Raw genomic sequence first — 57,671 nt, 5'->3', positions numbered from 1 at the left:
CCGGCTGTCCGGCGGGCAGCAGCAGCGAGTGGCCATCGCCCGCGCCCTCGCGCTGCGCCCCGGCATCATCCTGTTCGACGAGCCGACCTCCGCGCTCGACCCCGAACTGGTCGGCGAGGTGCTCTCCGTCATCAAGGACCTCGCCACCAGCGGTACCACCCTGGTCATCGTCACCCACGAGATCGGCTTCGCCCGCGAGGTCGCCGACCGGATCGTCTTCATCGACGCCGGGCGGATCGTCGAACAGGGCCCGCCCCAGGAGGTCCTGGACCGGCCCCGGCACGAACGGACCCGGGACTTCCTCGCCAAGGTCCTCTGACTCCCTTTTCCTCTGATTCCCTCCGATTTCCTCCGATTTCCTCAGGTTTCCTCAGGTTTCCTGAGATTTTCTCAGATTTCTTTCCGATCGGTACCGAACGACAAGGACAGCCATGCGCAGCCACCTCTCCCGACGCAGCCTGATACGCGGCATCACGGCGGCGACCGCCGTCGCCACCCTGGCCACCGGGCTGGCCGCCTGCGGTGGCGACAGCGACGCGGCCACCACCGACAGCGCCAAGCCCGGCGAGGTCGTGGTCGGACAGGTCTCCAACGGCGCCGCGAAGCAGACCACCGTCAAGGTGTCCGAGGTGAAGTCCATCAGCGCCGAACTGCCCGCCTCCGTCCGCAAGAGCGGCACGCTCGTCATCGGCGAGGGCGCCCTGCCGTCCGGCTTCCCGCCGCTGGCGTACGTCGGCAGCGACCAGAAGACCCTCACCGGCTCCGAACCCGACCTCGGCCGCCTGGTCGCCGCCGTTCTCGGCCTCAAGCCCGAGCTGAAGAACTTCACCTGGGAGAACCTCTTCGTCGGCATCGACAGCGGCAAGGTGGACGTCGCCTTCTCCAACGTCACCGACACCGAGGAACGCAAGAAGAAGTACGAGTTCGCCTCCTACCGGCAGGACAACCTCGCCTGGGAGGTGCCGGAGAAGAGCGCCTGGAACTTCGACGGCGACTACGAGAACCTCGCGGGCAAGACCGTCTCCGTCGCCTCCGGCACCAACCAGGAGAGGATCCTCCTGGAGTGGAAGGCCAAGCTGGCCAAGGAGGGCAAGAAGGTCACCATCAAGTACTTCCAGGACCACAACAGCACCTACCTGGCCCTGGCCAGCGGCAAGATCGACGCCTACTTCGGCCCCAACCCCGGCATCGCCTACCACGTCACCCAGGTGGCGAACACGCCCAACGCGACCCGCAACGCGGGCAAGTTCTCCGGCGCGGGCGAGAGCCTCCAGGGCCTGATCGCGGCGACCGCGAAGAAGGACAGCGGTCTCGCCAAGCCGCTCGCCGACGCCATCAACTACCTCATCGAGAACGGCCAGTACGCCCAGTGGCTCAAGGCCTACAACCTCTCCAACGAGGCCGTTGCCAAGTCCGAGGTGAATCCGCCCGGGCTGCCGCTGGACAATTCCTGACCGGCCAAGCCCCGGAGGCCGTACGGCTCGGGCCCGTTCGGGAACAAGCGAAAGCGGCCGCGCGTTGTGAGGGTTGACGAGACTCGACAGGCGGGCGAGACGCCCGCCGCGCCCGACGGACGGAGGTGACGGTCGTGACCCGGATACTCCCGCCGTGCGCCCCGCAGTCGTACCGCTCCGTCCGTCTGCACTCCCGGCCGCACATAGACCTCCAGCGCGTGTCCGCCGCGCTCTGTCGCCGCTGACCCTTCCCCCGGCCCCGGCCCTCCCCGGCCCCCGGACCGGGTCTCCTCCTGCCGAGCTCGCCCGCACCGACGCCCCGCGCCCCGCGAGCCGGTGTTCTCGTACGGACATCAAGGAAGGCACCGCCGTGTCCTCAACTCCCGCCTCCCCTCTGCACCTTGCCGTCGCCCTGGACGGCACCGGCTGGCACCCCGCGTCGTGGCGCGAGCCGGTCGCCCGCCCCCGGGACCTGCTCACCGCCGGCTACTGGGCCGACCTGGTCGCCGAGGCCGAACGGGGCCTCCTCGACTTCGTCACCTTCGAGGACGGCCTCGGCCCGCAGTCCTCGCACTTCCTCGACCCCGACGAGCGCACCGACCAGGTACGCGGCCGGCTGGACGCGGTCCTCATCGCCTCCCGTGTCGCCCCCCTCACCCGGCACATAGGGCTGGTGCCGACCGTGGTGGCCACGCACACCGAGCCGTTCCACATCTCCAAGGCGATCGCCACCCTGGACTACGTCAGCACCGGCCGTGCGGGCCTGCGCGTGCAGATCAGCGGCCGGCCGAACGAGGCCGCCCACTTCGGCCGCCGTGCCATCGGCCGGATCGAGGCCTACGACAGCCCGGCCGCACAGGGCCTGATCACCGAACTGTTCGACGAGGCCGCCGACTACGTGGAAGTGGTGCGCCGGCTCTGGGACAGCTGGGAGGACGACGCCGAGATCCGGGACGCGGCGACGGGCCGCTTCATCGACCGGGACAAGCTGCACTACATCGCGTTCGAGGGCCGCCACTTCAGCGTCAAGGGGCCGTCCATCACGCCCCGCCCGCCCCAGGGCCAGCCGCTGGTCACCGCCCTCGCCCACCAGACCGTCCCGTACCGCCTCGTCGCCCGCCAGGCCGACATCGGCTATGTCACCCCGCACGACGTGGACCAGGCCCGCGCGATCGTCGCCGAGATCCGCGCCGAACAGCAGACGGCCGGCCGCGCCGCCGAGCCCCTGCACATCTTCGGCGACCTCGTCGTCTTCCTCGACGACAGCCAGGCCGAGGCCGAGGCCCGGCGGGAGCGGCTGGACGCGCTGGCGGGAGAGCCGTACACCAGTGACGCCCGGATCTTCACCGGCACGGCCACCCAACTCGCCAGCGTTATAGAGGAGTTGGCTGGCGGAGGGCTGACCGGGTTCCGGCTGCGGCCCGCCGTCGCCGGGCACGACCTGCCGCGCATCAGCCGCGACCTGGTGCCCGAACTCCAGCGCCGGGGCCGCTTCCGTGACGCCTACGAGGCCGACACCCTGCGTGGACTGCTCGGCCTCGCCCGCCCCGCCAACCGCTACGCCGCAGCCGCATCAGCCTGAGCAGCCGGAGAGGACGACCGCACCCCATGAGCAAGCCACTAAAGCAGATCCACCTGGCCGCCCACTTCCCCGGAGTCAACAACACCACGGTGTGGAGCGACCCGGCCGCCGGCAGCCACATAGAGTTCAGCTCCTTCGCGCACTTCGCGCAGACCGCCGAACGCGCCAAGTTCGACTTCCTGTTCCTCGCCGAGGGGCTCAGGCTGCGCGAACAGGGCGGCAGGATCTACGACCTGGACGTCGTGGGCCGCCCCGACACCTTCACCGTACTGGCCGCGCTGGCCGCCGTGACCGACCGGCTCGGCCTGACCGGCACCGTCAACTCCACGTTCAACGAGCCGTACGAGGTGGCCCGTCAGTTCGCGAGCCTCGACCATCTCTCCGGCGGCCGTTCCGCGTGGAACGTCGTGACCTCCTGGGACGCCTTCACCGGCGAGAACTTCCGCCGCGGCGGCTTCCTGCCGCAGGAGGAGCGCTACTCCCGCGCCAAGGAGTTCCTCGCCACCGCGAACGAACTCTTCGACTCCTGGCGCGGCGACGAGATCCTCGCCGACCGGGTCACCGGCACCTTCCTCCGCGACGCCAAGGCCGGCGCCTTCGTCCACCGAGGGCAGCACTTCGACATCCACGGCCGGTTCAACGTCCCGCGCTCCCCGCAGGGCCGCCCGGTCGTCTTCCAGGCGGGCGACTCCGACGAGGGCCGCGAGTTCGCAGCCTCCAGCGCGGACGCGATCTTCAGCAGGTACTCGACGCTGAAGGAGGGCCAAGCTTTCTACACGGACGTCAAGTCCCGCCTCGCCAAGTACGGTCGCCGGCCCGGCCAACTGCTCATCCTGCCCGCCGCGACCTTCGTCCTCGGCGACACCGACCAGGAGGCCGCCGAACTCGCCCGTGAGGTGCGCCGACAGCAGGTCAGCGGCGTGACCGCCATCAAACACCTGGAGTTCGTCTGGAACCGCGACCTGTCGGCCTACGACCCGGAGGGCCCGCTGCCCGACGTCGACCCGGTGGTGAGCGAGGAGCACATCTCCCGGGGGCGGGCCCAGGTGCGGATGTACCGGGACCCGATCGCCATCGCCCGTGAGTGGCGGCAGCTCGCGGAGGCCAACAAATGGTCCATCCGCGACCTGGTCATCAACACCGGCAACCGGCAGACCTTCGTCGGCTCCCCGGCCACCGTCGCCCAGACCATCAACGACTTCGTGCAGGCGGACGCCTCCGACGGCTTCATCCTCGTCCCGCACCTCACCCCCGGCGGCCTCGATCCCTTCGCCGACAAGGTCGTACCCCTGCTCCAGGAACAGGGCGTGTTCCGCAGCGACTACGCGGGCACGACCCTGCGCGACCACCTCGGCCTCGACCACCCGGACGCGGACTCCGCATCGCGCGCGCGGGCCGCGTCGTGAACCTGGTGCTGCCGGGCGCCACGTCACAGGAGTGTGTGGTCGCGGTCGTCACCTCCCCCGTGGGTGACGACCGCGACCGCTTCCCCCCGGCACCGGACTGTGGTCGGTGGCCTCCGTGTGCCGTCACCAGCACATGACCGCTGTCTCCCCGGAGCCCCACGTGGAGTACAGGCGGACGCGGACCACATAGCGCCGGCCCTTGACGAGCCGGACCCTGACGACGGCGTTGTCCGGACCGCCGCCGTCGTCGTGGCCCGCGAGGAAGCGCGGCACCCCGTCGCGCTCCTCGAAGACCACGAGCACGGTGTCGGCGTCGCCGAAGGTGCCCACGGTGTAGTCGCGGGTCTCCGGCGGCTCGACGGTGAAGTCGGCCTGCTCACCCGGCCCCAGACCGAGCGGCGCCGACCGGAACGGCACCAGCGCGGCCGGCCCCGCGGGGACGGCGGGTGGATACCAGCGCAGCACGAACTCCTTGTCGGCAGGGGACGGACCGCCGGACGGAGACAGCCCCCCGCGGTACTGCTCCGGCTCCAGCACCAGCCCCGGCCCGAACGGGAACGTCATCACCGAGTGCGGATCCCACACCGAGCCGCTCGCCTCGCCGGCGTCCAGCTCGCGCAGGACGTTCGTGTACGTCGTCTCCCGGCTCCAGAAGTTCGGCGGTCCCGCCAGTTCGGCGTACACGGCCTCGTCGTCCCAGTGGAGCCCGGCGTACGGACTCTGGTGCTCGTGCACCATGCCGAGCGCGTGCCCGATCTCGTGCAGAACCGTGCCGCGCTCGCCGGGCCCGCTCACGTCCCAGCCCAGGTTCATGGTGCGCTCGCTCCGGCCCACCACCAGCGCCTCGCGGCCCACCGCCGACCAGGAACCGCCGCCGGCCTGGAAGCCGATCCGCAGCTCGGCCTCACGCGGGTCGTCCACCTCGGCGAATGTGAGGCCGATGCCGAGACCCTGCCACTCGCGGAAGCAGTCGCGGACCACGGCCCGCTGCTCCTCGCCCCCGGCCCACGGCACCCGGCGCAGCTCACCGGTCCGGGGAACCGGGATCACCGAGGCGGCGCAGCCGTCGGCGGAGTCGTCGTAGAAGGAGTAGTGCAGCACCGTGCCGTTGACCCACATCCGCCGCCCGGCGAGCAGCGCGCCCAGCCGCTCGGCCGTCAGCCCCGGTGCGAAGCACGGGGCCGGCTGCCGCGACAGCGAGCACAGGCGTCGGGTCATGCCACCACCCTGCCCGCCCGCCGGTGCCGGGCGCCTGAGTCGGCGGCTACTCAAGTCGCCCTGTATCAAACCTGAGTACGTGCGCTCTGCATGAGGTGAGGACTGACGAGCAGGACGCCAAGACGCTGGAGCAGCCTTGGCCGTTCACCGGCCGGGACGACGAACTGGAGCTGGTGCGCGGGTCGTGGGCCGCGGGCCGGCCCGGCATCGTGGTGACCGCACCGGCGGGCCACGGCAAGACCCGGCTGATCACGGAGGCGGTCCGGGGCACCGAGCACGCCCGTGTGACCGGCACCCCCGAGGCCCGGGGCCTGCCCTTCGCCGCGTTCGCCCACCTGCTGCCCGACACCGTCTCGCCGCACCGCGCGGTGCGGATCCTGTCCGGCGTACGGCTCCTCGTCGTGGACGACGCCCATCTGCTCGACGAGGCCTCCGCGGCCCTCGTCCACCAGCTCGCCGTGCACGGCCGCACCCGGCTCGTCGTGGCCGCGGTGGACGACGTGCCCACGCCCGGCGCGGTGTCCCGGCTGTGGACCGGGGAGCTGCTGCCCCGGCTGGCCCTCGAACCCCTGCCCTGCGAGGACACCGCCCAGCTGCTCGCCGCGGCCGGGCTGGAACCGCTCACCGTGCGCCGACTGCACCGGATGTGCCGGGGCGATCTGCGGCTGCTGCGCGAGCTGGTCGCCGCACTCGGCGCGGCCGGGCGGCTGATTCCCGTTCCCGGTACGCAGCAGCGGGCCTGGCGGGGGGCGCTGCCGGTCACCGCGGCCGTACGGGAGCGACTCGCCCCGGTACTCGGACGCTCCGGCTCGGGTGAACGGGACACGCTGGAGCGCCTGGCCTTCGCCGAGCCGCTGCCCCTGTCGCCGGACGACCTCGATCTGGACGTCCTGGAGCGGCTGGAGGCGGACGGCCTGATCCACGTCGGCGAGCAGGGCGGCGCCGTCACCCTCGCCCACCCCCTGCACGGGGCGGCCCTGCGGGCCGCGGCCGGCCGGCTGCGGGCCCGCCGGCTGGCCGGCGTGCCGCGCGACCACGGACCGGCCCTCGAGGCCGAACGCCGGGTCCTGGTACGGGCGATCGAGCGGCTGGATGTGCGGTCGGTGCCCACCCCGGTGGGGGAGTGGCTGGTGGCGGAGAGCGCGACGCTCCCGGCCGGGTACGCCGCCGTGCGCGCTCGGTACGCGCGACTGCGGGGGGAGGTCCGGGACGCCGCCGCCTGGGCGCGGGAGGGGCTGCGGGGGGCGCCGGGCGACGCGGCATGCCGCGCGGAACTCCGCCTCGCCGGCGGCGAGTTCGGCCAGAGCGGGGACGAGGACGTGTACGCCCGGTACGACGCCGTACGCCTCGGTGACGTGGAACGGGTCGCCGGACGGTTGCCCGCCGGCAGTGTGTTCGCGCGGCACGCCGACGCGCTGGCGCGCAGGGACGGGGACGGCCTGGACCGGGCCGCCGAGGCCCTGGCACAGCGCGGCTTCCTGCTGTTCGCGGCCGAGGCCCGTGCACAGGCCGCGCGGGCGCACCGGGATCCACGGGCGGCGCGCGTGTCCCGTACCGGGGCGGTCGCACTCGCGCGGCGCTGCCAGGGGGCACGGACGCCCGCACTGGCCGGGCTGGTCCTCGGTGAACTGACGGCTCGGCAGCGGCAGATCGTGACGCTCGCGGCGGCGGGGCTCAGCAACCGGGAGATCGCCGAGCGGTTGACCCTGTCCGTGCGGACGGTGGGGAATCACCTGTACAGCGCGTACAGCCGGCTCGGCACGGGGGACCGGGGAGCGTTGCCGTTGCTGTGTGCATCGGCGTAGGGGCGTTCCTACGCCGCCCCAAATGCCGCGAACGCCCAGCCCGTTGCCTGGTGCACCGCATCGCCCGGCAGGGCGGCGCGGGCGTCCCGAAGTGCCTCCGCCAACGACAGGCCCGCGTCCAGGCCCTTGTGCAGGGCCAGCATCAGCGGCACCACCGCCGCGTCGTTGACCGGGGCGCTGCTCGCCACCACCCCGGCCGTGCCGAGCGGCAGCAACGCGGTGACCAGGCCGAGGAGTTCGTCGGCGCCCACGGAGGCGAGGCGGGCGGTGTCGCAGCTGGAGAGGATGATCCGGTAGGGGCTGCGGGCGAGCCGCTCGAAGTCGTGCACGATCAGCGGGCCGTCGGCCATGCGGAGGGCCGAGAAGAGGGGGCTGTCGGCCCGGAAGGTGCCGTGGGCCGCGAGGTGGGCCAGGGCCGCGCCGTCGAGGTGTTCCAGGACGCGCGGCACCTGTGCCTCGTCGCCCTCCAGGACCGTCGCCGTACCGTACCGGCCCGCCAGTTGCGGTACTTCCGCGCCGCCGGTCGCGAGGCCGGGCCCGCGCACCAGGACGTGCCGGCCGCCCCGTGGCGGCTCGGTCTCGCGGGCGCGCAGCCAGCTGCCGGCCGACGGCGACACGCTGAGCACCCGGTCCCGCAGCGCGGGCAGCAGTGCCCAGGGCACCCGGTGCAGCGCCCCCGGCGGCACGATCACCACCGGCCCCGAGCCGAGCTGGGCCGCCGCCCCGCCCAGCAGCAGTTCCTGGAGGCGCAGGCCCGCCGCCTCCACGAGCGGCAGCCGGGCCTCGGCGCCGGGGTGGGCGAGCCGGCGCAGTCCGGCCTGGACGTGCTCGGCCTCGGCCACCGCTTCCGCCAGCGGGCCGCCGGTGAACCGCCGTACCCGGCCCTGTCCGCACAGCAGGACGTGCACCCGCCCGTCGACCACGGCGAGTTCGGCCAGGCGTGCCTCGCCGAGCCGGTCCAGCAGCCGGGCCACGTCGAAGCGGTCGCCCCCGTGCGGGGCGGCGCCGCGTATGTGGTGGGTGCGGGAACGGATCTCCCGTTCCAGGCGCCGCCGTTCGCGCTCCAGCGCCGGTACCGGGCGGCCCTCCATCCGGGCCTCCTCTGCGCGGGCCGCGATCTCCCGGTAGGCGGTCAGGCCGCTCAGCAGCGCCAGGTCGGCGGGCGGCCGCGTGGGCGGGGCGGACAGGACGGTCGCCCGCCAGCGCTCGCTCCACTCCAGCAGCCGCCGCGGACCGCCGTGGGCGAGGCTCACCTCCTGGGCCAGCGCGGCCAGTTCGGCGCCCTGCGCGGTGGTGTGGGCGCGCAGCTCCGAGGCGCCGAGCGTCATCCGGTGGTCGTCCAGCACCTCCAGACCGCGCCGGCAGGCCTCCAGCACGCCCCGCCGCGATCCGGCCGCGCGCGCCCGGAGCGCCTGTGCCGCCCAGCCCGTCACCCGGGCCGGCGGCGGCCCGCCGTAGCGGCTGCGCGCGGCCACCGCCAGGTGCCGTTCCGCGTCGGCCGTCCAGCCCAGCGCGAGCGCGATCCGGCCCGCGAGCAGCGACGCCTCCGGCGCGGCGGGTGAGCCGAAGGAAGCCAGCTTCCCGGCGACCGCCGCCGCGTCGGCCACCAACCGCCCCGAACGGCGCCCGGCCGCCACCCGCGACTCGATCAGCACCAGCCGGGCATGGGTCTCCCACCACATCCGCCGCTGCGCCGCGAACAGCCGTACGGCGATCGCGGCGCGGGCCACGGCCGTGTGCGGGTCCCCGGCCGAGCGGGCGGCCCACGCGGCGGCCAGCAGCAGCTCGGCCTTGCGGGTCGACTGCCCGCCGATCCGGTCCAGCAGCGCGATCGCCGCGTCCGCCTCGGCGAGCGCCTCCGGGGCCAGACCGGCCGCCATCAGCACCTCGCAGCGCCGGATGGACAGCATGTAGGTGGGCGTGCCGAGTTTCGCGTACCGCTCCTCGGCCTCGTCCAGCAGCCGCAGCGCCGCCGGGATGTCCCCGGACCGGAACGCGGCCAGGCCCCGGCTCTCCACCGCGTCGGCCTTGTCGTGCTCCTGGCCGGTGGTGTCCCACAGCCGCTCCGCCGCCGTGAAGTCCGCGACCGCCCGGTCCACCGCGCCGAGCGCCAGATGCACGGTGGCCCGCAGGGTCAGCGCCCGCGCGGTCCAGATGTCGTCGCCGAGCTGCCGCAGCACCGGCAGCGCCCGCCGTACGTCCTCCAGCGCCTCCCGGTGGCGCCCCAGCACCCACCACACGTACGCCCGCCGGTACAGCACCCGGGCCCGGGTGTGTCCCGTGCCCCGGGCGACCCCGCGCTCGAAGGCGGCGAGCCCCTGTCGCGTGCGCCCCGCGTGCACCAGTGCGACCCCCAGCGTCGCGAGCACATCCGCCTCGCGGTCGGCCGACTCGGCGCGCGCGGCCAGGTCCCGGGCCCGGCGCAGATGCCTGAGCGCGATCCGCAGATCGCCGAAGTCCCGCTGCCAGATGCCGAGCACCTGGTGGGCGACGCTGGCGGGCAGCGGCGGCGGATCGGCCCGCAGCACCTGTTCCGCGCGTGCCCGGGCCTCGCCCGGGTCGGCGAACACCAGGGGCAGCAGTTCGAGAACCGACTCGCCTTCCGCTGTCACGCCTCGCATGGTAGTGGCCTGCTGTATCAGACGGTGGCCCCGCGGCTCTCACTGTCGAACACCGTCTTCAGGGGGAGGACAGGCCATGGCACCACAGCGGTTCCACGAGCAGTTCGAGCACATCCAGCGCTCCATGCCGGACGTACCTCTGGCCATGGGGCCGGACGACGACGCCCGCTTCCTGTACGAGAGGGGGGTCGTCCTGGCCCGGGACGGCGAGGAGGCCCGTGCCGTCGAGGACGCCGTGCGTGCCCACTTCACCGCGGCCGAAGGCCTCGTGCCCGACCATGTCCGCCGGGACGGCCCGGAGACCAACCGCACCGGTGTCACCCGCATCCGCACCGGCGCCCCGGGCGCCGGCGACGACACCGTCCCGCACGCGCTGCGCGCCCTGCGGGAGGCCGAGGACCGCCGTGGCCGCCGGCTGGTGAGCCGCAATCACGTGGTGCACATCGCGGTCAACGCCTGCCCCGGCGACGAGCCGGTGCCCGTCGCCCGCACCCGGCCCGCCAACCCGGCGGCCACGGACGGAGGTTACGACGCGGACAGCGCCGTCGGTGTCCTCGTGATCGACACCGGTCTCGTGCACGACCACCGCCGCTATCCGCCGCTCGCCCACACCACGGGCGACGCCCAGGCGGCCGAGACCGACGCCGACGGTGTGCTCCGCCAGTACGTCGGCCATGGCACCTTCATCGCCGGGATCCTCGCGGCCGTCGCACCCGGCACCGCCATCACCGTCCGCGGCACCCTGAACGACGCCGGGGCGATCCTGGAGTCCGAGTTCGGCGCCCGGCTCTTCGAGGCGGTGGACCAAGGCGGCTGGCCCGACATCATCAGCCTCTCGGCGGGCACCCCCACCGAGAACGGCGACGGCCTGATCGGCCTGGACGCGTTCATGCGCGAACTGCGTGAGCAGCGCACCCTGCTGGTGGCCGCCGCCGGCAACAACGCCAGCGACACGCCGTTCTGGCCCGCCGCCTACGCCGCCCTGCCCGAGTACGCGGACAGCGTGCTGTCGGTCGGAGCCCTGCGCGCGGACGGCGAGAGCGGGGCCTGCTTCAGCAACCACGGCCCCTGGGTGCGGGTCTACGCCCCGGGCGAGCGGCTGACCAGCGCCCTCACCGGCTTCGACACGCCCGTGCCGTACGTGTACCAGCACTCCACGTACGACGCCTGCCGGTACGGCTTCGACTACCCGTGCACCTGCCGGTTCCCGCGCCACACCGGCGTGCTGAGCGAGGGCCGGGAGAGCACCGGGGCCAAGCCGGACCAGGTGATGTTCGACGGCCTCGCGCAGTGGAGCGGCACCTCCTTCGCCACCCCGGTCGCCGCGGGGCTCGTAGCGGCGCACATGGCGGCGCACGAGGAGCGCGACCCGCGCGCGGCGCGCGCCCGGCTGCTGGCCGGGAGCGCGGACACCGCGGAGGTGCGCGGGGCGCGTGTCCCGGCGCTCCGGCCGCCCAGCTGGCGTCCCGTCCCGGTCGTCGCCGCGGCCGTGCCCGCATGAGGGCCGGAACCCTCCGCTCCACGGCGTACGATGACGTGCCGTACACGAGGGGTGGAGCCGTGGACCGAACAGAGGTCGGCGCGCTCGTCCAGTCCGCCGTCGACGGGGACGCCGCGGCCTGGAAGGCGCTGGTGGAAGGGATGAGTCCGCTGGTGTGGTCGGTGGTGCGCGCACACCGGCTCTCCGAGGCCGACGGCCACGAGGTCTACCAGACCGTGTGGTTCCGCTTCGCCCAGCACCTGGGCCGCATCCGCGAACCCGACAAGGCCGCCTCATGGCTGGCCAGTACGGCCCGGCACGAGTGCCTGAAGGTGCTCAAGGCCCTGACCCGGCTGACCCTGACGGACGACCCGCGGGTGCTGGACCGGGCCAGCGAGGAGCGGACCCCGGAGGAGTCGCTGATCGCTTCGGAGGAGGCGGCGGACCGGGCCGAGCGGGTGCGCCGTCTGTGGCAGGAGCTGGACGGACTGGGGGAGCGCTGCCGGCAGTTGCTGCGCGTGCTGGTGGCCTCCCCGCCGCCCAGCTACGGAGAGATCTCGGCCGCGCTCGGTATCGCGGTCGGCAGCATAGGACCCCTGCGCCAGCGCTGTCTGCGCCGGCTGCGGGCCCGGATGGACGCACGGGGTGGAAGGTGAACGAAGACGAGAATCGGAGCCGGCAACAGGGCACCGGCGAGGAGGAGTTGGCCGACACCCTGCTGGAGGAGGAGCTGCGCCGGGCCGCCGCGGTCCTGGATCCCGTACCGGAGGTGCTGCGCCAACTGGCCCTGGACGCCTACGCCTTGCACGATCTGGACGCCAGGATCGCCGAGCTGACCTTCGACTCGCTCGTGGACGCGCTGCCGGTCCGGGGCGTCACGGACGCGCCGCGGATGCTGACGTTCCGCGCGGGTGAGGTCACCGTCGACGTCGAGGTCACCGACGACGGGCTGATCGGCCAGGTACTGCCGCCGCGGTCGGCGCGCATCGACGTGCTCGGCGGCCCGCAGGCCGCCCGCCCCGTCACGGTCGACACCCTCGGCCGCTTCAGCAGCGACACACCACCGGCCGGGCCGTTCGCCCTCAGGCTGCGGACCGGCGCGGAGGTGATCGTCACGGAGTGGCTGCGGGCCTGAACCCGGTCGAGCAGGACGGGCGACGGGACGGGTCAGCGGGACGGGGCAACGGGACGGGTCAGCGCGACCAGGTCACGGGCAGCGTCTGCGGACCGCGGATCATCGTCCGGTGCCGCCACCGCACCTGCTCGGCCGGCACGGCGAGCCGCAGGCCGGGCAGCCGGTCCAGCAGGGTGTCGACCAGCAGCTCGGTCTGCAGCCGGGCCAGCAGCGTGCCCGTGCAGAAGTGCGAGCCGTTGCCGAACGCCACGTGCGCGTTCGGATCGCGGTCGGGGTCGATGCGGTCCGGGTCGGGGAAGACGGCCGGATCGCGGTTGGCGGCCAGGTAGGAGACGTAGACCGGCTCGCCCGCCGCGATCCGGTGGCCGGCGATCTCCACGTCCTCCAGCGCGATCCGGGCGAGCCCGACCGAGCTGCGGTGCGGGATCCACCGGAACAACTCGTCCAGCACCGGACCGCGCGCCTCGGGCCGCGCCCGCATCCGCTCCATCAGCTCCGGCCGGGTCAGCATCAGGTACAGCATCTGCCCGCAGTTGTGCGTGACGGCCTCGCCGCCGATCTGCAGCGGCCCGGCCAGCCCGACGGCCTCCGCCTCGCTGATCTCCCCGCGCGCCACGGCCCCGCCGAGCATCGCGTACACATCCTCGCCCGGGCTGTCGGCCCGGGCCCGGACGGTCGCGGTGATCCACCCGTACAGGCCCTCCTTGGCCCGGCCGGCCGCCTCGACCCCGTTGGTGGAGATGATTTCCCGGGTCCAGGCGTGCACCCGCTCCCGGTCCTCGGCCGGTACGCCCATCACCTCGCTGACGACGGTGATCGGGAACGGTTCCAGCACCCGCTCGATCAGATCGGCCGGCGGACCGTCCGCTACGACGCCGTCCACCAGCTCGTCCAGGATCTCCTGCGCGCGGGGCCGCAACCGCTTCATGGCGCTCACCGTGAAGGCGCCGGCGACCGGTTTGCGCAGCCGGTTGTGGTCGGGCTGGTCGGCCCAGGCGAGCGAACCCGGGCGGGGCGCGAAGTTCGGCGCCATCCGGGTCACCTGACGGGTGGTCACCTCGGTGCGGCTGAACCGCGGGTCGTTGGTGATCAGCTTCACGTCGTCGTAGCGGGTCGCCAGCCACGCCCAGCCCTCGCCGAACGGCAGCCGGATCCGGGTCAGCGGACCCTCGCGCATGAGGCCGGCGAGGACCGGGTCGAAGTCCGTCCCGTCCAGGTCGGGGGTGGGCCAGTCCCGTACGGGGGGTGGGGCTTGGCCGGTGAGCGTGGTCTCCTCGGTCATGTTCCCCACATTGATGCGGGGAGCGGTGGCTGTCCTGCGGGAGTAGTCCAGGTGGAGGGGTGTGCGCCTAGTGGGGTGGCGCTGCCGCGTCGACAAGCTCGGCCAGCGCTCCCGCCAGCCGCTCCAGCCCCTGGTCGGCCGGGCCGCCCGGCTCGGCCATATAGGTGTCCCGGCGGATCTCCACCATCAGGGCGCCGACCCGGGTGTCGGCGCCGTAGAACTCCAGCGGTACGTACGTCCCGGCGAACGGGCTGTCCAGACCCGTCTCCCCGCACACCGCGAACGCCTCACGAGCCGCCCTCGTCAGCTCCGGGGGTGTGTGGAAGGCGTCCGTGCCCAGGCACACGGGCGGACGCGGCCCGGCACCGTGCAGCTCGTAGGGCAGCGGCTCGGTCGGATAGGAGTGCACGTCGATGATGACGGCCCGTCCGGTCGCGGCCAGCCGTCCGGCGACCGCTTCGGCCATGGCTCGCGCGTACGGGCGGAAGTAGCGCTCCAGCAGCGGCTCGGGATCGGTGTCCGCGGGCCGGAGTGCGGCCCGGTGCGTGGTCCGCGTGTATACGGCACCCATGCCGACGGCCGTCATCTCCTCCCGCTCGTCCGGGAACCGCTCGGGATCGACGACCAGCCGGGACAGCCGGTTCACGAACCGCCAGGGCGTGACGGCGGCCAGATCGGCGGCCCGCTCGGCGAGCTCGGCCGTGTGCGCGTCCGTGATGTGGTCCAGCTCCCGCTCCAGCGCGGCGTCCTCCAGCACGATCCCGCGGCGCACGTCCTCGGGGACCGCCCGTGCGGAGTGCGGCACGTGCAGCAGCACGGGCGAGGTGGGGGCGCCGGGGAGGAGTTCGTACGAGGGCGCGTGCGGGGGCACGGGCGGCTCCAGGGGGCGTCGTCAGTGGCGTGGTGCGGGATCGAGGTGTCACAGCGGCATCGCCCGGCAACGGCTCCGCCCCGGCCGGAGATCACCGGCCGGGGCGGAGTCAGCAGGTCGGCTGGGCCGCCGCAGGCACTAGCTCAGGGAAGCCAGCGCCTCGTTCCAGGTGGCCGACGGGCGCATGACCGCGTCCGCCTTGGCCTTGTCGACCTGGTAGTAGCCGCCGATGTCGGCCGGGGAGCCCTGGACCGCGATCAGCTCGTCGACGATCTTCTGCTCGTTCGCCGCGAGGGTCTCGGCGAGCGGCGCGAAGGCCTTGGCCAGGTCGGCGTCGTCGGTCTGCCGGGCCAGCTCCTGCGCCCAGTACAGGGACAGGTAGAAGTGGCTGCCGCGGTTGTCGATGCCGCCGACGCGCCGGGTCGGGGACTTGTCCTCGTTGAGGAAGGTCGCCGTGGCGCGGTCGAGGGTGTCGGCGAGGACCTTGGCGCGGGTGTTGCCGGTGGCCGTCGCGTACTGCTCGAGGGACGGGACGAGCGCGAAGAACTCACCGAGGGAGTCCCAGCGCAGGTAGTTCTCCTTGACCAGCTGCTGGACGTGCTTCGGCGCGGAGCCGCCGGCGCCCGTCTCGAACAGGCCGCCGCCCGCCATCAGCGGGACGACCGACAGCATCTTGGCGCTGGTGCCCAGCTCCAGGATGGGGAAGAGGTCGGTCAGGTAGTCACGCAGCACGTTGCCGGTCACCGAGATGGTGTTCTCGCCGCGGCGGATGCGCTCCACCGACAGCTTGGTGGCCTCGACCGGGGACAGGATCCTGATGTCCAGGCCCTCGGTGTCGTGCTCCGTCAGGTACTGCCGGACCTTGGCGATCAGCTGCGCGTCGTGGGCGCGGTCCTCGTCCAGCCAGAAGACAGCCGGGTCGCCGGTGGCGCGGGCGCGGGTGACGGCCAGCTTGACCCAGTCGCGGATCGGGGCGTCCTTGGTCTGGCAGGCGCGGAAGATGTCGCCTGCGGCGACCGGCTGCTCGATGAGCACGTTGCCGGCCTGGTCGACCAGGCGGACCGTGCCGGCGGCCGGGACCTCGAAGGTCTTGTCGTGGGAGCCGTACTCCTCGGCCTTCTGCGCCATCAGGCCGACGTTCGGCACCGAGCCCATGGTGGACGGGTCGTAGGCGCCGTGGGCCCGGCAGTCCTCGATGACGGCCTGGTAGACACCGGCGTAGGAGGAGTCCGGGAGGACGGCGAGGGTGTCGGCCTCCTGGCCGTCCGGGCCCCACATGTGGCCGGAGGTGCGGATCATCGCCGGCATGGAGGCGTCGACGATGACGTCCGAGGGCACGTGCAGGTTGGTGATGCCCTTGTCGGAGTCGACCATGGCGAGGGCCGGGCCCTCGGCCAGCTCGGCGTCGAAGGAGGCCTTGATCTCGGCGCCCTCGGGCAGGTTGTCCAGGCCCTTCAGGATGCCGCCGAGGCCGTCGTTCGGGGTGAGACCGGCCGCCTTGAGGGTCTCGCCGTACTTCGCGAACGTCTTCGGGAAGAAGGCGCGCACCACATGGCCGAAGATGATCGGGTCGGAGACCTTCATCATCGTGGCCTTCAGGTGCACGGAGAACAGGACGCCCTCCTGCTTGGCGCGGGCGACCTGCGCGGCGAGGAACTGCTCCAGCTCGGCCACGTGCATGACGGAGGCGTCGACGACCTCGTCCTTCAGCACCGGCACGGACTCGCGCAGCACGGTGGTGGTGCCGTCCTCGGCGACCAGCTCGATCCTCAGCGCGCCGTCCTCGGCGATGACGACGGACTTCTCGGTGGAACGGAAGTCGTTCTCGCCCATCGTGGCTACATTGGTCTTGGACTCGGAGGACCAGGCGCCCATGCGGTGCGGGTGGGTCTTGGCGTAGTTCTTCACCGAGGCCGGGGCGCGGCGGTCGGAGTTGCCCTCACGCAGCACCGGGTTGACGGCGGAGCCCTTGACCTTGTCGTAGCGGGCGCGGGTCTCGCGCTCCTCGTCGGTCTTCGGGTCGTCCGGGTAGTCCGGCAGCGCGTAGCCCTTGCCCTGCAGCTCGGCGACGGCGGCGCGCAGCTGCGGGATGGACGCCGAGATGTTCGGCAGCTTGACGATGTTGGCCTCGGGAGTCTTGGCCAGGTCGCCCAGCTCGGCCAGCGCGTCCGGGATGCGCTGGTCCTCGTTCAGGTACTCCGGGAAGTGGGCGATGATGCGTCCGGCCAGCGAGATGTCCCGGGTCTCCACGGGCACAGCGGCCTGCGCGGCGTAGGCCTGGATCACCGGCAGGAACGAATGCGTCGCCAGGGCCGGGGCCTCGTCTGTGTAGGTGTAGATGATGGTCGAGTCAGTCACCGGGTGCTCCGCTCCACGTCTGCAACATTGCTCGACATCAAGATATCTCGTGATCGGGGTCCGCTCGACAGGGGTCCCGGCCGGAAAAGGTCCGCGCCGGTGCAACCGGAAGCCGCCTCTGATGGTCATGACAAACGATCACCCGCAGACCACGGGTGCTCGTCACCCGCAGACCACGGGTGATCGTCACCCGCAGACCACGGGTGATCGTCACCGACCGGCGGCCGGACCGACCGGCCGGCCGCCCGAGCGAAGGCGGACCATGAGATATCGCAGCAGAGTGACGGCCCCGGCGGCCGCGCTCATCGGTACGGCCACGGCGCTGACCGTCGGCTCCCCGGCCCGCGCGGCCGGCACCGGCAGGCGCACGGGGGAGCCGGGCCCGGAGACCCTCGGCGACCCGGTCTTCCCGGCCCTCGGCAACGACGGCTACCGCGTGTCGGCGTACCACCTCGACCTCGCCTACGATCCGACGACCAAGCTGGTGGAGGCCACCGCCGCCCTACGGATCCGCACCACCCGGGCGCTGACCCGGCTCTCGCTGGACGCGCTCGGCCTGGACATACGCTCCGTGTCCGTCTGCGGCCGGACGGCCGACTGGGAGCAGGCCGACGAGAAGTTGCGGATCACCCCCGCCCAGCCGCTCCCCGAGGGCGCGGCCGCGACCGTCTGCGTCGGATACTCCGTCGACCCGCGCCGCGCCCTCGCGCACACGGCCTGGGTGCCCACCCCGGACGGCTTCGCGATATGCCCGCAGCCGAACTCCGCGCACACCGTCTTCCCGTGCAACGACCACCCCTCGGACAAGGCCGCCTTCAGTTTCCGCCTCACCGTCCCGGCCGGGCTGAGCGCGGTCGCGAACGGCCTGCTCACCGACACCGAGACACTCGAGGACGGCCGTACGGCGTACTCGTACCGCTCGCTGTCCCCGATGGCCACCGAACTGGTCCAGGTCACCGTCGGCGACTATGTGATCAAGGAGCGACAGGGGCCGCACGGGCTGCCGCTGCGCGACATCGTGCCGTCGGCCCGCGCCGCGGCCCTGGAACCCGCCCTCGCCCTCACCCCCGGCCTGGTGACCTGGCTGGAGGACCGCCTCGGCGCCTTCCCGTTCGAGACGTACGGCCTGCTGCCGTGCAACTCCGACGACCCGAAGGCCTTCGACTTCACCGGCCTGGAGACCCAGACCCTCACCCTGTACAAGCCGAACTTCCTGCTCCAGGAGGAGAAGAAGATCGGCTCGCACATGATGCACGAGCTGGTCCACTCCTGGTTCGGCAACCTGGTCAGCCCCGCCACCTGGGCCGACCTGTGGCTGAACGAGGGCCACGCCGACTACTACGGGCTGCTGTACCGCTACGAGCGCGGCTGGACCGACTCCCTCGGCTACAGCACGTTCGAAGACCGCATGAAGTACACCTACGGCCTCGGCGACCAGTGGCGGCACGACTCGGGCCCGGTCGCCGCCCCGAACGCCGTCAACCTCTTCGACAGCCAGCGCTACACGGGCGGCGTGCTGGTCCTGTACGCGCTGCGGCAGGTCGTCGGCGAGGACGTCTTCCACGCGATCGAGCGCGGCTTCCTGGACCGGTACCGGAACTCCTCGGCCTCGACGGAGGACTACATCGCCCTCGCCTCGGAGGTCTCCGGCCAGGACCTGTCCGGCTTCCTGCGCGACTGGCTCTACGGCACCAGGACCCCGCGCATGCCGGGCCACCCCGACTGGACGGTGACCCCGGTCAGCTCGTCGCTCATGGCCCCGCACAGCAGGCGCGCAGGCCACTGGCACGAGAATTCCGCGACGCTGCTCTGATCAGCGCGGGCGGGCGGGGCCGGGACCGTCCCCGCCCGCCATCTCCCGCCCCTTGGGAATCCCGTGCGAGCGCTCCAGACAGCCCCGGCAGCAGGTGGCCGTCGCGTGCTGCGCGACGAACACCGGGTGGCCGCGATACGGCGTCTGCTTGCCGTCCTTGTACGGCTCGGCCGGCGCGAGCCGCTTCGCGATCAGGTCGTACGCGTGCCACCGGATCGTCGCCGGCCCCTTCAGCCCGGCGGATCAAGTCGGAGGGAAGAAACGGGGCCTGATCAACCCTCGCGTCTCCGGCATGATCCGCCGGACAGGCCCTGGCCGCCCGCGGCCGGGCTACTGGGCCGCAGTGGCTCCCGGCGTCATCTCCTCCCCGCTCCGCTGGTGCGGAATCACCACCGTCCCCTGCTGCAGCGTCACCGTGCGCGTCGGGGGCGGGACGGTGATGCCCTCCGCGCGGTAGCGGCGGTGCAGGCGCTTGATGAACTCGTGCTTGATGCGGTACTGGTCGCTGAACTCGCCGACGCCGAGGATCACCGTGAAGCCGATGCGGGAGTCGCCGAAGGTGTGGAAGCGGATGGCGGGCTCGTGGTCCGGCACGGCGCCCTCGACCTCCCGCATGACCTCCGCGACGACCTCCGCCGTCACCCGCTCCACGTGCTCCAGGTCGGAGTCGTAGCCCACCCCGGCCTGCACCAGGACCGTCAACCGCTGTTCGGGGTGGGTGAAGTTGGTCATGTTGGCCTTGGCGAGCTGGCCGTTGGGAATGACCACCAGGTTGTTGGAGAGCTGGCGGACCGTCGTCTGGCGCCAGTTGATGTCGACGACGTATCCCTCCTCGCCGCTGCCGAGGCGGATGTAGTCGCCCGGCTGGACCGTCTTGGAGGCCAGGATGTGGATGCCCGCGAAGAGGTTGGCCAGCGTGTCCTGCAGCGCGAGGGCCACCGCGAGACCGCCGACACCGAGGGCGGTCAGCAGGGGCGCTATCGAGATGCCGAGCGTCTGCAGGACGACCAGGAAGCCGATCGCCAGGACCAGCACCCGGGTGATGTTGACGAAGATGGTCGCCGAGCCCGCCACGCCCGAGCGGGACTGGGTGACCGAGCTGACCAGGCCGGAGATCACCCGGGCCGCGGACAGGGTCACCACGAGGATCAGCCACACCTCGAGGATCTGGTTGGTGTGGTGCTGCACGGTCCGGGTCAGCGGCAGCACGGCCGCTGCCGCCGCCGCGCCGCCCGCGATCGCCGCCCACGGCACGACCGAGCGCAGCGCGTCCACGATGACGTCGTCGCCGCTCCACTTGGTCCGCTTGGCGTGCTTGGCCAGCCAGCGCAGCAGGGTGCGCGACAGGAAGGCGAGCAGCAGGCCCGCCGCGAGGGAGACGCCCGCGAGGACGAGGTCGTCGAGGGTCACCGCGCGGTTCACCGGTCACCTCCGGGGCGCGCGCCTGCTGCGGAGTTGTGAAGTGTCGTCACCTTGTCACCTGCTCGATGTGCGGGATGTGCGATCGCGCCGGCCGGAGGAACTCCGGAGACCGGCGCGATCGCACATCCTGCCGCATCCGGAACGCCGGTTCGTACCAGGACCGGTGCTCCTCGGACAGTTCGCTCAGACGATGCCCTCCGCGAGTTCGGCCTGATCGCGGTCGTCGCCGTACGCGGCGGCGGTCGGGGTGCCGTAGGACCGGCGGGCGACGTACCACCAGATGCTCGCCAGGATCAGCACGACGGCGAGCGCCACCGACGCGTAGTTCATCGTGTCCACGGTGACGGGCGAGGCCTGCGGCAGGCAGAACAGCACGGTCACACAGGCCACCCAGATCACCGCGATCCAGCCGATCGGCTTGCTCCAGCGGCCCAGCTGCCACGGCCCCGGCCGGAAACGGTCGCCCGCGCGCAGCCGCAGCAGCACGGGGATCGCGTAGGCGGGGGTGATGCCGATGACGTTGATGGCGGTCACCGCGTTGTACGCCGTGGCCGAGTACAGCGACGGCAGGGCGAGCACGCACGCCACGATGACGGACAGCCAGACGGCGGCGACCGGCGTCTGGGTGCGGCTGCTGACCTTGCGCCACAGGTGGGAGCCGGGCAGCGCGCCGTCGCGGCTGAACGCGAACACCATCCGGCTGGCCGCGGCGACCTCGGCGTTCCCGCAGAACAGCTGGGCGATGATCACCACCAGGAGCAGGGCGCTCGCGCCGCCGGTGCCCAGGCCGTCGAGCAGGATCTGCGCGGGCGGCACACCGGTGTCGGTGGTGCGCGTGGCGTCGTAGTTCTGGATGGCGAAGGTCAGGCCGGCGAGCAGCACGAAGCCGGCGATCCAGGACGCCCAGATGGACCGCACGATGCCGCGCGCCGCGAACACCGAGGCCTGCGAGGTCTCCTCGGACAGATGCGCTGAGGCGTCGTAGCCGGAGAAGGTGTACTGCGCGAGCAGCAGGCCGATCGCCGCCACGTAGACCGGGTTGTGCCAGCCGGTGTCGTTGACGAACTTGGTGAACACGAAGGACGCCGACTGGTGGTGGTCGGGGACGATCGCGAGGGCGCCGACGATCAGCGCGACACCCGCGAGGTGCCACCACACGCTGACCGAGTTGAGCACACTGACCAGGCGGACGCCGAACAGGTTCAGCACCGCGTGCAGCAGCAGGATGGCGCAGAAGATCAGCATGGTCTTGCCGGGCGTGGGCGTGAAGCCCCACTGCAGGTTCGCGAACGCGCCGGTGAACAGGGCGGCGCCGTAGTCGATACCCGCGATCGCGCCGAGCAGACCGAGCAGATTCAGCCAGCCGGTGTACCAGCCCCAGCGCCGGCCGCCGAGCCGGTCGGCCATGTAGTACAGCGCGCCGGAGGTCGGGTAGGCGCTGGTGACCTCCGCGAGCGCGAGGCCGACGCACAGGACGAACAGGCCGACGCCGGCCCAGCCCCACAGCATGACGGCGGGGCCGCCGGTGTTCAGGCCGAAGCCGTACAGGGTCATGCAGCCGGACAGGATCGAGATCACCGAGAAGCTGATCGCGAAGTTGCCGAAACCGCCCATCCGGCGGGCCAGCACCGGACGGTAGCCGAGTTCGCGCAGCCGCTGCTCCTCGTCCTGCTGGAGCAGGCCCGGGGCGGGCGCGGGATCGGGGGTGGGGGACATGCGGGGGACCTCCCGGTCAAGGGGCTTGGGGACAGGGCACGTTCAGGGGCGTGAGCCGTCCGCGGCCGCCCGGCAGCGGTCCCGGGCCTGGCTGAAGACCTCCACGGCACGGGCGCGGTCGGGCGTGCGGTACATCCAGGGCGGGGGTGTGAAGTACGGGCCGATGGCGTCGAACACCCGAGCCGCGTCGGGGAATTGCAGCGAGCCCCACAGGGCGTGGGCCAGATGGTTGAGGTCCAGCAGCGAGCGTTCGGCGTGGTGGGTGTGCTCGAACCAGGAGCGCAGGGCGCGCATCGCCTCACGCGCCGCGTCCTCCGCCACCCAGTGCAGGTCGAGCGCCGCGTCGTGCCCGCTGTCGCGCCGGTAGCGCTCGACGCGGACGTACAGCGGCAGCACGTGCAGCGCCGAACCGGACGGCGCCTGCCCGGCCGCCCACTGCGCATAGCCAGCGGCCTCCGCGAGCCGCCCCGAGCCGCCGCGCACATACAGGAACTGGAGCATCCGGTGGTGGGCCTCGCGGTTGTACGGGTCGCGCCGGCCGGCCTCGGCCAGCAGTCCCCACGGCCCCGGCGGCAGCATCGGCTCGGGCGCCGGCGCCCGGTGCTCCTCCCAGCGCTGCTCCGGATCAAGCTGGGCCAGCGCCAGCAGACACACCCAGGGCACCGGGTCCTGTGGCGCGATCCGGGTGGCGGACTGGGCGGCGTCCCAGGCCTCGATCCACAACTCGTGGGTACGGCGGTGCTTCTCCCGCTGGGCGCGCAGCGCCCGCTCCACACCGACCCGCGCGTGCATCACCGCGGCGTGTACGCTGCCCGGCTCCTCCGCGAGCCACGCCCGCACCACGTCGGTGCCGGCCGCGGCCGCCGCGAGGACCTGGGTGCGCTGGGTCCACTGCCACCCGGGCGTGGTGTCCGCGAGCAGCGCGCGCATGGCCATCCAGCGGCCGGTGCGCAGGTCCTGCAGTGCGGAGCGCAGGGCGTGGTCCGGGCCGGCGGGGTCGTAGGAGGGACGGGGTCCTTCTCTGGCCATCAGCCTTCGGTCCCGGGCCACGGGCGCACGGGCGGTGTGGCGGGCTGGCGTAGCAACAGCTCTCCTGTGGGCGGCGATTGTGGGGGTGCGCGCTGGTCGGCGGTCACTATAGAGGGGTGGGTTCCCCCTCGCTATTGTTGCCAACTCAACCATTTATCCCGGCAAGTTGAACACCAGGACGAGCTTGACGCCGGACGCGGCGCGACGGCAGGCTGACGCGATGTGATCGTCGGGGCGAAACGGGAGAGGGCGCGATGACCGGGCCGGTGCTCGCGGTCGACCAGGGCACGTCCGGCACCAAGGCCCTCGTGGTCTGCCCGGAACGCGGCGTGCTGGGCTCCGGATTCGCCGAGGTCCGCCCGCGGTACCTGCCCGGCGGACTGGTCGAGGCGGACCCGGCCGAGCTGTACGACTCCGTGGTCGACGCCGGTCGGCGGGCGCTCGCCGAGGCCGGCGAGGACGTCGTGGCGCTGGGCCTGGCCAACCAGGGCGAGACCGTCCTCGCCTGGGACCCCGCCGACGGCCGCCCGCTCACCGACGCCCTGGTGTGGCAGGACCGGCGCGCCGAGACCGTGTGCGCCGAACTCGCCGAACACGCCGAGGAGTTGCGGCAGCTGACCGGCCTGCCCCTCGACCCGTACTTCGCCGCGCCCAAGATGGCCTGGATCCGCCGCCACCTCACCCGCGAGGGCGTCGTCACCACCTCCGACGCCTGGCTCGTCCACCGCCTCACCGGCGCCTACGCCACCGACGCCGCCACCGCCGGCCGTACCCAGCTCCTCGACCTGGACCGCGCACAGTGGTCGCCGAGGGCCCTGGAGGTCTACGGCCTGGCGGACGAACGGCTCCCGGAGGCGGCCGACAACGCCCAGCACATCGGCACGACCACGGCGTTCGGCCGCGAGATCCCGCTCACCGGGCTGTGCGTCGACCAGCAGGCCGCCCTGCTCGCCCAGCGCATCACCGCACCCGGAGCCGCCAAGTGCACCTACGGCACCGGCGCGTTCCTGCTCGCGCACACCGGTGACCGCCCCCGGCGCGGCACCTCCGGCCTGGTCAGCTGCGTGGCCTGGCGGCTCGCCGGAACCACCGGCTACTGCCTGGACGGCCAGGTCTACACCGCCGCCTCCGCCGTCCGCTGGCTCATCGACCTCGGGGTCATCTCCTGCGCCGCCGACCTCGACCCCGTCGGCGGCGCCGTCCCCGACAGCGGCGGCGTCACCTTCGTGCCCGCCCTCGCCGGACTCGCCGCCCCCTGGTGGCGCGGCGACGTGCGCGGTTCGCTCACCGGACTGGGCCTCGACACCGGACCCGGCCACCTGGTGCGCGCCCTGTGCGAGGGCATCGCCGCCCAGGTCGCCGAACTCGCCGACGCGGCCGCCGCCGACCTCGGCGCCCCGCTGGACACCCTCCGCGTCGACGGCGGCCTGACCCGCTCGGCCCTGCTCATGCAGACCCAGGCCGACCTGCTGCAACGCCCCGTCGAGGTGTCCGCGCTGCCCGACGCCACCGCCCTCGGCGCGGCCGCCCTGGCCCGCCTCGGCGCGGACCGTACCCTGGGCGTCGAACAGGCCCTGCCCGACTGGAAGCCCGCCGCCGTGTACGAACCCCGCATCACCGCCGACCAGGCCGCCGAACGCCGCGCCCGCTTCCGCACCGCCGTCGCGGCCCTGCTCGGCTCATGACCGTCGCCGTCACCGCGGAAGGCCCGCTGCCCCCGCGGACGTACGACGTCGTGATCGTCGGCGCCGGTGTCGTCGGCTGCGCCATCGCCCGTGAACTCGCCCGCCACCCGGGCCTGAGCGTCGCCCTCGTCGAGGCCCAGGACGACGTCGGGCAGGGCACCTCCAAGGCCAACACCGCGATCCTGCACACCGGTTTCGACGCCACCCCCGGGACCCTGGAGGCTCGGCTGGTCCGCGAGGGGTACGAGCGGCTCGGCGCCTACGCGGCCGAGTCCGGCATCCCCGTCGAACGCGTCGGCGCCCTGCTGGTCGCCTGGGACGAGGAACAGCTGGCCGCCCTGCCCCGGCTGGCCGCGAAGGCGGAGCGCAACGCCTACCACGCGACCCGCCTGCTGGACCCCGGCGAGCTGTATGCCCGGGAACCCCACCTCGGCCCCGGAGCACTGGGTGCCCTGCACGTTCCCGGCGAGAGCATCATCTGCCCCTGGACGACCACGCTGGCGTACGCCACGCAGGCGGTCCGCTCGGGAGTGGACCTGCACCTGAACACCGCTGTGCGCCAGGCGAGTTACGCACCGGACGACGGCCACCGCCTGACCACCTCCCGCGGCACCCTGCGCGCCCGTCGCCTGGTCAACGCGGCCGGACTGCACGCCGACAGCGTCGACCGGCTGCTCGGGCACGAGGACTTCACCGTCACCCCGCGCCGCGGCCAGCTCCTGGTGTACGACAAGTTCGCCCGCCCGCTCGTCCGGCACATCCTCCTGCCCGTCCCGACGGCGCTCGGCAAGGGCGTCCTGGTCGCACCCACCGTCTACGGCAACGTCCTGCTCGGACCCACCGCCGAGGACCTGGACGACAAGCGGGCCACCGGCTCCACCGCCGAGGGCCTGGCCGAACTGCGCGACAAGGGCCGCCGTATCCTGCCCGCCCTGCTCGACGAGGACGTCACCGCCGTCTACGCCGGGCTGCGGGCGGCCACCGGCCAGGAGGACTACCGGATCGCCGCCCACCCCGAACAGGCGTACATCACCGTCGGCGGCATCCGCTCCACCGGCCTGACCGCGTCCCTGGCCATCGCCGCCCATGTCACCGGCCTGCTGGCCGACGCCGGACTGGACCTCGGTCCGGTGCGCGAGCCGGAGCCGGTGACCATGCCCAACCTCGGCGAGGCCTTCCCGCGCCCCTACCAGCGGCCCGAACTCATCGCCGCCGACCCCGAGTACGGCACGCTCGTCTGCCACTGCGAACGCGTCTCCCGCGGAGAGATCCGCGACGCCCTCGCCGGTACGATCCCGCCCCGTACCCTGGACGGCCTGCGCCGCCGCACCCGGGCACGGGCGGGCCGGTGCCAGGGCTTCTACTGCGGGGCGGCGGTACGGGACCTCTTCGAGACGGCACGCGGCGGGAGGACCTGAGCATGACGGCCGAGCGAGGGGGACCGGGCGCGGGTGGGGCGCGGGGGGTGCGGGGTGCCGGTGGGGCGCCGGGCGTGCCGGATCTCGGCGGGGTGCAGGGCGTGTCGGGTGTTGGTGGGGCGCGGGGCGTGTCGGGTGTCGACGGGGCGCCGGGCGTCTTGGGTGTCGGTGGGGCGCCGGGCGCCTGGGTCCCGCGCGTCCGCCGGGTCGACGTCCTGGTCGTCGGTGCGGGGCCCGCGGGTCTGGTCGCCGCCGCACGCCTCGCGGCCTCCGGAGCAGGCCGGGTCGAGGTGCTGGAGCGTGAGCAGGTGGCCGGGGGAGTACCCAGGCACTGCGCCCACGGCGGCTTCGGCACCCGCACACACCCGCGGACCGGCCCCGAGTACGCCCGTCTGCTGGTCGAGGCGGCCGAGCGGGCGGGCGCGGTCGTCCGGACCGGGGTGACGGTCCTGGATTGGGCGGGGGCGGGGTTGTCGGTGGCCGGGGACGGCCAGGACTCGGCGGTGGCCGGAGTGCCAGGGGCGGGGCTGGGTGTTCCGGGCGGGGGTCTTGCCGGGGGGTTCGCGGCGCGTCCGGGCGTTGTGGACCAGGGTGTCGCCGGGGTGTCCGAGGTGGGGTCAGGCACTGTGGACCGGCGTGTGGTCGGCGAGTTCCCGGCGGTTTCGGCCGGGAGCGGCCGGGGCGTGCATGCGAGTGCGGCGCTTCCCGGACCGGAGCAGGGCCCGTTGCCCAACGCCGTCGGTCCGGAGCAGGACCCGTTGCCCAACGCCGTCGGTGCGGAGCGAGGTCTGGTGCTCACCGCCGTTGGACCCGGTGGGCCGGAGACGATCGAGGCGCGGGCCGTTGTCCTCGCCACCGGTGCCCGGGAGCGTCCGCGTACCGCTCGGTTGGTGCCCGGCACCCGACCCGCCGGCGTCTACACCACCGGTGAACTCCAGCAGGCGGTCCATCTGTTCGGGCAGCGCATCGGCGCCCGCGCGGTGGTCGTCGGCGCCGAGGGCGTCTCCTACGCCGCGGCCGTCACCGTGCGCGCGGCCGGTGCCGAGGTCGTCGCCCTGGTCACGGACCAGCCCCGCGCCCAAGTCCCGTTGCACCGAGCCCAGCCGGCCCGTCTGCGGCACCGCATTCCGCTGCTGACGGAGACCACGGTCGCCGAACTCATCGGCCACGGCCGTCTGTCCGGCGTCCGCGTGCGCCACCGCGACGGCCGTACCGCCGTACTGGCCTGTGACACCGTCGTGTTCACCGGTGACTTCGTCCCCGACCACGAACTCGCCCGGCGCGGCGCCCTCGCCCTGGACCCCGGCACCCGCGGCCCCGCCGTCGGCGGCCGCCTGCACACCTCGCGCCCCGGGGTCTTCGCCGCCGGGAACGTCCTGCACCCCGTCGAGCCCGCCGGTACCGTGGCCCGGGAGGGTGCCCGCGCGGCCGAGGCCGTCCTGGACTTCCTCGCGGGCACCGCCTGGCCCGGCTGTGGAGTCCCGCTCGCCGTCGAGGCGCCGCTGCGCTGGATCGCCCCGAACCGCATCACCCCGCGGGCCCGGCCGGAACGTTACGTCTTGCGCACCACGGTCCCCCTGCGCCGGCCCGTGCTGTACGTCCGCCAGGACGGCCGCCTGCTGCACCGCGAGCGACTCGGCCCCGGCACCGCCCTGCCCAACCGCACCCTGACCCTCACCGCCCGCTGGCACGACCGCGTCGACCCCGAGGGCGGTCAGGTGCGGGTGAGCACCGGCTGAGCCGATCCGTTGTCAGTGCCGTGTGGGACAGTTCGGCCCGTGACCGACACGAACCTCCCCCTGGCGGGACTCGACGCCGTCGACTGGCCGGCCCTCACCCACGCCTACGGCCCCGCCGACGACGTGCCCGGGCAGCTGCGCGCCCTGTGCTCCCCGGACCCCGACGAGCGGCACAAGGCGCTGGACGCCCTGTACGGCAACATCTTCCACCAGGGCAGCCGGTACCCGGCGACGGCGGCGGCGGTGCCGTTCCTGGCGCGCATGGCGGCCGACCCGGCGCTGCCCGGCCGGGCCGCGCTGGTCGAGCTGCTGGCGTCGCTCGCCGTCGGCTACGACGAGGCGCATCTGCCCGCCGGCGTGGCGGTGGCGGGCTGGCGGCGCGAGGTCGACGAGTTCCTCGCCCGGGACCCGGAGGAGATACGCGCCGAGTTCGACGCCTGGGTCGAGGAGGCGACCGAGGAGCGCGAGCGGCGCAGCCGGGAGTTCCGGCGCAGCATGTTCGACCACGACCACCAGCGCGAGGCCGTGCAGGCGGAGCTCGGCGCCTACGACGCGGTGCGCCGCGAACTGCCCGGCCTGCTCGCGCTGCTGGACGACGACGAGCCGGCCGTACGGGCCGCGGCGGCGTATCTGCCGGCCTGGTTCCCCGAGGAGGCCGGCCGGACGCTGCCGCGTCTGCTGCGGCTGCTCGACGAGGAGACCGAACCCGTGGTCCTGGCCACCGCCGTCGTCACGGCTGGGCTGCTGGGCGACGGCGAACTCGTGGACCGGCTGCGGGCGTTCCTCGCGTCGCAGGAGCCGGTGGTGCGCTGGGCGGCGGCCACCGCGCTGGCCCGCCTCGGCGGCGCCGGTGTCGCGGACGCCGTGCGCGTCGACGTGCTGACGGAACTCGCGGCCGTCGAGGACGAACAGCCCGAGACCGGTTCCCTCCGCGTCCTCTTCCACGAGGGCGACCTGCGGGGTTACGCCGCCGCCTCCCTCGTCCTGCTCGCCGACCGGTTCCCGGACGAGGCCCTGGACGCGGTCACGGGCGCACTGACCGTCACCTCGGGTCCGGCCGCCTTCCCGGTCGCCGGGGCCGCACTGCGGCTGGCGTTCGGCGAGCCGGTGCCGGGCGGCGTCGGGGCGTTCGAGGAGCTCGGGGAGCGCCAGCGGCGCCTGGTACGGGTGCTCGCCGGACTCGACACGCAGACCTGGCAGTGGGTGAACCTCTGGAGCACCGTACGCGCCTGGGGACTGCCCACACCGCGCAATCCCCTGCGGGTCTACGCCGGGCTCCCCGAGGAGTAGGGACGGCGGGCCGGCCGGTTCACAGGTCCGTGAACGACCCGTGCCGCCCCGCCCCCGAGGCGAACCGGGCGGCACCCCGCTCGATCTGCCCCAACACGCCCATGCCATGGCGGAGTTCACCGCCCAGTGCCCCCTCCTCGTCCAGCCCCTCCTGGTCGAGGACCGAGGCACGGTCGCCGCGCAGACAGGCCTGCGGGAAACGGGCGATGTCCGCCGCCAGCGCCTCGGCCTCGGCACGGGCGTGTCCGGCAGGCACGACACGGTTGGCGAGCCCCATCTCGTAGGCCTCACGGGCCGGTACCGGCCGCCCGGTGAGGATCATGTCCATGGCCCGGCTGGTGCCGATCAGCCGGGGCAGCCGTACCGTGCCGCCGTCGATCAGCGGCACGCCCCAGCGGCGGCAGAACACCCCGAACACGGCGTCCTCCTCCGCGACCCGCAGATCGCACCACAGGGCCAGCTCCAGACCGCCCGCCACCGCGTGCCCGGCGACGGCGGCGATCACCGGCTTCGACAGCCGCATCCGCGTCGGCCCCATCGGCCCGTCGCCGTCCTCGGCCACCCGGTTGCCGCGTTCCGTACCGATCGCCTTGAGGTCCGCCCCCGCGCAGAACGTGCCGCCCTCACCCCACAGCACCGCCACCCGGGCGTCGTCGTCGGCCTCGAACTCCCGGAAGGCGGCGGCGAGATCCGCCGCCGTCGGGCCGTCCACCGCGTTGCGGGCCTCCGGCCGGGAGAGGACGACCGTGGTGACGTACTCCGTGCGCTCCACGCGGACCGGCATGACAAGCCCTCCTCGTTCTGGTCGGAAGGCCACTCTGCCTCAGATGACCTTGAACCGTACGAGCGCCCCCAGCGTCAACGCGCCCGGCAGCAGCGGCACCCACACCGTGATGATGCGGTAGGCCAGGACCACCGCCGTGGCCACCGCGGCCGGGCCGCCCACCGCGACCAGGGCCACGATCAGCGCCGCCTCGACCGAGCCCAGTCCGCCCGGTGTGGGCACCAGGGCCACCGCGACGGTCGCCGCGAGGTAGGCGAGCGCCATGTGCGCGGGCGGCACCGGCAGCCGCAGCGCCTGGCCGACCGCGGTGAGACCGGCCGCCTGCAGCGCGGGGAAGGCCAGCGAGCCGCCCCACAGGGCCAGGGCCCGGGACGGCCGGGTGTGCACCGACCGTGCCTCGCCCAGGGCGTCCCGCACGAACCCGGACACGCGCCTGCGCAGCGGTCGTAGCAGGGCCACGACGGCCGCTGCCACCGCCAGCAGGCCGGCCGCGCCCAGCAGCAGCGGGAGCGCCGAGCCGTCCGGCAGCAGGGGGCCGAGCCGCAGTGCGTCGGGGAAGGCGAGCAGCAGCGCGGCCAGCAGGCCGAGCCGGCCCACGGACTCGGCCAGCAGATACAGGGCGAGCGCGGCCGAAGAGCGGGCGAGCGGCACCCCGCACACGGTCATGAAGCGCAGGTTCACCGCGCCCGCGCCGAGCCCGGTGGGCAGCAGGTGGTTGGCCGAGGACGCCGCGAACTGGGTGGCCAGCAGCCGCGCCTTCGGCAGCGGCTGCATCACCGCGCCCTGGCGGGTGAAGGCGGCGGCCACCCAGCTCAGGCAGGTGGCGCCGGCCGCCGCGAGCAGCCACGGCCAGTCGGCCGTGCGCAGCTGGCCGAAGCCCTCGACGAGCAGCGAGCGGTTCCGCACGGCGATCACGGCGACGAGCACGAGCGGCACCAGGCACAGCACCTGGCGGACGGGGACGCGACGGGGGAGTCGTCCCCGGGGGCCTGGGGAGAACGGGACGGCAGTCACATCCGCAGAGGCTTTCCGCGCCGCCCCAACGGCGGATGGCGGATGCGGGGACTCCGGCTTACAGGCTGTGGTCATCGGGGCCTCCGGGGTGTCGGGCAGGGACGCCGGTGCGGGTGAAATGAGACGGACATTGACCTCAACGAAGCTTGAGGTTCTACGTTCTCTCCCATGAGCATGGAGACCACCGCATGGATGCAGCTGCACAGCGTGATGAACGCACAGTCCGAGCGTCGTCCGTTCGCCCGCGCCACGCTGCGCCGGATCGCCGCCTTCGCCCGCCCGCACCGCTCGGGCATCGTCCGGTTCGTGCTGCTCGGGGTGGTGACCGCGCTGCTCGCCGTGGCCACGCCCATGCTCGCCGGCCGCGTCGTCGACGCGATCGTGGCGGGGCACGACTCCGGCACGGTGGTCCGGCTCTCCCTGCTCATCGCGCTCGTCGCGCTCGCGGAGGCGGGGCTCGGCATCCTCGGGCGGCGGCTGTCGGCGTCGCTCGGGGAGGGACTCATCCTCGACCTCAGAACGGCTGTGTTCGATCATGTGCAGCGCATGCCCGTCGCGTTCTTCACACGGACTCGTACGGGAGCGCTGGTCAGCCGGCTCAACAACGATGTGATCGGCGCCCAGCGGGCGTTCGCCAACACCCTGTCGGGCGTGGTGAGCAACCTGGTCACCCTGCTGCTCACCCTCGCGGTGATGCTCACGCTGTCCTGGCAGATCACCCTGCTCGCGCTGGGGCTGCTGCCGGTGTTCGTGCTGCCCGCCCGGCGTATGGGTACCCGGATGGCGCTGATGCAGCGGGAGGCGGCGGCGCTGAACGCGGCCATGGGTACCCGGATGACCGAGCGCTTCTCCGCCCCCGGCGCCACCCTGGTCAAGCTGTTCGGCCGCCCCGAGGAGGAGTCGGCGGAGTTCGCGGCCCGCGCCGCGCGGGTGCGGGACATCGGCGTGCGCACGGCAACGGCCCAGTCGGTGTTCATCACCTCCCTCACCCTGGTCTCCGCCCTCGCCCTGGCCCTCGTCTACGGCCTCGGCGGCTGGTTCGCGCTGCACGACACCCTGCAGGCCGGCGCGGTCGTCTCCCTCGCCCTGCTGCTCACCCGCCTCTACGCCCCGCTCACGGCGCTGGCCGGCGCCCGGGTCGAGGTGATGAGCGCCCTCGTCAGCTTCGAGCGGGTCTTCGAGGTGCTGGACCTGAAGCCGCTGATCGAGGAGAAGCCGGACGCCCGCGAAGTCCCCGAGGGTCCGGTCGCCGTCGAGTTCGAGGACGTCCGCTTCTCCTACCCCTCGGCCGAGCAGGTCTCCCTCGCCTCTCTGGAGGAGGTCGCCGCCCTCGACACCCGCGGCGGCTCCGAGGTCCTGCACGGCGTCTCCTTCCGCGCCGAACCCGGCCAGACCGTCGCCCTCGTGGGCTCCTCCGGCGCCGGCAAGTCCACCATCGCCCAGCTGCTGCCGCGCCTGTACGACGTCGACGCGGGCGCCGTCCGCATCGGCGGGGTCGACGTCCGTGACCTCACCGCCGCCTCCCTGCGCGGCACCCTCGGCATGGTGACCCAGGACGGCCACCTGTTCCACGACACGGTCCGCGCCAATCTGTTGCTGGCCCGCCCCGAGGCCGCGGACGAGGAACTCTGGGACGCCCTCGGCCGCGCCCGCCTCGCCGAGGTCGTACGGTCCCTGCCCGACGGCCTGGACACGGTCGTCGGCGAGCGCGGCTACCGGCTCTCCGGCGGTGAACGCCAGCGGATGACCATCGCCCGGCTGCTGCTGGCCCGCCAGCGCGTGGTCATCCTGGACGAGGCCACCGCCCACCTGGACAACACGTCCGAGGCGGCCGTCCAGGAGGCCCTCACCGAGGCCCTGGAGGGCCGCACCGCGGTGGTCATCGCCCACCGCCTGTCCACGGTCCGGGCCGCCGACCAGATCCTGGTCGTGGAGTCCGGCCGGATCGTGGAACGGGGCACGCACGAGGAGCTGTTGGCGGACGAGGGACGGTACGCGGAGCTGTACCGGACGCAGTTCGCGGAGCGGGGGGCTGCCGCGGCTTAGCGGTTGCGGGGGCTCGGCGCAGGGGGGCGGGGCTGTCTCCGGGGCGCGCAAAGCCAGGCCCAGTTGGTGTCGTCCCCCTTGACTCCACTGGTCCGGACCTTTAGTTTCACGCCTTAAACAAAGACTGCGGACACGTCAACGCCCCCTCCCTACACCGGCGTTGGGCCGCCCCACCCCCCACGCGAAAGGCCGCTCCCGCACATGGCCAGACCCCTTCCCGCGGCAGTATCCCTCGCCGTCCTCACGCTTTCGGCCGGACTGCTCACCGCTTCCCCCGCCCAGGCCGACACCGGGACCATCACCGGACTCGCCGGCAAGTGCCTGGACGTCACCGGCAATTCGACGGCCGACGGGGCCAAGGCGCAGCTGTGGAGCTGTACCGGCGGCGCGAAGCAGAAGTGGACCGTCACGGCCGCCCCGATGGCCGTAGCGCCGTACCTGTACAACGGCTGGGGCAGCCCGCCCAACCCCACCACCATCACCCGGGCCACGGGCGTGAAGTGGTTCACGCTCGCCTTCGTGCTCAGCAACGGCCACTGCAACCCGCAGTGGGACGGCAGCCGACCGCTGACCGGCGGGGTCGACCAGCAGACCGTCAACACCGTGCGGGCGGGCGGCGGTGACGTGATCCCGTCCTTCGGCGGCTACAGCGGCAACAAGCTGGAGAGCTCCTGCTCCAGCGCGAGCGAGCTGGCCGCGGCCTACCAGAAGGTCATCAACGCCTACGGCCTGAAGGCGATCGACATCGACATCGAGGCCGATGCCTACAGCAGCGCCACCGTGCAGCAGCGGACCGTGGACGCGCTCAAGACGGTGAAGGCGAACAACCCCGGCCTGAAGGTGTACATCACCCAGGGCACCGGGCAGTCCGGCCCCGACACCGGCCTCATCGACCGGGCCGCCTCCTCGGGGCTCACCGCGGACGCCTGGGCCATCATGCCGTTCGACTTCGGCGGCGCCGGCCGGAACATGGGCGACCTCACCACCCAGGCCGCCGAGGGCCTGAAGAACGCGCTGAAGAACGCGTACCACTACAGCGACGACCAGGCCTACCGGGACATGGGCATCTCGTCCATGAACGGCATCACCGACAACAACGAGACCGTCACGGTCAACGACTTCCGGACCATCCTCGCCTACGCACGGGCACACCACCTCGCCCGCCTCACCTTCTGGTCCGCCAACCGCGACCGGCCGTGCACCGGCGGTCCCGCCGACAGCTGCTCCGGCGTGAGCCAGTCCGACTGGGACTACACCCGCGTCCTCGCCGCCTACACCGGCTGATCCCGCCCCCAGGAGAACCCGTGTTTCCTCATCCACGCCGCAGATCGACGGCCGTCGCCCTCGTCGCCGCGGCGGCCGCCGCCCTGCTCACCGCCGCACCGACGCCCCTGAGCACCGCCGGGCGGGCACACGCCGCCACCACCCGGGCCGCCGCGCTGCCCACCGGCTTCGCGACCGTCATCAACGCAGCCAGCGGCAAGTGCCTGGACGCCAAGGCCGCCGCCACCGCCGACGGCACCGTCGTCCAGCAGTACGCCTGCAACGGCACCACGGCCCAGCAGTGGCGCTTCACCGACGCCGCAAACGGCTACGTCCACATCGACAACGGCAACAACACCAGCCAGGCCGTGGACGTCACCGACGTGTCCACCGCCGACAACGCGCCGATCCAGCTGTGGAGTTACGGCGGCGGCGCCAACCAGCAGTGGCAGGCCGTGGACGACGGCGGCGGCGCCTTCCACTTCGTCAACAAGAACAGCGGCAAGTGCCTGGACGACCCCGGCGCCTCCCCCGCCGACAGCGCGCGGTTCGTGCAGTACACGTGCAACGGCACCGCCGCCCAGCGTTTCCAGGTGGTGCCCGTGACACAGTCGACGAGCGACCCCGACCTCGGCCCGAACGTCGTCGTCTTCGACCCGTCGATGTCGTCCTCGGCCATCCAGAGCAGACTGGACGCGATCTTCAAGCAGCAGGAGACCGACCAGTTCGGCTCCCAGCGCTACGCCGTCCTGTTCAAGCCCGGCGCCTACAGCGCCGACGTCAACGTCGGCTTCTACACCCAGGTGCTCGGCCTCGGTCTGACCCCGGACGCGGTCTCGATCAACGGCGCCGTGCACGCCGAGGCCGACTGGTTCCAGGGCAACGCCACGCAGAACTTCTGGCGCGGCGCCGAGAACCTCTCCGTCAACCCCACGGGCGGCAGCGACCGCTGGGCGGTGTCCCAGGCGGCGCCGTACCGCCGGATGCATCTGCGCGGCAACCTCGCCCTCGACGACGGCGGCTGGTCCTCCGGCGGCTACCTCGCCGACAGCAAGGTCGACGGGCAGGTCGACTCCGGCACCCAGCAGCAGTGGCTGACCCGCAACTCCCAGCTCGGCAGCTGGACCGGGTCCAACTGGAACATGGTCTTCGTCGGCAGCCAGGGCGTGCCCGGCACCAGCTTCCCCAACCCGCCGTACACCACCGTCGCGCAGAGCCCGGTCACCCGCGAGAAGCCGTTCCTGTACGTCGACGGTTCCGGTGACTACCAGGTGTTCGTGCCCTCCGCGCGCTCCAACACCTCGGGCACCGGCTGGGCCGGTGGCAGCCCGTCCGGCACCTCCCTGCCGCTGAGCCGGTTCTACGTCGTCAAGCCCGGCGCCACCGCCGCGCAGATCGACGCGGCCCTCGCGGCGGGCCAGAACCTGCTCGTCACGCCCGGTGTCTACCACCTCGACCAGACCCTGAAGGTGATCCGCCCCGACACGGTCGTCCTCGGCCTCGGGCTCGCCACCTTCGTCCCGGACAACGGGATCACCGCGATGAGCGTCGCCGACGTCGACGGCGTCAAGATCGCGGGCCTGCTCTTCGACGCCGGCACCACCAGCTCGAAGACCCTGCTCGAGGTCGGGCCGGCCGGCTCCACCGCCTCCCACGCGGCCGACCCGACCTCCCTGCACGACGTCTACTTCCGCATCGGCGGCGCGGGCACCGGCAAGGCGGCCACCAGCCTCGCCGTCAACAGCGACAACGTCATCGGCGACCACATGTGGATCTGGCGCGCCGACCACGGCAGCGGCGTCGGCTGGACCAGTAACACCGCCGACACCGGACTCGTCGTCAACGGGAACGACGTGACCATGTACGGCCTGTTCGTGGAGCACTTCCAGAAGTACCAGGTGATCTGGAACGGCAACGGCGGCCGCACCTACTTCTTCCAGAACGAGATGCCGTACGACCCGCCGAACCAGTCCGCCTGGATGAACGGCTCCACGAAGGGCTACGCCGCCTACAAGGTCGCCGACTCGGTCACCAGCCACCAGGCGTACGGCCTCGGCAGCTACTGCTACTTCAACGTGAACCCGAGCGTCACCGCCGACCGGGCCTTCGAGGTGCCGAACAACCCCAACGTCGGCTTCACCGGCATGGTCACCGTCTCCCTGGGAGGCACCGGCACCATCAGTCACGTCATCGACAACACCGGAGGACCGTCGAACTCCTCGAACAACGTGGCGGACCTGGTCCGCTACCCGTGAGCGAAGGGGGCCTCGCGGACGTGTGAGGCGCCGCCGCCTGGATACGCGGACTGAACGGCACCACGGCCCGTCCGGAAGGCCTCCCGCCATGACCAGCGAGAACCCGCTCCCTCCCGACTCGGAGATCACCCTCCGGGTCAACGGGAAACCGCACACCCTGCACGTCGACAACCGGCGTGTCCTGCTGGACCTGCTCCGGGAGGATCTCGGCCTCACCGGGTCGAAGAAGGGCTGCGACCACGGCCAGTGCGGTGCCTGCACCGTGCTGGCCGACGGCCGCCGCCTCAACAGCTGCCTGCTGCTCGCGGTCACCCTCGACGGCAGCGAGATCACCACCGTCGAGGGCCTCGGCGGGGACGGCGAGGAGCCGCATCCGCTGCAGCGGGCCTTCCTCGACCGCGACGCCTTCCAGTGCGGCTACTGCACCCCGGGCCAGATCTGCTCCGCCCTGGGCATGATCGCCGAGGCCCGGGCCGGTCACCCCTCCCACGTGACCGACCCCGCGGCACCCTCCGGCAGACCCGTCCCGCTGGACCGGACGGAGATCCGCGAGCGGCTGAGCGGCAATCTGTGCCGCTGCGGCGCCTACCCGCGCATCGTCGAGGCGGTGGAGGACGTGATCCGGTGAACGGCTTCGGATACCTCAGGCCCGGCAGCGTCCGGGACGCCCTCGAGGCGTACGCCGCCCACCCCGGCGCCCGCTATCTGGGCGGCGGCACCAACCTGGTCGACCTGATGAAACTCGGCGTGGAGCGCCCCGCCGTCCTCATCGACCTCGGCGGGCTGCCGCTGGACCGCATCGAGGAGCTGCCCGAGGGCTCCCTGCGTGTCGGCGCCACCGTCCGCAACAGCGACCTGGCCGCCGACCCGCGCGTCCGCGACCGCTACCCGGCGCTGTCCCAGGCGCTTCTGTCGGGCGCCTCCGGGCAGCTGCGCAACGCCGCCACCACCGGCGGCAACCTGCTCCAGCGCACCCGCTGCCCCTACTTCCAGGATCTGGACAAACCCTGCAACAAGCGCGAGCCCGGCACCGGCTGCGGCGCCCGGGAGGGCGTCCACCGCGACCACGCGGTCCTCGGCCACTCCGAGCACTGCATCGCCACCCACCCCTCCGACATGGCCGTCGCCCTCGCCGCCCTCGACGCCCGGGTGGAGCTGTACGGCACCGAGGGCATCCGGCGGCTCCCGGCGGCCGACTTCCACCGGCTGCCCGGAGCCCATCCCGAGCGGGACACCTGGATGCGCCCCGGTGAACTGATCACCGGGGTGCTGCTCCCGGCCGCGACCGCAGGCGTGCCGTCCGCCTACCGCAAGGCCCGCGACCGGGCGTCGTACGCCTTCGCCCTCGTCTCCGTGGCCGTCGTGCTGCGGATCGCGGACGGCGTCGTCGACCAGGTGGGCATCGCCTTCGGCGGGCTCGCCCACCGGCCCTGGCGGGCCGGCCGCGCCGAGGCGGCCCTGCTGGGCGCCCCCGCGACCCCGGCCGCCTTCGAGGGAGCCGTTGCACTGGAACTCGAGCACGCCGAGCCGCTGCGGGACAACGCCTACAAGGTGCCCCTCGCCCGCAATCTCGCCCTGGACACCCTGAACCGCCTCGTCCCGGCCCCCGCGGCGGCCTGAACGGCCAGGAGCGACCAGAGCAGGAGGAACCCATGACCGCCGACACCCCGGGTACCCCCGCAGAACACCGCGAGGCGCGGCGAACAACCTCTGGCACTCCGGCCCCTGGCGGCGGCTTGGGCGCCCCTGTGGAGCGCCGGGAGGCACGGCACACCGCCCCCGGCACGCCCGCCGGGGGTGTCGGCGAGCGCCGGCACGGCGGGCATCCGGCCCCCGGCAACGGCCTCGGTGCCCCCGCCGAGCGGCGGGAAGGGCTGCAGAAGGTCACCGGGGCCGCTCGCTACGCCGCCGAGTACGCCCTGCCCGGCCGGGCCCACGCCTGGCCCGTGCCCGCCGCGATCGCGCGCGGCCGGGTCACCGCCGTCGACACCTCGGCCGCGCTCGCCCTGCCCGGCGTCCTCGCCGTCCTCACCCCCGACGACGCCCCCCGGCTCGCCGCACCCGAGGACGCCACGCTCGCCGTCCTGCAGGGCCCGGCCGTGCCGCACCGGGGCTGGTGCGTGGCCCTGGCCGTCGCCGAGACCCCGGAGTCGGCCCGTGCCGCCGCCCGGGCGGTCCGCGTCACCTACACGGCCGAGCCGCACGACGCCGGGCTGGACCCCGCTCACCCGGACGCCTACGAGCCGGAGGAGACCAACGCCGGCTATCCGGGCCGGGTCGAGAGGGGCGACCCGGAAGCCGCCTTCGCCGCCGCCGACGTCCGCGTCGATGTCACCTACCGGGTGCCGCCGCTGCACAATCACCCCATGGAGCCGCACGCCAGCACGGCCCACTGGGACGGGGACCGGCTCACCGTGTACACCTCCAGCCAGGGCGGTACGACCGTGCGGGAGGTGCTCGCCCAGCTGTTCGAGCTGCCCGAGGGCCGGATCACCGTCGTCTGCGAGCACGTCGGCGGCGGCTTCGGCGCCAAGGGCACCCCGCGCCCCGACGTCGTCCTGGCCACCATGGCCGCCCGGCGCACCGGGCGGCCCGTCACCCTCGCCTACCCCCGGCGGTATATGCCCGCCACCGTCGGCCACCGCGCCCCCACCGAGCAGCGCCTGCGCCTCGGCGCGAGCGCGGACGGCCGGCTCACCGCCGTACTGCACGAGGCGACCACCTGCACCTCCAAGGTGCGGGAGTTCATCGAGCAGGCCGCGGTGCCCTCGCGGGTCATGTACGCCACCCCGAACCTGCTCAGCTCCCACCGGGTGGTCCCGCTCGACGTGCCCAGCCCGTCCTGGATGCGCGCCCCCGGCGAGGCGCCCGGCATGTACGCCCTGGAGTCGGCCGTGGACGAACTCGCCGACGCGCTCGGCACGGACCCGGTGGAGCTGCGCATCCGCAACGAACCCGAACGGGAGCCGGTCAGCGGCAAACCGTTCAGCAGCCGGCACCTCGTGGAATGCCTGCGCGAGGGCGCACGCCGCTTCGGCTGGGCCGGGCGTGATCCACGTCCGGGTGTGCGCCGCGAGGGCCCCCTGCTCATCGGCACCGGCGTGGCCGCGGCCACCTACCCCGCCGGGGCCGTCCCGGCCACCGCGACCGCCCGGGCCCTGCCCGACGGCGGCTTCGCCGTCCGGATCAACGCCACCGACATCGGCACCGGGGCCCGTACCGTCCTCGCCCAGATCGCCGCCGACGCCCTCCGCGTGCCCCTCGCCCGGGTCCGCACCGAGATCGGGCACAGCGACCTGCCGCCGGCATGGCTGGCCGGCGGCTCCATGGGCACCGCCTCCTGGGGCTGGGCCGTGCACGAGGCCTGCGCCGAGCTGGCGTCCCGGCTCGCCGCGCACACCGGGCCGCTGCCCGCCGACGGCATCGAGACCCGCGCCGACACCGCCGGGCGGGCCGACGCCGACAGCCCCTACGCCCGGCACGCCTTCGGCGCCCAGTTCGCCGAGGTCGCCGTCGACACCGTCACCGGCGAGACCCGGGTACGCCGGCTGCTCGGCATCTTCGCCGCCGGACGGATCCTCAACGCCCGTACCGCACGCTCCCAGTTCACCGGCGGCATGACCATGGGTCTCGGCATGGCCCTGACCGAACACAGCACGACGGACCGCGCGTTCGGCGACTTCGCCGAGGCCGACCTCGCCTCCTACCACGTGCCCACGCACGCCGACGTCCCCGCCGTCGAGGCCGACTGGATCGACGAGGACGACCCGCACCTCAACCCCATGGGCAGCAAGGGCATCGGCGAGATCGGCATCGTCGGCACCGCCGCCGCCATCGGCAACGCCGTCCACCACGCCACCGGGATCCGCTTCCGCGAACTGCCCCTCACCCCCGACCGGGTGCTCGCCGGCCTGCTGTCCGAGGGGGGACCGTGACGGGACCGACCTGGGAGTACGACGGCTACCGGCCCGAGGAGGAACGCCTGCGAGAGTCGCTGTGCACGCTGGGCAACGGCTACTTCGCCACGCGCGGGGCGCTGCCCGAGTGCACCGCCGACGACATCCACTACCCGGGCACCTACGCGGCCGGCTGCTACGACCGGCTCACCTCCGAGGTCGCCGGACGCCGGGTCGAGAACGAGGACATGGTCAACCTCCCCAACTGGCTGCCGCTGCGCTTCCGTCCGGCGGGCGGCGCCTGGCTCACCCCGGACACCGCGCCCGTCGCCGAGCACCACCAGATCCTGCACCTCGACCCCGGACTGCTGGAGCGCCGTACCGGCTACGACCTCGACGGCGGCACCACGCTCCAGGTGCGCCAGCTGCGCCTCGTCCACCTGGCGGACCCCCATCTCGCCGCGCTGCGCACCGAGTTCACCGCAGAGGGCCGCGGGATCCACCTGGACGTCGAGGCCGCGCTCGACGGCCGTGTCACCAACTCCGGCGTGGCCCGCTACCGGGACCTGGACGGCCGGCACCTCACCCGGATACGGACCGGCATCGCCGCGCACGGCGCCGTGTGGCTGCGCTGCCACACCCGTACGTCCCGCATCGAATGCGGCCTCGCCGCCCGGATGACGGCCGACGCGCCGGTGACGACGGTGCCCGAACCGCTGCGAGCCGTCCAGCACATGCGGCTGCGCCTGGCGCCGGGCCGTACCGTCACCGTCGACAAGACCGTCGCGCTGTACACCTCCCACGACCCCGCGATCGGCGATCCGCTGGACGCGGCCGTCGACCACGTCGGCGCCGCCCCCGGCTTCGACGCGCTGCTGCAGTCGCACGCCACCGCGTGGGAGCAGCTGTGGCGGCGCACCGTGCTGGAGGTCCCCGGCGAGGCGGGCAGCATCCTGCGCCTGCACCTGTTCCACCTGCTGCAGACCCTCTCGCCGCACACGGCCGACCTCGACGTCGGCGTCCCCGCGCGCGGACTGCACGGCGAGGCCTACCGCGGCCACGTCTTCTGGGACGAACTCTTCGTCCTGCCCTACCTCAACCTGCACCTGCCCGAGGTCTCCCGCGCCCTGCTCCACTACCGGCACCGGCGGCTGGAGGCCGCTCGCCACGCGGCCTGCGAACTCGGCCGGCGCGGCGCGCTGTACCCGTGGCAGAGCGGCAGCGACGGCCGCGAGGAAGCCCAGGAAGTCCACCTCAACCCGCGCTCCGGCCGCTGGCTGCCCGACCACTCCCGGCTCCAGCACCACGTCGGCTCGGCCGTGGCCTACAACATCTGGCAGTACTGCGAGGCCACCGCGGACACCGACTTCCTGCACGGCGAGGGCGCCGAGATGCTGCTGCAGATCGCCCGCTTCTGGGGGGACTCGGCCGACTACGACGACCACCTCGGCCGCTACCGCATCCGGGGCGTGATGGGCCCCGACGAGTATCACGACGCCTACCCCGGCGCGACCGAACCCGGCCTGGACGACAATGCGTACACCAACGTCACCGCCGCCTGGGTGCTCGCCCGCACCCTGGAACTGCTGAACTTCCTGCCCGAGCCGCGCCGCCGCGAACTCACCGAGAGCATCGGCCTGGAGCAGGACGAGCCCGCCCACTGGGAGGAGATCTCCCGCACCCTCCACATCCCCTTCCACGACGGGGTGATCAGCCAGTTCGAGGGCTACGGCGACCTCGCCGAGCTGGACTGGGAGGGCTACCGCAAGCGCTACGACGACATCCGGCGCCTCGACCGGATCCTGGAGGCGGAGGGCGACACCGTCAACCGGTACAAGGCGTCGAAGCAGGCCGATGTCCTGATGCTGGGCTATCTCTTCTCGGCGACGGAACTCCGTTCCCTCTTCCACCGGTTGGGCTATCTCCTCGACGAGGGGATCTGGACCGCGACCGTCGACCACTATCTGCACCGCACCAGCCACGGCTCCACCCTGAGCGGCCTGGTCCACGGCTGGATCCTGGCCCGCTGCCGCCGCGCCGACGCCTGGGCCTTCGTCCAGGAGGCGCTGCGCGGCGACATCGCCGACCTGCAGGGCGGCACCACCGGTGAGGGAATCCACCTCGGCGCCATGGCCGGCACCCTCGACCTCGTCCAGCGCGGACTGACCGGCCTGGAGACCCGTGACAGCGCCCTGTGCCTCGACCCCGTCCCGCTCCCCGAACTGTCCTCCTACGGCTTCGCCCTCCGCTACCACGGCCACTGGGGCGTCCATCTCCGCCTGCGCAGCGGCCTACTGGAGATCGCCGTCCCCGACTCCGACCGGGCCCCCATCGACGTCTGCCTGCGCGACCGGGTGGTACCAGTGGGCCCGGGGGAGTCGGCACGCCTGCTGGTACCGGAGTGATCGTGATCAAGTCTTAGGATGCGTGCGGAAGTTGGTGTGGATCGTCATGCTCGATGTCCAGGTTCCGGTACGAAGGAGGCACGGCGATGAGCGCGAGCAACGCCCCCTTGCGTGTGCTGGCGGTGGACGACGAGGAGCCCGCGCTCGAGGAGCTGCTGTATCTGCTGGGCGGGGATCCACGGGTGGGCAGCGTGGTGCCCGCGGCGGGGCCGGCGGAGGCGCTGCGCCGGCTCGGCCGGGCCGTGCAGGACGGCCCGCACGGCACGCACGCCGTCGACGTCGTCTTCCTCGACATCGACATGCCGGGCCTGGACGGACTCGAACTGGCCCGGATGCTCGGCGCGTTCGCCGACCCACCACTGATCGTCTTCGTCACCGCCCACGACGACTTCGCGGTCCGCGCCTTCGATCTCCAGGCCGTCGACTACCTGCTCAAGCCCCTGCGCAAGGAGCGCTTCGCCGAGGCCGTACGGCGGGTCGCCGAACTGGTCCGGGCCGGGCAGGGACCCCGCCCGGCCGCCCTCGATGCGACGGGATCCGATCCGGCGTCCTCCGCCCTCGGCGACCAAGTCCCCGTGGAACTGGGCGGGGTGACCCGGTTCGTGCCCATCGCCGACATCACCCATGTCGAGGCACAGGGCGACTACGCGCGGCTGCACACCCGGCACGGCAGCCATCTGGTGCGCGTCGCGCTGTCCACCCTGGAGGAACAGTGGCGCGCCCGCGGGTTCGTGCGTATCCACCGCAGCCGGCTCGTCGCACTCGGCAGCATCGACGAACTCCGGCTGGACGGCGGCAATGTGACCGTACGGATCGGCGACCGCGTCCTCGCCGTCAGCCGGCGCAACGCCCGGGAACTACGGGACCTGCTGACCAGACACGCGGCGGGCCGGACCCGTTGAGCAGTGCGTGAGCCGGCCGTCAGCCGCCCTCGTCGTCCGAGGAACGGCACCGTTTCGGGAACGAGGTGTCGCCGTCGGGCGCGGCCAGGAAGAAGACGTCGATCCTGACCTTGCCGGACGGCCCGCCCTTCCAGTAGCCGCGCTTGGGGGCGTGCTTGAAGTGGGAAAACCCGCCGGTGATCATCGAGTTGACCTTGTCGGCGGCATCCTGGCCCGGCCCCGGATCCGGTGCCGTACCGAAGGAGAGCACAAAACCCGCCGTACGGTCCGCCACCCCCGCCCCGCGCAACTGCGCGCCGAACTGCTGCCGTACCGATGCCGCGCTGCCCGTCCGCACGGTGAAGCTGCACGGCTTGAGCACCAGCCCGCGCTCGGCCGGCTGGGTGCTCGGCGGCGGACTCGACGGCGTGCGGGGCTTCGGTGTCGCCCCCGTGCGCTGCTCGCGCGGCAGTGAGCCGAGCGCGATCACGAGCAGCAGCAGGAGCAGGTCGGCGAAGAGCCACCCGGCGAGCAGCACGGTACGCCCGGCGACCGCCCGCTGCGGCGGCCGGCGGCTCACGGCCGGCCCCGGTACGGCGGCGGATCGGCATTGTCCAGGCCGCCGGACGGCAGACGGCTGTCGAGGCGGTCGACGAGCTGCCAGATGCCCCGGGTGGAGTCCACCAGGTTCTCCGCCCGCTCGGTGAAGACCAGCAGTGTCTCCCCGAGGCTGCGGGCCAGGTCACGGACCGCGGCGACGGCCTGGTCGTGCCGGTGGATCTCCTGCCCGGTCGTCTCCTGGGCGCGCCGCAGGTCGGCGACGAGCGTCTCGATGGCGGCGCGCAGCTTCGCCTCGTCCTCGGCGGTCTGCTCCCGGAGCCGGATCAGCTCCTGGGCCAGCTGGTTCGGCGGGGTGAGCGCGCGGATCATCCGGGTCAGTTCGTCGACCGTCTTCGTCCAGCCGTCCAGCGCGCTCTGGATCCGGCTGGCGGGCCCGGTCTCCAGGGCGGCCGTGATCTCCTGGGAGGTCCGGTGCAACGCCAGTTGCAGTGCTTCCGTACCGGCGTTGAGCTGGGAGGCGAGCTTCTCCGCGCTGCGGCTGTCCAGCGGCTTGCCGGCCGGCCGTGCGGGTGTGGAGAGCAGGAACGTCGCGAGGGCCAGCTCGGTGGCCAGCTGCCCGCGCTCCTCCTCCCGGGACAGCCGCCGCTCCCGGCTGCGCTGCAGGGCGTGCAGCGCCAGGGTCAGGACGACGACCGCCAGGATGAGCAGCGTGACATGGAGCGCGGAGGTGCCCAGGGTCACGGTGGTCGGCTCGGGCGGGTGGCCCTGGGGGAAGCCGCGGGCCCAGCCGAGCAGGAAGGGGTCCTCGCTGCGGGTCGCGTCATAGGCGGCCAGCGCACCGCGCAGCCGCCACCAGGTGAGCGCGATGGGCGCGAACACCAGCACGTCGCGGGCGACGCCGAGCCAGCCCTCCAGCGTGCCGCGGCCCTTCGACGGCGCGTCCGGCAGCAGCACCTCGGGCGGATAGGCGGCGACGAGATCGGTGCCGGCCAGGGTGGCACCGCCCCGTTCCAGGTCGGCGACGACATGGTCGAGCACCCGGGTGTCGGACCCGTCGTCGCGCGCGCGGCCCGCGAGGTCGCGGATCCGGCCGGCGACGCGGTCGAGTTGCGGGTCGGTGCCGGTGCGCTGCGCGGGAACCGACGCGGGGTTCGGCGGTGTTGCCTCTTCAGTCGATGTCATGCGGCGTCATTCGTGTCGTCCGGCGGTGGATGGGTCGGGGGCGGCGGTCAGGGCATGGAGGTCAGCAGGACGTACCCGATGGCGCAGAGCAGGACGAGGAGGAGTGCCGAGACGAAGAAGACGCTCACACCGTCGATCTGGCCCATGCCGCCGAACCAGCGGTGGTTGTCGGCCGACGGCGGCTGCGGGCCGCCACCGGTCTGTGCGGCGGGCCGGTCCCAGTCCTGCCGCTGCGGAGCGGAGGAATCCCACTGGGCGGGATCCGGCACGGCACGAGGGGAGTCCGGGACGGCGCCGGGGGAGTGGTGGGCGGTCGACGGACTCGCGGCGGCCGGGTGCGCATGGTGCGCCCCCGCGACGGTGGGAGCCGGGCGCTCCCACTGGTGCGAACCCGCCGAGGCCGTGGGCGAGGCCGGCCGGGCGGCGGGCGACCCGTACCCCGTGCCGGTTCTGCCGAGCACCGGCCCGCCCGGCCGCGACCCGTACGCCGGTCCCGCGCCGGGGCCGGCGTAGCCCTCGGCGCGCAGGAACTGCTCCGACAGCTCGTGCCGGACCGGCTGCTCGGCCGCGCTGTCGGCGGCCAGTTCCAGCGCGGCGGCGTACAGCCCCAACGGCGCCTGGGCTCCGGCCTGTCGGACCAGCTCCGCGGTCGTCTCGCGGTCCAGCCGCGGGCCGTGCGCGGCGAGCAGCAGATGGCGGAAGCACTCGACCTCCTTGACGTGGTCGCCGCGGGCGATGCGGTCCACCGCCTCGAGCGACAGGCCGTGCTCGTACCACATCCGTGCCACGACCGGGCTCTGTCCGGCGTCGCCGAGGTGCCGCAGCACCAGGTGCATGGCCTGCGGGTAGTGGACGGCGTAGCGCTCGACGAGGTCCAGCAGTTCGTCCGCCGGGCTGGCGGCGAGGAGATCGGCATGGTCCAGTGCGTCGGCGGGCATGCGCAGGGCCAGGGCCACGATCAGCAGCCGCCGGTGCCCGGCCCGGCTCAGGTCCAGGCCGGCGGGCGGCACCTTGCGGCCGAAGGAACCGGCCACCACCGGGGGCGCCGGCTCCGCGTCCCGCGTCGCCTCCACCAGGGCGTCGAACTGGTGCCCCTGTCCGGTGAGGCAGACCTCCACGGCCTCGGCCAGCAGCAGCTCGCGCAGCTCGGGATGGAGTCCGGCCCGCCGCTGCAGGCGGTGCCAGCGGCGCACCGCGGTGATGAGCCAGTCCACCGGCTGCTTCCGCAACTCGCCGGTCAAGCGGGCCCGTTCGTGCACCAGCGCGCCACGCGCGGCGGCCCGCGCCAGCAGGTCGTCGTCGAGGAAGATGTCCAGGCGCACGCGAGGATCGGCGATCCGGCCGTCCACGATCGGCACCGACCGGCGCCAGGCGTGCACGTCGTCCGCGGTGTGCAGCGGGTGCCGCGGGCGGATCCGCTCCAGCGCCGCGTGCCCGGCCTCCAGGTACAGCTCCACCAGCTGGGCGGCGAACCGGGCGGTGTCCGTGTCCTCGGGCGTCTCGGTCACGTCGACGCGCCGGCGCTGGTTGATGTACATCGACTGGGGCGGGCGGGCGGCGAGGAACACCACCCGGGGCTGATGGCCGCCCTTGTCGGTGGACTCGCGGCTCGCGAAGGTCCAGGGCCGACCGGAGACGGGCCCGGCGATGTCGAGCAGGGCGGTCATCGCGGGGAGGGCGAGGTGCGGCCGGATGATGACGCTGAAGTCCTCGGCGGGCTCGGCGAGCACCCGGGCGACGAGCGCGGTGAGCTGCTCGGCCGGGACCTCTGCGACCCGCTCGCGCAGCGCGGCGAGACCGGGCCGGGCCGCCTCCTCGAGGTCGCCGAGGTCGAGCGGGGCGAGCTGGGCCGCGGTGCCGTCGGGTTCGCGGTCCCGCCAGCCCGGCCAGTCGTGCAGTCCCAGGGCGAGCCGGGCGTCGATCGCGCGCGGGTCGCCGACCAGGACATGGGTCAGGGTGGCGCCGCCGCGGCCGTGCGGGTCGCGGGAGGGCAGCTTGTGCAGCACGGCCGCTTCGTCGTCGAGCACCAGGTGGACGAGGCTGGCCGTCACCTCCGGCTGCTCACCCGGGCCGTCCTGCGGGGCCCAGACGTACTCGAGCCGTTTGGCCCAGCGGTCGATGGTGCGCAGCCCGGAGTGCGCGACGGGGCGGACCCCGGCGTTGCCTTCGTGGTCCCGTTCGGCCCAGCCGAAGAGGATCTGGTCGACCGTCGTCATCGGACAGCTCCCTGGCCGAGGTCGGTGGGGCCCAGGACCCCGCACATGGCGAAGAGGGCGAGCATGGGTTTGAGGGTCCGGCGCGGCGCGAAACTGCCGCGCGGGGAGCGCTGCACGCCGTCCGCCTCGACCGCCTTGTGGCCGGTCGCGGTGGCGAAGTGCAGCGTGGAGCGGGCACAGCGTACGAAGGGGGCGAGCCAGCCCGCGGCGCCGTGGGAGCTGAGGAACGCATAGGCGTCCTCGCTCTCCTTCTCCACGGTGCCGAGCTCCAGCTCCTCGTCGGGGGACGCGTTCTGGAACCAGTGGTCGACGAGGGGTTCGTGGTGCTGCAGGAGATCGCACTTGCCGATCACGACGGCGGCGGGCAGCGGCAGGAACTGGGAGCCGTCCACCCCGTGCAGCCGCCCGATCTTGTCCAGGACGACGCCGAAGGAGGGGTCGCCGGTGACGCCGCCGGTGGCGGCGGTCAGCCCGCGGATCCGGGTCGGGTCGACCACGAAGACCAGTGCGCTGACCGCGCCGAGGAAGGGCACCTCGGCGTCGTGGTCGGCGAGCCACTCGCCGGAGACGTCGAAGAAAGCGACGGCGAAGCTGCGGCCGGTGTTGCTGTTGTGGATCCACAGGGCGTCGGTGAACTCCGGCGGCTGGGCCGGGGTTCCCTGCAGGCCCTGGCCCTGGTCCAGGAAGGGGCGGACGACGTCCTTGAGATAGCGCTGGTGCAGTTTCAGGTCGAGCCCGCCGACGACCAGGCCGAGGCGGGCCATCCGGTCGACGTCGGAGAGCATGCCGAGCATGGCGGCGAGCAGATGGCTCTTGCCGGCCGCGGACTCCCCGACCACGCCGATGACCAGGGGCTCGCCGAAGTCGCCGTAGCGGCCGGGCAGGACGTGCGGCTCACCGCCGCCGGCGCACAGCCGGTAGGCGTTGAGGCGGCGGTGGTTCCAGCGCACCTCGTCCTCGCCGTCGAGCCGGACGAGCTGTTCGGGCCGGCCGTCGGCGTTGAGGGTGACGGTCTCGGCCTTCGCCCAGTCGACCATGTCGAGGCAGATGGGGCACCTCACCTGTGCTGCCATGTCACTCTCCTGCGGTCAGGCCGGCGCCAGGACGGCGATCAGCACGCCGATGACCGCGAGGGCCAGGGCGACGGACAGGACGAGGACCCACCGGCGCTCGACGGGCACGACCCGGCGCGTACCCGGGGGACGGGCGGGCGGTTGGGGGTAGGTCGGTCGGTGCTGCCGCTGGTTGAAGGCGTGCTGCCGGGCGCGTAGTTCATGGAAGTTCTGGCGGGCCCGCTGTTCGCGCTCGGACGCGGTGGGCGGGCGCTTGGGGCCGTGAGTGCCGATGGCGTCGGGCGGGGTGCCGCGGCGCAGCCGGAGCGTGTACGCGCTCACGCGCTGGCGGGCCTCGTCGGTGAAGACCCCCTCCAGCAGGTTGCGCAGGCTGGAGTCGAGCCAGCGGACCCGGTCGCGCATGTCCGCCGCGCCCGTGGCCTCCTCGCCGGTGGCGAGGTGGAAGATGACCGCGCCGGCGGAGTACACGTCGTCCCGGGAGTCGGCCCGGCCCTGGCCCTTGGCCTGCTCCGGGGACCGCCACGGGTCGGCGCCGGCCGTCCCGCCGCGTGGCTCGCCCTCGTCCACGGTGAGACCGAAGTCGGCCAGCTGCACCGTGGTCCCGTCCCACCACAGGGTCTCGGGCCGGATGTCCCGGTGCACCAGTCGCAGGTCGCCCAGGTGCTGCAGCACCGCGAGGATGCCGTCCACGACGGCCCACAACTGGCCTGCGGCGAGCGGTAACCGATCGCCGATCTCGGACAGGGGCCGGCCGCGCCGGGTGGCGACCAGGAAGGGCGCGCGGCCGTCCGGACGGTAGCCGATGACGCGGCTCAGCTCGGGCGGATAGCCGGTGATGCCGAGCCGGCGCACCAGCACGTCGGCCGTTCTGATGGTCCGGTCCAGCTCCCGGCGCGCCGCGTCGCTGTGGGCGATGCGCTGGACGACATGCTCCCCGCCGCCGTGCACCAGCAGACCGCGGCGCTCCCGGAATCCGTTCCGGGAACTTTCTCCCTGGTGATCAAAATCGATCTCGAAGATCGATTTTCCGGCATCGCGGCCACCACAGGTGATCATTTCCAGACGCTCGATCAAACCCGCCCCCGATAAGTGTGCTGCGGAATCCGAAACTACACCCACAGAGCGTCACTGCGCGTACCCTTCTCACCAACGGCCTGGGAAGCAACGGTAGTTGGCTCGGGGGACGAACACATGGCCAGTCCGACATGGATACAACTGCGCGATGCCGGCGCATTCGAAACACTGGGCGAATTGTTTCCGGATGTACTGAGCAGTAACGCATTTCTCGAGGACCTCGGAATCAGCCCCGCCCTGCTGCCGCCGTTCGCCGCGCCGCTGCCCGCCGCCTCCTGGTGGCGCACGGTGTGCCGGACCGTGGACCAGGGCCGCTTCCGAGGAGTCACACTGGGCGGCCTCGTCGCCGCGGCGGCCACTCTCTTCCCGGGACACGAGGGCCTCGCCGCGCTGACCGGCCGGGGCGCGACCACGGCACTGCGGGTGCTGTGCCTGATGTCCGCGCCGCTGGACGAGGCCCGGCTCCGCCTCGGCGCCGAGCAGCGCGTCCTGCGCGACGCGGCGGCCCGATCCGCCGGCCGGCTCACGGTGACGGTCCAGCCGGCCGCCCGGGTGTCCGACATCCTTCCCCAGCTGCGGGCGGTGCGGCCGCACATCGTGCACTTCGCGGGGCACGGCACTCACGACGGCCGGCTGCTCCTGGAGGACGAGACGGGCACCTCCGCACCGGTCCCGGTACGGGCCCTGGCCGCCGCGCTCGCCCTCGACGCGCCGCTCCACTGCGTCGTCCTCAACTCCTGCTGGTCGGCGGCGCACGCGGACGCCCTGCTCGACTGCGCCGGCGCCGTCGTGGGCACCCGCGGCGAGCTCCCCGACGCCGCCGCCCTCTCCTTCGCCGAGGGCTTCTACGGCTCCCTGGCCCACTCCACCGCCCTCGACGAGGCGTGCGCCGCCGCCCGCGCGGCTCTCGTACTGAACGGCCACGAACCGGACGAGGTGCACCGGTGCTCCCGAAGGACCAGCGCGGTATGACGACCCCCGACACACCCGCCGCCACCTCCGCCCCGGCCGGCGTCGCCAGCGCCTTCGAGCGCGGGCTGCAGCGCGGCGACAACCCGCAGGTGGCCGGTGCCGACGGACCGGCCTCCACCACCCTGGACTCGCGCTGGCTCGGCACCTGGCGCAGGCCCGGCTCCCGGCGCCGCGCGCCCTGCCGGGTGTGCGGCCACACCTTCCGCCTGGACGACACCGTGTACCTGCGCCACGCCGAGGACGGCAGACTGGCCGACGTCACCCACCACCTGCGCAACCTGCCGTGCAGCGGCGAGGCCCCGCCCGCCGGCCCGCCCGACCCGGGGGCGCAGGCCGCCTTCTTCCGCGGCGTCGACACCACCGACCCCCGGCCGGACACCCTGCACACCGTACGGCTGATGCCGGGCGACCCGGTGCTCGGGCACCCGCAGCAGCGCAACGCCTGCTTCGTGTGCACCCACACCTTCCGGCTCTTCGAGACGGTGGTCGTCTGCCCCTGCTCGCCCGAGGAGCCCGGCTGCCGCAAGGCCGTCCACCAGGACCCGGCGCGCGGACTGGGCTGCTTCGAGCAGTGGCGCAGCGAACTGACCGTCCAGCAGTGCCCGATGAACTTCCGCACGCTGAGGCGGAACTGACATGGGACGCTTCGACCGGCACGCCCTCATCACCGGCTGGGACCAGCAGCGGCTGGCCGAGGCCACCGTCGTGGTGTGCGGAGTGGGCGCCCTGGGCAGCCAGTGCGCGCAGGCGCTCGCCCTGGCCGGGGTCGGCCGGCTGGTGCTGTGCGACCCCGACGACGTCTCGGAGTCCAACCTCAGCCGTGCCCCGCTGTTCCGCGCCGCCGACATCGGCCGGCCCAAGGCACCCACCGCCGCCCGCCGGCTCGCCGAACTCTCCCCGGTGACCCGGGCCGAGGCCCGGACCGCGCCCCTGGTCAGCGGGGTCGGCCTCGCGGAACTGCGGGAGGCCTCCCTGGTCGTCAGCTGCCTGGACAGCCTGGCGGCCCGGCTCCAGCTCGCCGGCCGCTGCCTCCAGGTGGGCGCGCCGCTGCTGGACGGCGGCACCAGCGCCTGGGGCGGCGAGATACGGCTGTACGAGCCGGACGGACCCTGCTTCGGCTGCGGCCTGACCCCCCGCGACCGCGCCGCCCAGGACGACCCGTGGGCCTGTGCCGACGCCGTCGTACCCGAGGTCGGCGCCTCGGCACCCGTCTCCGCGCTGATCGGCTCATGGCTGGCGGTGACCGCGGTCCGCCTGCTGTGCGGCGCCCCCGCCGGCCCCGGCGTGATCCGGGTGGACGCCGCCGGGGGTACGGCGACCCCGGTCACCGTGCGCCGCGACCCCGACTGCCCGCTGCACAGCCGTATCTCCGCCGAGCTGGTGGCTCCCGTCCCGGACACGGTGCTGTCCACCCCGGCCGACCTGACCGACCATCTGGCCCCCGAGGAGACCGTGATGACCTGGGCGCCGCTGCCCGGCTCCACGCCCACCCGCGAGTCCACCCGGCTCGCCGACGCGCCCCCGCGTGCCCGGCTCGCCGATCTCGGCGTGGCCCCGCGCGAGATCCTGCCGGTCCTCGCGACCGGCCGCACCCGCGCAATCCGCTACCTGGAACTGGCCGAGGCCGGCGGGAAAGGAACGCCCCGATGACCTACGACACCGGCAAGCTGCCCAACGAGATCAAACGCGAGCTGGTCGACCTGCTGGCGGAGCTCTACCGCACCCAGAACCAGGCCGAGGAAGTCCTGGAGGACATGGACTTCCCCCCGCAGGCCCGACCGCGCTGGGACGCGGGCCAGGAGGTCGTCGCCTACTGGCGGCAGGTGGTGCGTGCGCTGGAGCTGGGCGCCGTACAGCGGGACGGTGTCCACCAGCTGCTGGACACGGTGCTGCGCCGCTGGCCGGGCAACCAGGTCCTGCAGAAGATCCGCGCCTTCCTCGACGAGGAGGAGCGGGAGGAGCGCGGCACCGCCGGGAACGCCGACACGCTGTACCGCACGGTGGAGTTCGTGGGCAGCGAGGCCTACCCCGAACTGCTCAGACTGGTGCGCGAGCTGGTCGACGCCGACGCCGTCCAGCTGTACGCCGGCCACCGGCAGGCCGCCTTCCGGGTCGCCACGATGCTCCCGGACCGGCTGGACGAGCTGCGCGAGCGGGCCGCGCGCATCGCACCCGGCGTCGAAGTCCTCTACGGCGAGTACGACTTCCGCCCGACCCTGTACACCCGCCTGGAGGTCATGGGCCCCGACGGCCAGCAGTTCGAGATCCCGTTCGTGCCGAACACGACCCTGCCGAGCGAACTGGTCCCGGCCGTCTGGGCGCAGTACCGGCCCGAGGTGGCCCAGGACGCCAACGGGCATCTGCTGCGCGCCGTCGTCGACTACCGCGACGAGGGCGGCGATGCCCACCGCCTCGACCCGGAGCAGCCGCTGTACAACCAGGGCGTGCGCGACGGCGGCCGGCTGCAGATGTCCGCCGAGTCGACGGCCGGCGTGGACAGCTGGCTGCGCTTCGAGGCGCTGGCCCGGGCCCGCGACGACATCGTCGACTTCGCCGCCGAGCACGACGAGTTCACGCTCGTCTCGATGGACGACGACAAACTTCCCGTGGAGTACACGGTGGAACTGCACGTCCCCGGCTTCGCCCCGCCCGACGACCTGGAGTCCTGGCCGCTGGAGCCGCGCCGCATCGACCAGCACGAGCTGGTCGTCTGGATGCCCTCCGAATTCCCCATCCAGGCCCCGCGGGTGCGCTGGCGCTCGGACGTGTTCCATCCGAACATCGCCCGCGACGAGGACCGCAAGGGCGCGGTGTGCCTCGGCCCGCTGATGACGGACTACACCCCGGACCTCAGCATGTACTCCCTGTGCCAGATGCTCATCGACATGGCCCGCTACCGCAACTACGAGATCCTGCCGCACGACTACAAGATGGCCATGGACTTCGACAGCCTCGTGCAGGACATCATCGAACGTGGCGGATACCTGGACGGGGACGCCGCCGCGTGGGCGTTCTCCTGGGAGGGCCAGGAGAGCATCAAGGAGATCGGCGGCACCACCTGGCTGGCCCGGGCGGGCCTGACCGAACGGGCCGACCGCTCCCGGTTCCTTCAGCTCCAGCGCGTGGAGGGGACCCCGGATGAGTGAGGAGAACCGCGCCGGCGCGGCCAGCGTGCTGCTCTACAAGGGCACGTCCTTCGACCTGGTGGGCAAGATGACCCTCTCCTCGCTGATGGTCGAGGCGCTGCGCCGGGACCTGCCCGGCGAGCCGGAGGAGCCGCTGATCATGCATCTGCGGTATGTGCGCAGGCCCGATCCCCGGCTGGTGGACGGCCCGCGCACGATCCACAACCTGCGCAGCCAGATCGGCCGTCTCGCGGTGATCGTCTCGCAGGGCGGGGAGACCCTCATCGACCGCGAGTACCCGGTGCGCGAGCTGCTCGGCCCGGTCCTGCAGCACGTGGTGCAGCAGCTCGACCCCGACGAGAGCGTGTGGGGCTTCTGCATCGACCACCCCTCGCTCAGCGGAATCGCACTCGGCCGCTCGACCCCCGAGGTCGAGGGCACCATGGACCTCAACCTCCGCGAGACCAGGCGCAGTTTCACCGTGCGCAAGGTGGCCGAACCGCCGGTGCCCGTGGTCGACCCGGCCGAGCTGGGCATCGACAGCGCCGGGCTCGGCCAGGTGACGGTCCTGCTGTCCGGGGACATCCACGGTCATCTGCACGAGATGAAGCTCTCCCGCCGGCTGGAGGAGGGCGGCTTCCTGCTCGGCAAGGTGCTGCGCGTCCTCGACCCGGACCGATCCGGGCAGGCGGGCGAGGACGGCGAGGCGCCGGCCGACCGCTACCTGGTGGAGATCAACGAGGTCACACCGGCCGAGCACTCGGGCGCCGGAGCGCTGCACTTCACCTTCACCGGGGACTCCTTCCGCGAGGTGAACCAGCGCATTACCGCCTCCGGGCAGGACCGGCAGCTGATGGGCTGGTACCACACCCATCTGTTCTCGGGGAACGAGTCGGGTCTGTCGAGCATCGACGTCGATCTGCACCTCGGCACGTTCCGGCTGCCCTGGCAGGTGGCCGGACTGATCAATCTCAGCGGCGACGACCGGCTGCTGCGTTTCTACGCACGCTCCGGCGACTCGGTGCGCGAATGCGAACAGTGGGTGAAAGATGACCGCGGTCGATACCGCCTTGCGCGTGCTGTTGTGGGCGACGCCGGCTGACGGCGGCGCGGCCGCGCATCCGGCCCCGCCCGAAGGTGAACTGACAAACCCTCAGGAACTGGCGGCACCGCCGCCCGACGTCACCACGGCCGTCGTCCGGCTGGCGGCACAGACCGCCGCCCGGCTGCGGCTGGACGCCCTGGCCTCCCGTGAGCGACGGCCGGTCGGGGCCGGAGCCCTGCTGCTGGCCGCCGCCGTCGGCGGCCGGTCCCAGGCCCACCTGGCCGCGGAGGCGGTCCGCGCGGTGCCGCCCGCCCGCTCGCTGTGGGACGTGCTCGCCCACCACGCGGTGGTCGCGCCCGCACTGCCACACATCGGCGACCCGGCGCTGGCCGGCCGGCTGCGGGCCGCCTCACCGCTCACCGCCGTGCTCGACCGCCCCGACCCGGTCGGCGAGACCAACGCCGAAATCCTCCTGGAGGACGTACTGCTGACACACCCCCAGGGCCGCCGCCTCTTCACCACGGTCTACTGCGAGGCCCCCGCCTCCCCGGCCCAGGCCCTGTGGCGGGGGCGGCTGCTCGACCAGCTGCGGATGAGCGAGCGGGATCTGGTGATCGACGTGTACGAGGCGGCACTGCTGCGCCACACGGAGGCACACCTGTCCCTGATACGCCGGGCCCGCATCGGCCTGACCGTACCGCCCGACCTGACCGCGGCCCGCCCCGTCGCCTACTGGTGGGCCGCACTGGCCCGCCTGGAACGCTCACACCGGCGCCTGCTGCGAGCCCGCTCCGGCATCGACACCGCGTACTTGGCGGGTGTGCGCCTGTTTCGGCAGGTGGAGCGGTTGGAAGCGAGTGGGGGGAGTCCCGCATGACCAGGACCGTGCGCCGTATCTCCGTCGTCGCCCCGGACGAGGCGTCCCTGGCGGCCCTGCGTCGGCAGCCGCCCCGGATCACCGTCGGCGAAGCCCTCGCCTCGGGGCCGTACATGCTGCTCGTCCCGCTCCAGCCCGGCTGGGACCTGTTGAACTGGGGCACCGTCTCACCGGAACTGCTGCTCCAGTCCGAGCTGCCGTACGGCACCCCGGTCTACCCGCCGGCGTACTCGCCGGCCGCGTCCGCGCCGCCCGATCTGACCAAGCGGCCCGAGCCGGACGGCACCGGCGAGCCGCCCCGCGAGCAGCCCGCACCCGAGGAGCCGGTCTACCGGCACCCGCAGCCGGAGGACCTCCACGAGGACCAGGCCACCGTCCTCGCCTACGGCCGCGACGTCGCCCAGGTCGCCTCGCTGCTGCGCGCCCGGCTGTCCGTGCTGGTCGTCGCGGAGAAGCCGGTGGTGCCGCACCTGTGGCGGGAGATGGCCTCCCGGGCCGGTCTGCGGGCCGAGGTGCTGGAGGAGCCCCCCGAGGGCGACGCCGACGCCGAGCCGGAGGAGCAACCGCCGCCCGGCGATCCGCTCATCCCGGTGCAGCAGAACCCGCGCCAGCGCCTGCTGGCCCGGCTGCGCGAGCTGGTGCGCGGCCTCAACGACGACACCGTGCTCGTCGTACAGCACCTCGATCTGCTCGCCGGCGGGGCCGACGGACAGCTCTCGCCGGAGGCCAGGGAGGTGACCGAGCTGCTGCACGGCGCGCCCGAGCGGGTGATGCTCGGCTTCGCCGCACCCTCGCTGTCGGTACCCGAGGTGCTGGCCGAGCGGTTCAGCACCCGCGTGACGATCACCGGCGTCCCGCGCAGCGTCTGGTTCCGCGACGACCAGGAGGAACAGCCGCTCGGCCGGGCCCTGGTGACGGTGCGCGAGGCCGACCGCTTCGACCGCTACGACCCCGTCGAGTTCTACAAGCACGTCGCCGGCATGAACCCGGTGCTGCTGCGCCAGGCCATGCGCTACGCCATGAGCGTCCACAAGGACCACCCGGCGCCGGTCGCCCGCGACCTGTACGCCACCATCCGGGCGTTCAAGGCCCAGATGTCGAGCAACTTCGAGGTGCCGGACGTCGGTTTCGCCGACATCGCCGGCTACGACGAGGTGAAGGCCCACATCCAGCGGGCCATCGACATCGTGATGGGCCACCACCGGCTGCCACCCCAGTACGACCATCTGCGCACCAAGCTGATCCCGCGCGGCTTCATCTTCCACGGCCCCCCGGGCACCGGTAAGACCCTGTTCGCCAAGGCGATCGCCAACCGGATGAACGCCACCATCCTCGTGGTGTCCGGCCCGGAGGTCATGGGCACCTACGTCGGCGAGAGCGAGCGCAACGTCCGCGAGATCTTCGCCGAGGCACGCCGCAACGCCCCCTCGGTGGTGGTTTTCGACGAGTTCGACTCCATCGCCTCGCGCCGCTCGGAGCACTCCGACGGCGGCACCCGGGCCGGCAACGCCGTGGTCGCCCAGATCCTCACCGAGATGGACGGCTTCCGGCCCGAGGTGCCGACCCTGGTGATCGGCACCACCAACCGGCTGAACCTGATCGACGAGGCGCTGCTGCGGCCCAGCCGCTTCGAGAGCATCGCCATCGACCTGCCCAACGACGAGGCCCGGCTGAAGAT

General features: G+C 73.2%; 45 protein-coding genes and 1 pseudogene (2 of these 46 only partly in view). 30 read left to right on the top strand and 16 right to left on the bottom strand.

Going from position 1 to position 57,671, the window contains the following annotated elements:
- The 5 genes from ACWC0C_RS06370 to ACWC0C_RS06350 all read left to right on the top strand — a co-directional run.
- Positions 1–319 carry the end of an amino acid ABC transporter ATP-binding protein gene (locus ACWC0C_RS06370; protein WP_450862057.1) on the top strand. Its footprint begins 473 nt before the window's first position, so 319 of the gene's 792 nt are visible here — the last part of the coding sequence; the start codon falls outside the window, past its left edge; it ends in the stop codon at positions 317–319.
- 112 nt (positions 320–431) lie between these two features.
- The gene (locus tag ACWC0C_RS06365) at positions 432–1,454 is read left to right on the top strand and encodes an ABC transporter substrate-binding protein (RefSeq protein ID WP_450862055.1); all 1,023 of its coding nucleotides are present in this window, start codon (positions 432–434) and stop codon (positions 1,452–1,454) included.
- 134 nt (positions 1,455–1,588) lie between these two features.
- The gene (locus ACWC0C_RS06360; RefSeq protein WP_450862053.1) at positions 1,589–1,699 is read left to right on the top strand and encodes a putative leader peptide; all 111 of its coding nucleotides are present in this window, start codon (positions 1,589–1,591) and stop codon (positions 1,697–1,699) included.
- A gap of 125 nt (positions 1,700–1,824) precedes the next feature.
- Positions 1,825–3,036 (top strand): LLM class flavin-dependent oxidoreductase, encoded by a 1,212-nt coding sequence (locus tag ACWC0C_RS06355; protein WP_450862051.1) that lies wholly within the window; start codon positions 1,825–1,827, stop codon positions 3,034–3,036.
- 26 nt (positions 3,037–3,062) lie between these two features.
- A complete protein-coding gene (locus ACWC0C_RS06350; RefSeq protein WP_450862049.1) occupies positions 3,063–4,442 on the top strand; it encodes an NtaA/DmoA family FMN-dependent monooxygenase in 1,380 nt (459 codons plus the stop codon).
- 123 nt (positions 4,443–4,565) lie between these two features.
- On the opposite strand, the gene absR1 is transcribed toward ACWC0C_RS06350, so the two are convergent.
- Entirely contained in the window at positions 4,566–5,660 is a 1,095-nt protein-coding gene (absR1, locus tag ACWC0C_RS06345) for a beta-glucuronidase AbsR1 (RefSeq protein WP_450862047.1), read from the bottom strand.
- A gap of 95 nt (positions 5,661–5,755) precedes the next feature.
- Between absR1 and ACWC0C_RS06340 the strand changes: the two genes are divergently transcribed.
- Positions 5,756–7,465 carry a LuxR family transcriptional regulator AbsR2 gene (locus tag ACWC0C_RS06340; RefSeq protein WP_450862045.1) on the top strand — a complete coding sequence of 570 codons (1,710 nt, stop codon included), beginning with the start codon at positions 5,756–5,758 and terminating at the stop codon, positions 7,463–7,465.
- A gap of 8 nt (positions 7,466–7,473) precedes the next feature.
- On the opposite strand, the gene ACWC0C_RS06335 is transcribed toward ACWC0C_RS06340, so the two are convergent.
- Positions 7,474–10,086 (bottom strand): CHAT domain-containing protein, encoded by a 2,613-nt coding sequence (locus tag ACWC0C_RS06335; RefSeq protein ID WP_450862043.1) that lies wholly within the window; start codon positions 10,084–10,086, stop codon positions 7,474–7,476.
- Between the two features lie 76 nt (positions 10,087–10,162).
- On the opposite strand from ACWC0C_RS06335, the gene ACWC0C_RS06330 reads away from it, so the two are divergent.
- From ACWC0C_RS06330 to ACWC0C_RS06320, 3 genes are read left to right on the top strand one after another with little or no spacing between them, the layout of a single operon-like run.
- Positions 10,163–11,587: a S8/S53 family peptidase gene (locus tag ACWC0C_RS06330; RefSeq protein WP_450862041.1), complete on the top strand. Its 1,425-nt coding sequence runs from the start codon at positions 10,163–10,165 to the stop codon at positions 11,585–11,587.
- The gene (locus tag ACWC0C_RS06325) at positions 11,584–12,222 is read left to right on the top strand and encodes an RNA polymerase sigma factor (RefSeq protein ID WP_449199152.1); all 639 of its coding nucleotides are present in this window, start codon (positions 11,584–11,586) and stop codon (positions 12,220–12,222) included. Before ACWC0C_RS06330 ends, ACWC0C_RS06325 begins: the two co-directional genes overlap by 4 nt.
- On the top strand, positions 12,219–12,701 hold the full coding sequence (locus ACWC0C_RS06320; protein WP_449199153.1) for a hypothetical protein: 483 nt from the start codon (positions 12,219–12,221) through the stop codon (positions 12,699–12,701). Before ACWC0C_RS06325 ends, ACWC0C_RS06320 begins: the two co-directional genes overlap by 4 nt.
- 58 nt (positions 12,702–12,759) lie before the next feature.
- Here ACWC0C_RS06320 and ACWC0C_RS06315 read toward each other — a convergent pair whose 3' ends face one another.
- From ACWC0C_RS06315 to ACWC0C_RS06305, 3 genes are all read right to left on the bottom strand, one after another.
- Positions 12,760–13,983 (bottom strand): cytochrome P450, encoded by a 1,224-nt coding sequence (locus ACWC0C_RS06315; protein ID WP_450862038.1) that lies wholly within the window; start codon positions 13,981–13,983, stop codon positions 12,760–12,762.
- A gap of 67 nt (positions 13,984–14,050) precedes the next feature.
- Complete coding sequence (locus ACWC0C_RS06310) at positions 14,051–14,854, bottom strand: N-formylglutamate amidohydrolase (protein ID WP_449199155.1); 804 nt, start codon at positions 14,852–14,854, stop codon at positions 14,051–14,053.
- Between the two features lie 138 nt (positions 14,855–14,992).
- Entirely contained in the window at positions 14,993–17,212 is a 2,220-nt protein-coding gene (locus ACWC0C_RS06305; RefSeq protein WP_450862035.1) for an NADP-dependent isocitrate dehydrogenase, read from the bottom strand.
- Between the two features lie 262 nt (positions 17,213–17,474).
- On the opposite strand from ACWC0C_RS06305, the gene ACWC0C_RS06300 reads away from it, so the two are divergent.
- A complete protein-coding gene (locus tag ACWC0C_RS06300; protein ID WP_450862033.1) occupies positions 17,475–19,025 on the top strand; it encodes a M1 family metallopeptidase in 1,551 nt (516 codons plus the stop codon).
- Here ACWC0C_RS06300 and ACWC0C_RS06295 read toward each other — a convergent pair whose 3' ends face one another.
- The 4 genes from ACWC0C_RS06295 to ACWC0C_RS06280 all read right to left on the bottom strand — a co-directional run bounded on the left by ACWC0C_RS06295 (position 19,026) and on the right by ACWC0C_RS06280 (position 23,192).
- Complete coding sequence (locus ACWC0C_RS06295) at positions 19,026–19,259, bottom strand: DUF4186 family protein (RefSeq protein ID WP_450862265.1); 234 nt, start codon at positions 19,257–19,259, stop codon at positions 19,026–19,028.
- Between the two features lie 96 nt (positions 19,260–19,355).
- On the bottom strand, positions 19,356–20,447 hold the full coding sequence (locus tag ACWC0C_RS06290; protein WP_450862031.1) for a mechanosensitive ion channel family protein: 1,092 nt from the start codon (positions 20,445–20,447) through the stop codon (positions 19,356–19,358).
- A 183-nt stretch (positions 20,448–20,630) separates the two neighbouring features.
- Complete coding sequence (locus ACWC0C_RS06285) at positions 20,631–22,163, bottom strand: amino acid permease (RefSeq protein ID WP_450862030.1); 1,533 nt, start codon at positions 22,161–22,163, stop codon at positions 20,631–20,633.
- Positions 22,164–22,205: 42 nt separating this feature from the next.
- Positions 22,206–23,192: a hypothetical protein gene (locus tag ACWC0C_RS06280; protein WP_450862028.1), complete on the bottom strand. Its 987-nt coding sequence runs from the start codon at positions 23,190–23,192 to the stop codon at positions 22,206–22,208.
- Between the two features lie 254 nt (positions 23,193–23,446).
- On the opposite strand from ACWC0C_RS06280, the gene ACWC0C_RS06275 reads away from it, so the two are divergent.
- The 5 genes and pseudogenes from ACWC0C_RS06275 (at position 23,447) to ACWC0C_RS06255 (ending at position 29,324) form a co-directional block, all read left to right on the top strand.
- Complete coding sequence (locus ACWC0C_RS06275; RefSeq protein WP_450862027.1) at positions 23,447–24,877, top strand: FGGY family carbohydrate kinase; 1,431 nt, start codon at positions 23,447–23,449, stop codon at positions 24,875–24,877.
- A complete protein-coding gene (locus ACWC0C_RS06270; RefSeq protein ID WP_450862026.1) occupies positions 24,874–26,295 on the top strand; it encodes an FAD-dependent oxidoreductase in 1,422 nt (473 codons plus the stop codon). The genes ACWC0C_RS06275 and ACWC0C_RS06270 overlap by 4 nt, the downstream gene beginning before the upstream one ends.
- A 2-nt stretch (positions 26,296–26,297) precedes the next feature.
- Positions 26,298–26,591: pseudogene (locus tag ACWC0C_RS06265) on the top strand (hypothetical protein); the annotation flags it as partial.
- Between the two features lie 285 nt (positions 26,592–26,876).
- A complete protein-coding gene (locus ACWC0C_RS06260; protein WP_450862263.1) occupies positions 26,877–28,034 on the top strand; it encodes an NAD(P)/FAD-dependent oxidoreductase in 1,158 nt (385 codons plus the stop codon).
- A 39-nt stretch (positions 28,035–28,073) separates the two neighbouring features.
- Positions 28,074–29,324: a HEAT repeat domain-containing protein gene (locus ACWC0C_RS06255; RefSeq protein ID WP_450862025.1), complete on the top strand. Its 1,251-nt coding sequence runs from the start codon at positions 28,074–28,076 to the stop codon at positions 29,322–29,324.
- 19 nt (positions 29,325–29,343) lie between these two features.
- On the opposite strand, the gene ACWC0C_RS06250 is transcribed toward ACWC0C_RS06255, so the two are convergent.
- Together ACWC0C_RS06250 and ACWC0C_RS06245 are read right to left on the bottom strand one after the other, a co-directional pair.
- A complete protein-coding gene (locus tag ACWC0C_RS06250; protein WP_450862023.1) occupies positions 29,344–30,108 on the bottom strand; it encodes a crotonase/enoyl-CoA hydratase family protein in 765 nt (254 codons plus the stop codon).
- A 39-nt stretch (positions 30,109–30,147) separates the two neighbouring features.
- Complete coding sequence (locus ACWC0C_RS06245; protein ID WP_450862021.1) at positions 30,148–31,197, bottom strand: lysylphosphatidylglycerol synthase transmembrane domain-containing protein; 1,050 nt, start codon at positions 31,195–31,197, stop codon at positions 30,148–30,150.
- A gap of 99 nt (positions 31,198–31,296) precedes the next feature.
- On the opposite strand from ACWC0C_RS06245, the gene ACWC0C_RS06240 reads away from it, so the two are divergent.
- The 8 genes from ACWC0C_RS06240 to ACWC0C_RS06205 all read left to right on the top strand — a co-directional run bounded on the left by ACWC0C_RS06240 (position 31,297) and on the right by ACWC0C_RS06205 (position 43,889).
- Positions 31,297–33,168, top strand: coding sequence for an ABC transporter ATP-binding protein (locus ACWC0C_RS06240; protein WP_450862261.1), 1,872 nt, complete (start codon positions 31,297–31,299; stop codon positions 33,166–33,168).
- Positions 33,169–33,369: 201 nt separating this feature from the next.
- Positions 33,370–34,452 (top strand): RICIN domain-containing protein, encoded by a 1,083-nt coding sequence (locus ACWC0C_RS06235; protein WP_450862020.1) that lies wholly within the window; start codon positions 33,370–33,372, stop codon positions 34,450–34,452.
- Between the two features lie 20 nt (positions 34,453–34,472).
- Positions 34,473–36,686, top strand: coding sequence for an RICIN domain-containing protein (locus ACWC0C_RS06230; RefSeq protein ID WP_450862018.1), 2,214 nt, complete (start codon positions 34,473–34,475; stop codon positions 36,684–36,686).
- An 88-nt stretch (positions 36,687–36,774) separates the two neighbouring features.
- Positions 36,775–37,314, top strand: a complete 540-nt coding sequence (locus ACWC0C_RS06225; protein ID WP_450862016.1) for a (2Fe-2S)-binding protein — start codon at positions 36,775–36,777, stop codon at positions 37,312–37,314.
- Positions 37,311–38,306, top strand: a complete 996-nt coding sequence (locus tag ACWC0C_RS06220) for an FAD binding domain-containing protein (protein WP_450862014.1) — start codon at positions 37,311–37,313, stop codon at positions 38,304–38,306. The genes ACWC0C_RS06225 and ACWC0C_RS06220 overlap by 4 nt, the downstream gene beginning before the upstream one ends.
- A gap of 32 nt (positions 38,307–38,338) precedes the next feature.
- Positions 38,339–40,621 (top strand): xanthine dehydrogenase family protein molybdopterin-binding subunit, encoded by a 2,283-nt coding sequence (locus ACWC0C_RS06215; protein WP_450862012.1) that lies wholly within the window; start codon positions 38,339–38,341, stop codon positions 40,619–40,621.
- The gene (locus ACWC0C_RS06210) at positions 40,618–42,987 is read left to right on the top strand and encodes a glycoside hydrolase family 65 protein (RefSeq protein WP_450862011.1); all 2,370 of its coding nucleotides are present in this window, start codon (positions 40,618–40,620) and stop codon (positions 42,985–42,987) included. The genes ACWC0C_RS06215 and ACWC0C_RS06210 overlap by 4 nt, the downstream gene beginning before the upstream one ends.
- A gap of 86 nt (positions 42,988–43,073) precedes the next feature.
- Entirely contained in the window at positions 43,074–43,889 is an 816-nt protein-coding gene (locus tag ACWC0C_RS06205; RefSeq protein WP_450862009.1) for a LytR/AlgR family response regulator transcription factor, read from the top strand.
- Between the two features lie 19 nt (positions 43,890–43,908).
- Here ACWC0C_RS06205 and ACWC0C_RS06200 read toward each other — a convergent pair whose 3' ends face one another.
- From ACWC0C_RS06200 to ACWC0C_RS06180, 5 genes are read right to left on the bottom strand one after another with little or no spacing between them, the layout of a single operon-like run.
- On the bottom strand, positions 43,909–44,448 hold the full coding sequence (locus ACWC0C_RS06200) for a hypothetical protein (protein WP_450862007.1): 540 nt from the start codon (positions 44,446–44,448) through the stop codon (positions 43,909–43,911).
- The gene (locus ACWC0C_RS06195; protein ID WP_449199174.1) at positions 44,445–45,611 is read right to left on the bottom strand and encodes a hypothetical protein; all 1,167 of its coding nucleotides are present in this window, start codon (positions 45,609–45,611) and stop codon (positions 44,445–44,447) included. The genes ACWC0C_RS06200 and ACWC0C_RS06195 overlap by 4 nt, the downstream gene beginning before the upstream one ends.
- A 47-nt stretch (positions 45,612–45,658) precedes the next feature.
- A complete protein-coding gene (locus tag ACWC0C_RS06190) occupies positions 45,659–47,827 on the bottom strand; it encodes a hypothetical protein (protein WP_450862005.1) in 2,169 nt (722 codons plus the stop codon).
- Positions 47,824–48,900 carry a hypothetical protein gene (locus ACWC0C_RS06185; protein ID WP_449199176.1) on the bottom strand — a complete coding sequence of 359 codons (1,077 nt, stop codon included), beginning with the start codon at positions 48,898–48,900 and terminating at the stop codon, positions 47,824–47,826. Before ACWC0C_RS06185 ends, ACWC0C_RS06190 begins: the two co-directional genes overlap by 4 nt.
- Before the next feature lie 15 nt (positions 48,901–48,915).
- Positions 48,916–49,956, bottom strand: a complete 1,041-nt coding sequence (locus ACWC0C_RS06180; RefSeq protein ID WP_450862003.1) for a protein kinase domain-containing protein — start codon at positions 49,954–49,956, stop codon at positions 48,916–48,918.
- A 135-nt stretch (positions 49,957–50,091) separates the two neighbouring features.
- Between ACWC0C_RS06180 and ACWC0C_RS06175 the strand changes: the two genes are divergently transcribed.
- The 7 genes in view from ACWC0C_RS06175 to ACWC0C_RS06145 are tightly spaced (at most 1 nt apart) and all read left to right on the top strand, a layout consistent with a single transcriptional unit that may run on beyond the window.
- Positions 50,092–50,946, top strand: coding sequence for a CHAT domain-containing protein (locus ACWC0C_RS06175; protein WP_450862001.1), 855 nt, complete (start codon positions 50,092–50,094; stop codon positions 50,944–50,946).
- Entirely contained in the window at positions 50,943–51,581 is a 639-nt protein-coding gene (locus ACWC0C_RS06170) for a hypothetical protein (protein WP_450861999.1), read from the top strand. Before ACWC0C_RS06175 ends, ACWC0C_RS06170 begins: the two co-directional genes overlap by 4 nt.
- 1 nt (position 51,582) lies before the next feature.
- Positions 51,583–52,596 (top strand): HesA/MoeB/ThiF family protein, encoded by a 1,014-nt coding sequence (locus tag ACWC0C_RS06165; RefSeq protein ID WP_450861997.1) that lies wholly within the window; start codon positions 51,583–51,585, stop codon positions 52,594–52,596.
- Positions 52,593–54,092, top strand: a complete 1,500-nt coding sequence (locus ACWC0C_RS06160; protein WP_449199181.1) for an effector-associated domain EAD1-containing protein — start codon at positions 52,593–52,595, stop codon at positions 54,090–54,092. The genes ACWC0C_RS06165 and ACWC0C_RS06160 overlap by 4 nt, the downstream gene beginning before the upstream one ends.
- On the top strand, positions 54,085–55,173 hold the full coding sequence (locus ACWC0C_RS06155; protein ID WP_449199182.1) for a JAB N-terminal domain-containing protein: 1,089 nt from the start codon (positions 54,085–54,087) through the stop codon (positions 55,171–55,173). Before ACWC0C_RS06160 ends, ACWC0C_RS06155 begins: the two co-directional genes overlap by 8 nt.
- Positions 55,121–55,993: a hypothetical protein gene (locus ACWC0C_RS06150; protein ID WP_450861994.1), complete on the top strand. Its 873-nt coding sequence runs from the start codon at positions 55,121–55,123 to the stop codon at positions 55,991–55,993. Before ACWC0C_RS06155 ends, ACWC0C_RS06150 begins: the two co-directional genes overlap by 53 nt.
- A protein-coding gene (locus ACWC0C_RS06145; RefSeq protein ID WP_450861993.1) for an AAA family ATPase crosses the window boundary here: on the top strand, positions 55,990–57,671 show its 5' portion. It continues 235 nt past the right edge of the window; only the first 1,682 of its 1,917 coding nucleotides appear in the window; its start codon is at positions 55,990–55,992; its stop codon lies beyond the right edge, outside the window. Before ACWC0C_RS06150 ends, ACWC0C_RS06145 begins: the two co-directional genes overlap by 4 nt.

The sequence above is a fragment of the Streptomyces sp. NPDC001709 genome, from assembly GCF_053596375.1.
Note: the sequence above shows the minus strand (reverse complement) of the source record. Positions and strands in the feature narration are given on the sequence as shown.

What these genes read in the sequence shown, in the direction of transcription:
- ACWC0C_RS06365 (WP_450862055.1), top strand. Translation starts at nt 432, where the DNA reads ATGCGCAGCCACCTCTCCCGACGCAGCCTGATACGCGGCATCACGGCG.
- ACWC0C_RS06350 (WP_450862049.1), top strand. Translation starts at nt 3,063, where the DNA reads ATGAGCAAGCCACTAAAGCAGATCCACCTGGCCGCCCACTTCCCCGGA.
- absR1 (WP_450862047.1), bottom strand. Translation starts at nt 5,660, where the DNA reads ATGACCCGACGCCTGTGCTCGCTGTCGCGGCAGCCGGCCCCGTGCTTC.
- ACWC0C_RS06335 (WP_450862043.1), bottom strand. Translation starts at nt 10,086, where the DNA reads ATGCGAGGCGTGACAGCGGAAGGCGAGTCGGTTCTCGAACTGCTGCCC.
- ACWC0C_RS06330 (WP_450862041.1), top strand. Translation starts at nt 10,163, where the DNA reads ATGGCACCACAGCGGTTCCACGAGCAGTTCGAGCACATCCAGCGCTCC.
- ACWC0C_RS06325 (WP_449199152.1), top strand. Translation starts at nt 11,584, where the DNA reads ATGAGGGCCGGAACCCTCCGCTCCACGGCGTACGATGACGTGCCGTAC.
- ACWC0C_RS06315 (WP_450862038.1), bottom strand. Translation starts at nt 13,983, where the DNA reads ATGACCGAGGAGACCACGCTCACCGGCCAAGCCCCACCCCCCGTACGG.
- ACWC0C_RS06300 (WP_450862033.1), top strand. Translation starts at nt 17,475, where the DNA reads ATGAGATATCGCAGCAGAGTGACGGCCCCGGCGGCCGCGCTCATCGGT.
- ACWC0C_RS06285 (WP_450862030.1), bottom strand. Translation starts at nt 22,163, where the DNA reads ATGTCCCCCACCCCCGATCCCGCGCCCGCCCCGGGCCTGCTCCAGCAG.
- ACWC0C_RS06280 (WP_450862028.1), bottom strand. Translation starts at nt 23,192, where the DNA reads ATGGCCAGAGAAGGACCCCGTCCCTCCTACGACCCCGCCGGCCCGGAC.
- ACWC0C_RS06275 (WP_450862027.1), top strand. Translation starts at nt 23,447, where the DNA reads ATGACCGGGCCGGTGCTCGCGGTCGACCAGGGCACGTCCGGCACCAAG.
- ACWC0C_RS06270 (WP_450862026.1), top strand. Translation starts at nt 24,874, where the DNA reads ATGACCGTCGCCGTCACCGCGGAAGGCCCGCTGCCCCCGCGGACGTAC.
- ACWC0C_RS06250 (WP_450862023.1), bottom strand. Translation starts at nt 30,108, where the DNA reads ATGCCGGTCCGCGTGGAGCGCACGGAGTACGTCACCACGGTCGTCCTC.
- ACWC0C_RS06245 (WP_450862021.1), bottom strand. Translation starts at nt 31,197, where the DNA reads ATGACCACAGCCTGTAAGCCGGAGTCCCCGCATCCGCCATCCGCCGTT.
- ACWC0C_RS06240 (WP_450862261.1), top strand. Translation starts at nt 31,297, where the DNA reads ATGGAGACCACCGCATGGATGCAGCTGCACAGCGTGATGAACGCACAG.
- ACWC0C_RS06235 (WP_450862020.1), top strand. Translation starts at nt 33,370, where the DNA reads ATGGCCAGACCCCTTCCCGCGGCAGTATCCCTCGCCGTCCTCACGCTT.
- ACWC0C_RS06225 (WP_450862016.1), top strand. Translation starts at nt 36,775, where the DNA reads ATGACCAGCGAGAACCCGCTCCCTCCCGACTCGGAGATCACCCTCCGG.
- ACWC0C_RS06215 (WP_450862012.1), top strand. Translation starts at nt 38,339, where the DNA reads ATGACCGCCGACACCCCGGGTACCCCCGCAGAACACCGCGAGGCGCGG.
- ACWC0C_RS06205 (WP_450862009.1), top strand. Translation starts at nt 43,074, where the DNA reads ATGAGCGCGAGCAACGCCCCCTTGCGTGTGCTGGCGGTGGACGACGAG.
- ACWC0C_RS06195 (WP_449199174.1), bottom strand. Translation starts at nt 45,611, where the DNA reads ATGACATCGACTGAAGAGGCAACACCGCCGAACCCCGCGTCGGTTCCC.
- ACWC0C_RS06190 (WP_450862005.1), bottom strand. Translation starts at nt 47,827, where the DNA reads ATGACGACGGTCGACCAGATCCTCTTCGGCTGGGCCGAACGGGACCAC.
- ACWC0C_RS06185 (WP_449199176.1), bottom strand. Translation starts at nt 48,900, where the DNA reads ATGGCAGCACAGGTGAGGTGCCCCATCTGCCTCGACATGGTCGACTGG.
- ACWC0C_RS06180 (WP_450862003.1), bottom strand. Translation starts at nt 49,956, where the DNA reads ATGATCACCTGTGGTGGCCGCGATGCCGGAAAATCGATCTTCGAGATC.
- ACWC0C_RS06175 (WP_450862001.1), top strand. Translation starts at nt 50,092, where the DNA reads ATGGCCAGTCCGACATGGATACAACTGCGCGATGCCGGCGCATTCGAA.
- ACWC0C_RS06170 (WP_450861999.1), top strand. Translation starts at nt 50,943, where the DNA reads ATGACGACCCCCGACACACCCGCCGCCACCTCCGCCCCGGCCGGCGTC.
- ACWC0C_RS06165 (WP_450861997.1), top strand. Translation starts at nt 51,583, where the DNA reads ATGGGACGCTTCGACCGGCACGCCCTCATCACCGGCTGGGACCAGCAG.
- ACWC0C_RS06160 (WP_449199181.1), top strand. Translation starts at nt 52,593, where the DNA reads ATGACCTACGACACCGGCAAGCTGCCCAACGAGATCAAACGCGAGCTG.
- ACWC0C_RS06155 (WP_449199182.1), top strand. Translation starts at nt 54,085, where the DNA reads ATGAGTGAGGAGAACCGCGCCGGCGCGGCCAGCGTGCTGCTCTACAAG.
- ACWC0C_RS06150 (WP_450861994.1), top strand. Translation starts at nt 55,121, where the DNA reads ATGACCGCGGTCGATACCGCCTTGCGCGTGCTGTTGTGGGCGACGCCG.